General features: G+C 62.4%; 49 protein-coding genes, 1 tRNA gene and 1 pseudogene. 18 read left to right on the top strand and 33 right to left on the bottom strand.

Features of this window, described 5'->3' with window-relative positions; genetic code table 11:
* Positions 1–61: 61 nt before the first annotated feature.
* The 11 genes from mrcB to ilvB all read right to left on the bottom strand — a co-directional run bounded on the left by mrcB (position 62) and on the right by ilvB (position 10,941).
* Positions 62–2,482, bottom strand: a complete 2,421-nt coding sequence (mrcB, locus tag Q0562_RS05425) for a penicillin-binding protein 1B (RefSeq protein ID WP_298642122.1) — start codon at positions 2,480–2,482, stop codon at positions 62–64.
* Between the two features lie 18 nt (positions 2,483–2,500).
* Positions 2,501–3,277: a thymidylate synthase gene (locus Q0562_RS05420; RefSeq protein ID WP_298642119.1), complete on the bottom strand. Its 777-nt coding sequence runs from the start codon at positions 3,275–3,277 to the stop codon at positions 2,501–2,503.
* Positions 3,261–4,046, bottom strand: coding sequence for a prolipoprotein diacylglyceryl transferase (gene lgt, locus Q0562_RS05415; RefSeq protein ID WP_298642116.1), 786 nt, complete (start codon positions 4,044–4,046; stop codon positions 3,261–3,263). Before lgt ends, Q0562_RS05420 begins: the two co-directional genes overlap by 17 nt.
* 105 nt (positions 4,047–4,151) lie before the next feature.
* A complete protein-coding gene (locus Q0562_RS05410; RefSeq protein WP_298642113.1) occupies positions 4,152–5,057 on the bottom strand; it encodes a hypothetical protein in 906 nt (301 codons plus the stop codon).
* 31 nt (positions 5,058–5,088) lie between these two features.
* Positions 5,089–5,727, bottom strand: a complete 639-nt coding sequence (locus tag Q0562_RS05405; protein WP_298642111.1) for an endonuclease III domain-containing protein — start codon at positions 5,725–5,727, stop codon at positions 5,089–5,091.
* Positions 5,724–6,287 (bottom strand): rhomboid family intramembrane serine protease, encoded by a 564-nt coding sequence (locus Q0562_RS05400; protein WP_298642108.1) that lies wholly within the window; start codon positions 6,285–6,287, stop codon positions 5,724–5,726. The genes Q0562_RS05405 and Q0562_RS05400 overlap by 4 nt, the downstream gene beginning before the upstream one ends.
* A gap of 32 nt (positions 6,288–6,319) precedes the next feature.
* Complete coding sequence (locus tag Q0562_RS05395) at positions 6,320–6,997, bottom strand: hypothetical protein (protein ID WP_298642105.1); 678 nt, start codon at positions 6,995–6,997, stop codon at positions 6,320–6,322.
* Between the two features lie 157 nt (positions 6,998–7,154).
* Positions 7,155–8,168 (bottom strand): ketol-acid reductoisomerase, encoded by a 1,014-nt coding sequence (gene ilvC, locus Q0562_RS05390; protein ID WP_298642102.1) that lies wholly within the window; start codon positions 8,166–8,168, stop codon positions 7,155–7,157.
* 61 nt (positions 8,169–8,229) lie between these two features.
* Complete coding sequence (locus Q0562_RS05385; protein WP_298642099.1) at positions 8,230–8,649, bottom strand: hypothetical protein; 420 nt, start codon at positions 8,647–8,649, stop codon at positions 8,230–8,232.
* Between the two features lie 16 nt (positions 8,650–8,665).
* A complete protein-coding gene (ilvN, locus tag Q0562_RS05380) occupies positions 8,666–9,178 on the bottom strand; it encodes an acetolactate synthase small subunit (RefSeq protein WP_298642097.1) in 513 nt (170 codons plus the stop codon).
* A complete protein-coding gene (gene ilvB, locus Q0562_RS05375; protein WP_298642095.1) occupies positions 9,175–10,941 on the bottom strand; it encodes a biosynthetic-type acetolactate synthase large subunit in 1,767 nt (588 codons plus the stop codon). The genes ilvN and ilvB overlap by 4 nt, the downstream gene beginning before the upstream one ends.
* A 543-nt stretch (positions 10,942–11,484) precedes the next feature.
* On the opposite strand from ilvB, the gene Q0562_RS05370 reads away from it, so the two are divergent.
* Positions 11,485–11,560, top strand: a tRNA-Arg gene (locus Q0562_RS05370).
* 139 nt (positions 11,561–11,699) lie between these two features.
* Here Q0562_RS05370 and Q0562_RS05365 read toward each other — a convergent pair.
* The 3 genes from Q0562_RS05365 to Q0562_RS05355 all read right to left on the bottom strand — a co-directional run bounded on the left by Q0562_RS05365 (position 11,700) and on the right by Q0562_RS05355 (position 13,535).
* Positions 11,700–12,086 (bottom strand): maltose acetyltransferase domain-containing protein, encoded by a 387-nt coding sequence (locus Q0562_RS05365; RefSeq protein ID WP_366144713.1) that lies wholly within the window; start codon positions 12,084–12,086, stop codon positions 11,700–11,702.
* Positions 12,083–12,280: a DUF1737 domain-containing protein gene (locus tag Q0562_RS05360; RefSeq protein WP_298642089.1), complete on the bottom strand. Its 198-nt coding sequence runs from the start codon at positions 12,278–12,280 to the stop codon at positions 12,083–12,085. Before Q0562_RS05360 ends, Q0562_RS05365 begins: the two co-directional genes overlap by 4 nt.
* Positions 12,281–12,356: 76 nt before the next feature.
* Complete coding sequence (locus tag Q0562_RS05355; RefSeq protein ID WP_298642087.1) at positions 12,357–13,535, bottom strand: aminoacetone oxidase family FAD-binding enzyme; 1,179 nt, start codon at positions 13,533–13,535, stop codon at positions 12,357–12,359.
* Between the two features lie 566 nt (positions 13,536–14,101).
* On the opposite strand from Q0562_RS05355, the gene glpT reads away from it, so the two are divergent.
* Complete coding sequence (gene glpT, locus Q0562_RS05350) at positions 14,102–15,556, top strand: glycerol-3-phosphate transporter (protein ID WP_298642085.1); 1,455 nt, start codon at positions 14,102–14,104, stop codon at positions 15,554–15,556.
* A 191-nt stretch (positions 15,557–15,747) separates the two neighbouring features.
* Here the strand turns inward: glpT and Q0562_RS05345 are convergent, their stop codons facing one another.
* From Q0562_RS05345 to folB, 3 genes are all read right to left on the bottom strand, one after another.
* On the bottom strand, positions 15,748–17,166 hold the full coding sequence (locus Q0562_RS05345) for a hypothetical protein (RefSeq protein WP_298642083.1): 1,419 nt from the start codon (positions 17,164–17,166) through the stop codon (positions 15,748–15,750).
* Positions 17,167–17,234: 68 nt separating this feature from the next.
* Positions 17,235–19,028 (bottom strand): aspartate--tRNA ligase, encoded by a 1,794-nt coding sequence (aspS, locus tag Q0562_RS05340; RefSeq protein WP_298642081.1) that lies wholly within the window; start codon positions 19,026–19,028, stop codon positions 17,235–17,237.
* Between the two features lie 78 nt (positions 19,029–19,106).
* Positions 19,107–19,472: a dihydroneopterin aldolase gene (folB, locus tag Q0562_RS05335; protein WP_298642078.1), complete on the bottom strand. Its 366-nt coding sequence runs from the start codon at positions 19,470–19,472 to the stop codon at positions 19,107–19,109.
* A 46-nt stretch (positions 19,473–19,518) separates the two neighbouring features.
* Here folB and plsY point away from each other — a divergent pair, with 46 nt between their 5' ends.
* Positions 19,519–20,187 (top strand): glycerol-3-phosphate 1-O-acyltransferase PlsY, encoded by a 669-nt coding sequence (gene plsY, locus Q0562_RS05330; RefSeq protein ID WP_298642075.1) that lies wholly within the window; start codon positions 19,519–19,521, stop codon positions 20,185–20,187.
* A gap of 40 nt (positions 20,188–20,227) precedes the next feature.
* Here plsY and Q0562_RS05325 read toward each other — a convergent pair whose 3' ends face one another.
* Positions 20,228–20,413: a (2Fe-2S)-binding protein gene (locus tag Q0562_RS05325; RefSeq protein WP_298642072.1), complete on the bottom strand. Its 186-nt coding sequence runs from the start codon at positions 20,411–20,413 to the stop codon at positions 20,228–20,230.
* Between the two features lie 113 nt (positions 20,414–20,526).
* Between Q0562_RS05325 and Q0562_RS05320 the strand changes: the two genes are divergently transcribed.
* Entirely contained in the window at positions 20,527–21,123 is a 597-nt protein-coding gene (locus Q0562_RS05320) for an RNA pyrophosphohydrolase (RefSeq protein ID WP_366144710.1), read from the top strand.
* Between the two features lie 88 nt (positions 21,124–21,211).
* Here the strand turns inward: Q0562_RS05320 and Q0562_RS05315 are convergent, their stop codons facing one another.
* Entirely contained in the window at positions 21,212–23,314 is a 2,103-nt protein-coding gene (locus Q0562_RS05315) for a TonB-dependent siderophore receptor (RefSeq protein ID WP_298642069.1), read from the bottom strand.
* Between the two features lie 18 nt (positions 23,315–23,332).
* A complete protein-coding gene (locus Q0562_RS05310; RefSeq protein ID WP_298642067.1) occupies positions 23,333–24,250 on the bottom strand; it encodes a siderophore ABC transporter substrate-binding protein in 918 nt (305 codons plus the stop codon).
* 121 nt (positions 24,251–24,371) lie between these two features.
* Between Q0562_RS05310 and Q0562_RS05305 the strand changes: the two genes are divergently transcribed.
* The 5 genes from Q0562_RS05305 to Q0562_RS05285 all read left to right on the top strand — a co-directional run bounded on the left by Q0562_RS05305 (position 24,372) and on the right by Q0562_RS05285 (position 28,878).
* The gene (locus Q0562_RS05305) at positions 24,372–25,316 is read left to right on the top strand and encodes an AraC family transcriptional regulator (protein ID WP_298642065.1); all 945 of its coding nucleotides are present in this window, start codon (positions 24,372–24,374) and stop codon (positions 25,314–25,316) included.
* 206 nt (positions 25,317–25,522) lie between these two features.
* On the top strand, positions 25,523–26,401 hold the full coding sequence (locus Q0562_RS05300; protein WP_298642062.1) for a metal ABC transporter substrate-binding protein: 879 nt from the start codon (positions 25,523–25,525) through the stop codon (positions 26,399–26,401).
* Complete coding sequence (locus Q0562_RS05295; protein ID WP_298642060.1) at positions 26,385–27,218, top strand: ATP-binding cassette domain-containing protein; 834 nt, start codon at positions 26,385–26,387, stop codon at positions 27,216–27,218. Before Q0562_RS05300 ends, Q0562_RS05295 begins: the two co-directional genes overlap by 17 nt.
* Positions 27,215–28,054 (top strand): metal ABC transporter permease, encoded by an 840-nt coding sequence (locus Q0562_RS05290; protein WP_298642057.1) that lies wholly within the window; start codon positions 27,215–27,217, stop codon positions 28,052–28,054. The genes Q0562_RS05295 and Q0562_RS05290 overlap by 4 nt, the downstream gene beginning before the upstream one ends.
* Positions 28,051–28,878: a metal ABC transporter permease gene (locus Q0562_RS05285; RefSeq protein WP_298642054.1), complete on the top strand. Its 828-nt coding sequence runs from the start codon at positions 28,051–28,053 to the stop codon at positions 28,876–28,878. Before Q0562_RS05290 ends, Q0562_RS05285 begins: the two co-directional genes overlap by 4 nt.
* A gap of 145 nt (positions 28,879–29,023) precedes the next feature.
* Here Q0562_RS05285 and Q0562_RS05280 read toward each other — a convergent pair whose 3' ends face one another.
* The 5 genes and pseudogenes from Q0562_RS05280 to Q0562_RS05260 form a co-directional block, all read right to left on the bottom strand.
* Complete coding sequence (locus Q0562_RS05280) at positions 29,024–29,266, bottom strand: PTS glucose transporter subunit IIA (RefSeq protein ID WP_298642239.1); 243 nt, start codon at positions 29,264–29,266, stop codon at positions 29,024–29,026.
* Between the two features lie 206 nt (positions 29,267–29,472).
* Positions 29,473–30,810 (bottom strand): annotated as a pseudogene (locus Q0562_RS05275) (sucrose-specific PTS transporter subunit IIBC); the annotation flags it as partial.
* Positions 30,803–31,000 carry a hypothetical protein gene (locus Q0562_RS05270; protein ID WP_298642051.1) on the bottom strand — a complete coding sequence of 66 codons (198 nt, stop codon included), beginning with the start codon at positions 30,998–31,000 and terminating at the stop codon, positions 30,803–30,805. The gene Q0562_RS05270 and the pseudogene Q0562_RS05275, both read right to left, overlap by 8 nt.
* Before the next feature lie 61 nt (positions 31,001–31,061).
* Positions 31,062–31,541, bottom strand: coding sequence for a hypothetical protein (locus Q0562_RS05265; RefSeq protein ID WP_298642049.1), 480 nt, complete (start codon positions 31,539–31,541; stop codon positions 31,062–31,064).
* Positions 31,538–32,506, bottom strand: a complete 969-nt coding sequence (locus Q0562_RS05260; protein ID WP_298642046.1) for a carbohydrate kinase — start codon at positions 32,504–32,506, stop codon at positions 31,538–31,540. The genes Q0562_RS05265 and Q0562_RS05260 overlap by 4 nt, the downstream gene beginning before the upstream one ends.
* 226 nt (positions 32,507–32,732) lie before the next feature.
* On the opposite strand from Q0562_RS05260, the gene Q0562_RS05255 reads away from it, so the two are divergent.
* Positions 32,733–33,269, top strand: a complete 537-nt coding sequence (locus Q0562_RS05255) for a DUF4760 domain-containing protein (RefSeq protein ID WP_298642043.1) — start codon at positions 32,733–32,735, stop codon at positions 33,267–33,269.
* A gap of 34 nt (positions 33,270–33,303) precedes the next feature.
* On the opposite strand, the gene cls is transcribed toward Q0562_RS05255, so the two are convergent.
* A complete protein-coding gene (cls, locus tag Q0562_RS05250) occupies positions 33,304–34,767 on the bottom strand; it encodes a cardiolipin synthase (protein WP_298642041.1) in 1,464 nt (487 codons plus the stop codon).
* A 73-nt stretch (positions 34,768–34,840) separates the two neighbouring features.
* On the opposite strand from cls, the gene Q0562_RS05245 reads away from it, so the two are divergent.
* Positions 34,841–35,557 carry an endonuclease/exonuclease/phosphatase family protein gene (locus tag Q0562_RS05245; RefSeq protein ID WP_298642039.1) on the top strand — a complete coding sequence of 239 codons (717 nt, stop codon included), beginning with the start codon at positions 34,841–34,843 and terminating at the stop codon, positions 35,555–35,557.
* 10 nt (positions 35,558–35,567) lie between these two features.
* Here the strand turns inward: Q0562_RS05245 and Q0562_RS05240 are convergent, their stop codons facing one another.
* Together Q0562_RS05240 and Q0562_RS05235 are read right to left on the bottom strand one after the other, a co-directional pair.
* A complete protein-coding gene (locus Q0562_RS05240) occupies positions 35,568–36,023 on the bottom strand; it encodes a DNA polymerase III subunit chi (protein WP_298642036.1) in 456 nt (151 codons plus the stop codon).
* On the bottom strand, positions 36,020–37,321 hold the full coding sequence (locus Q0562_RS05235; protein WP_298642033.1) for a J domain-containing protein: 1,302 nt from the start codon (positions 37,319–37,321) through the stop codon (positions 36,020–36,022). The genes Q0562_RS05240 and Q0562_RS05235 overlap by 4 nt, the downstream gene beginning before the upstream one ends.
* 118 nt (positions 37,322–37,439) lie before the next feature.
* On the opposite strand from Q0562_RS05235, the gene upp reads away from it, so the two are divergent.
* The 5 genes from upp (at position 37,440) to guaA (ending at position 44,557) form a co-directional block, all read left to right on the top strand.
* Entirely contained in the window at positions 37,440–38,075 is a 636-nt protein-coding gene (gene upp, locus Q0562_RS05230) for a uracil phosphoribosyltransferase (protein WP_298642030.1), read from the top strand.
* Positions 38,076–38,160: 85 nt separating this feature from the next.
* Positions 38,161–41,649, top strand: a complete 3,489-nt coding sequence (locus Q0562_RS05225; protein WP_298642029.1) for an AAA family ATPase — start codon at positions 38,161–38,163, stop codon at positions 41,647–41,649.
* Between the two features lie 14 nt (positions 41,650–41,663).
* Positions 41,664–42,593, top strand: coding sequence for a hypothetical protein (locus Q0562_RS05220; protein WP_298642026.1), 930 nt, complete (start codon positions 41,664–41,666; stop codon positions 42,591–42,593).
* Positions 42,580–42,969, top strand: coding sequence for an MmcQ/YjbR family DNA-binding protein (locus Q0562_RS05215; RefSeq protein WP_298642023.1), 390 nt, complete (start codon positions 42,580–42,582; stop codon positions 42,967–42,969). The genes Q0562_RS05220 and Q0562_RS05215 overlap by 14 nt, the downstream gene beginning before the upstream one ends.
* 13 nt (positions 42,970–42,982) lie before the next feature.
* Positions 42,983–44,557, top strand: a complete 1,575-nt coding sequence (gene guaA, locus Q0562_RS05210) for a glutamine-hydrolyzing GMP synthase (protein ID WP_298642020.1) — start codon at positions 42,983–42,985, stop codon at positions 44,555–44,557.
* A gap of 66 nt (positions 44,558–44,623) precedes the next feature.
* Here the strand turns inward: guaA and hisIE are convergent, their stop codons facing one another.
* The 5 genes from hisIE to Q0562_RS05185 form a co-directional block, all read right to left on the bottom strand.
* Entirely contained in the window at positions 44,624–45,268 is a 645-nt protein-coding gene (hisIE, locus tag Q0562_RS05205; RefSeq protein ID WP_298642017.1) for a bifunctional phosphoribosyl-AMP cyclohydrolase/phosphoribosyl-ATP diphosphatase HisIE, read from the bottom strand.
* A gap of 16 nt (positions 45,269–45,284) precedes the next feature.
* Positions 45,285–47,864 carry a WG repeat-containing protein gene (locus tag Q0562_RS05200; protein ID WP_298642014.1) on the bottom strand — a complete coding sequence of 860 codons (2,580 nt, stop codon included), beginning with the start codon at positions 47,862–47,864 and terminating at the stop codon, positions 45,285–45,287.
* Between the two features lie 469 nt (positions 47,865–48,333).
* Positions 48,334–51,018, bottom strand: coding sequence for a ribonuclease R (gene rnr, locus Q0562_RS05195; RefSeq protein WP_298642012.1), 2,685 nt, complete (start codon positions 51,016–51,018; stop codon positions 48,334–48,336).
* 29 nt (positions 51,019–51,047) lie between these two features.
* Complete coding sequence (gene pyrC / locus Q0562_RS05190; RefSeq protein ID WP_298642009.1) at positions 51,048–52,085, bottom strand: dihydroorotase; 1,038 nt, start codon at positions 52,083–52,085, stop codon at positions 51,048–51,050.
* A gap of 129 nt (positions 52,086–52,214) precedes the next feature.
* Complete coding sequence (locus Q0562_RS05185; RefSeq protein WP_298642006.1) at positions 52,215–54,032, bottom strand: PDZ domain-containing protein; 1,818 nt, start codon at positions 54,030–54,032, stop codon at positions 52,215–52,217.
* Between the two features lie 111 nt (positions 54,033–54,143).
* Here Q0562_RS05185 and clpS point away from each other — a divergent pair, with 111 nt between their 5' ends.
* A complete protein-coding gene (gene clpS / locus Q0562_RS05180; protein ID WP_298642003.1) occupies positions 54,144–54,458 on the top strand; it encodes an ATP-dependent Clp protease adapter ClpS in 315 nt (104 codons plus the stop codon).
* A 15-nt stretch (positions 54,459–54,473) separates the two neighbouring features.
* Positions 54,474–56,756 (top strand): ATP-dependent Clp protease ATP-binding subunit ClpA, encoded by a 2,283-nt coding sequence (clpA, locus tag Q0562_RS05175; protein WP_298642000.1) that lies wholly within the window; start codon positions 54,474–54,476, stop codon positions 56,754–56,756.
* Positions 56,757–56,871: the final 115 nt, after the last annotated feature.

Genomic DNA, 56,871 nt, shown 5'->3' with positions numbered 1-56,871 from the left:
GGGCAACGTCTTTACAAGAACCGGTGTTTATGCCGCCTGGTGGCGGGTTTTGCCACCGGGCTCAGTTGCCCGGCCCCCAGCCTTCGACGGGCACGCCGGTGCTGCCGCCGCCACCGCCCCAGTTGCCGCCGCCTGCCGGTTGTTCCCATTGCAGGCCGCCGCTGTTGTTGTTGTCGAAGACGCCGGTGCCGTCTTCGTCGTCGCGCTGCACGGGGCGCGGGGCGGCGCAGGCCTGGTAGTGGGTCGGCTCGGAACCGGCGATGAAGGCGTATTCGGCCGCGCGGCCGCCGCAGCCCTGTCCGGCCAGTGCGCCGCTGTATTTGTCCACCATGCGGGTGACGATGCCTTCCGGTTTTTTCAGGTCGAGCGGTTCGTTCGGCAGGTTTTTCATGATGTCCATCCACACGCGCATCGCGCCTTTGCCGCCGGTCAGACGGGTGATTTTGTTTTCGTCGTTGCCGACCCAGACGACGGTGAGCAGGTTGCCGGAAAAACCCGCAAACCAGCTGTCGCGATAGCTGTCGGTGGTGCCGGTTTTGCCGGCGATGTTGAGCGCCGGGCTGACTTTTTCTTTGAGCGCGGTGGCGGTCCCCCGGCGCGGGATTTCCTGCATGGTGGAGGTGACGAGGTAGTGCGGGCCCGGCTCGATGGCTTTCACCGCCTTGAGATCGAAACGGCTGACGATGGCGCCTTCCTGGGTGGTGATTTCACGGATGGAGCGCAGCGGGATGAGGTAGCCGCCGCTGGCGAAGGTTTCGTAGATTTGCGCCACATCGATGGCGCTCATGCTGATGGCGCCGAGGGAAACGGAGGGGTTGTTGCGGATGGGGTTGTCCGGGCGCGGCTTGTAGCCGAGGCGTTGCAGGGTGTCGGTGACGTCCTTGATGCCGACGTCGAGCGCGATGCGCGCGGTCGGGATGTTGTAGGAGCGGATGAGGGATTCTTGCAGGGTGACTTTGCCGTGGTTGCGTTTGTCGTAGTTTTTCGGCGACCAGGTTTTGCCGCCGGTTTTGTAGTTGAGCGGGCTGTCATCGAGCGGGGTGGCGAGGGTGTAGAGCTGCGGGTATTCGAGCGCGGTCAGATACACCATCGGCTTGACGACGGAGCCGATGTTGCGCAGGGAGTAGAGGGCGCGGTTGTAGCCCTGTTCGTTCGGCACGCGCGAGCCGATGACGGCCAGCACTTCGGCGTTGCCGGTGTTGACGACGACGGCGGCGCTTTGCAGGAAGTTCTTTTTCAGGCCGTTGCGTTTTTCCAGGGTCGGCAGGGCACCGGTCAGGGCGTCCTGGGTTTTTTGCTGGATGAGCGGGTCGAGGGTGGTGAAGATGTTGAGGCCGTCTTTGGTGAGGTCTTCTTCTTTGTAGTGTTCGCCGAGCTGCTGGTACACGAGGTCAACAAAGGCGGGAAAGCGCACCCGCGCGCGCTGGGCATCGACCGGCACGACGTCAAGCGGCAGCGATTGCGCGAGTTTCATGTCGGCTTCGCTGATGAGGTTGTTCTGCTGCATGAGGCCGAGCATCATGTTGCGCCGTTGCAGGGCGTATTCGGGGTGGCGGCGCGGGTCGGCAAGGCCGGGTTCGCGCACGAGGCCGATAAGCATGGCGACTTCGTGCAGGCCGAGGTCTTTGAGTTCTTTGTCGAAGTAGTATTCGCTGGCCAGCCCGAAGCCGTGGATGGCGCGCTGGCCGTCCTGACCGAGGTAGATTTCGTTGAGATAACCTTCGAGGATGTCTTTTTTGCTGTTGTGGTATTCGAGGACGAGTGCCATCAGCACTTCTTTGAGTTTGCGCGACAGGGTTTGTTCGTTGGTGAGGTAGTGGTTTTTGATGAATTGCTGGGTGAGGGTACTCGCGCCCTGTTTGCCGGATTTCTGGATGTAGGTAATGTAGATGGAGCGGGCGAGGCCGCGCGGGTCAATACCGGGGTGGCGCCAGAAGTTTTTGTCTTCGACGGCAATCAGGCTGTCGATGAGCACCGGCGGCACGTCTTCGAGGTTGACCAGCACGCGGTCCTGCTTGCTCGCCGGGTAGATGCTGGCGATGTGCAGCGGTTCGAGGCGTTCGAGGACTTCTTCTTCAAGTGTGCCGAGGTTTTGCACACCGCTGACTTTGTTGTTGTCGAACTGCACCTGCATCCGCCGCGCCGGACGCTGGCCGTCCCAGAAGTTGAAGGGCTGGGCGTAGTATTCGACGGTGTTGCCGTCGCGGCGGTACTGCTTGATGTTGTTCGGGCTGGCGACTTCGCGGTAGTCGAGCAGTTTGAGTTCGGCGACAAGGTCGTCAGGGGTAAGCGTCGCGCCTTTGTAGAGTTCGAGCGGGCGGGCGTACACGCGCGCCGGCATGGACCACAGCGCGCCGCCCAGTTTGCGGTCGTCAAGGTGGTATTCTTTTTCGAGTTTCATCGCGTACATGAAGAGCAGCACGCAGCCGAAGATGCCGAGGATGACGAGGAAGTAGAAGGTGTTGCGGATGAGGCGTAACAAGGGTGTTCTCCGGTTGGGTTAGACGGCCACGGGTGCCTTGATGGGCGGATGGCTGTGGTAATGCTGTAACTGGATGTCGTCGTAGTGGTAGCTGTCGATGGTGGGCGCGTGGCGCAAGGCAAGGGTCGGCAGCGGGTAGGGCGCGCGGGCGAGTTGTTCGCGCGCCTGGTCGAGGTGGTTGTTGTAGAGGTGTACGTCGCCGCCCGTCCAGATGAAGTCGCCGGCCTGCAAATCCGCCTGCTGCGCCATCATGTGCGTCAGGAGAGCGTAGCTTGCGATGTTGAACGGCACACCGAGGAAAACGTCCGCCGAGCGCTGGTAGAGCTGGCAGGAGAGGCGGCCGCCCGCGACGTAAAACTGGAACAGGGTGTGGCAGGGCATCAGCGCCATCTCCGCCAGTTCGCCGACGTTCCAGGCCGAGACGAGCATGCGGCGCGAATCAGGGTCAGTTTTCAGGAGATGCAGGACGTGGGCAATCTGGTCGTGTCCTGCCCAGTCGCGCCACTGCTTGCCGTACACCGGGCCGAGGTCGCCGTTTTCGTCCGCCCATTCGTCCCAGATGGTCACGCCGTTATCGCGCAGGTAGCCGATGTTGGTCTCGCCGCGCAGGAACCACAGCAGTTCATGCACGATGGATTTGAAATGCACCCGCTTGGTGGTGAGCAGCGGGAAACCGTCCTGCAAGTTCAGGCGCATCTGGTAGCCGAACACCGAGCGGGTGCCGGTGCCGGTGCGGTCCGCTTTGGCGCTGCCGTGTTCGAGCACGTGGCGCAGGAGGTCAAGATACGCTTGCACGCGCCCCCCGCCGCAACATCAGCCACAGGCCGAGAATCAGCATCGGCAGGCTGAGCGCCTGCCCCATCGTCAGCTCGCCGATGAGGAAATTGACCTGCCCGTCCGGCTGGCGCACCAGTTCGACCAGCGAGCGGAACAGCGCGTAGAGGATGAGGAACAGCCCCGATACCTGCCCGCTGCGGCGCGGTTTGGCGGAATAGAGCCACACGGCGATGAAGAGGACGATGCCTTCCAGCCCCGCTTCATAGAGCTGCGAGGGGTGGCGCGGGATGCCGTCGCCGGTGCCGGGGAAGACCATGCCCCAGGGCAGGTCGGTCGGGCGGCCCCACAGTTCGCCGTTAATGAAATTGCCGATGCGGCCGAAGAACAGCCCCGGCGGAATCATCGGCGCGACATAATCCGTTACGTCCCAAAAACCCTTGCCCTTCTTGCGCGCGAACAGCCAGAGCAGGAACATCACCCCCAGCAGGCCGCCGTGGAAAGACATTCCGCCTTCCCAGATTTTCAGCGGATAGAGCCAGTCGCGCGCCCAGTACCCCATGCCGTAAAACAGCACATAGCCAATCCGCCCGCCCAGCACCACGCCGAGCATCAAATAGGTCATCAAATCGCTGACATCTTCCTTGTTCCAGGCGGGATTTGACTTGGTGCGGCGCACGCCGAGCAGATAAGCGCAGCCGAAGCCGATGACATACATCAGGCCGTACCAGGTCGGGTGAATCGGGCCGAGCTTGAAAATATAGGGGTTGAAATTGGGGAATTGCAGCATGAACCTAAAACCTTCTACTGAAAAAACAGCGCATTACAGTCGCATCAAGACATAAAAAACGCGCGCGATAATAGCATAAAGCCTGTGCACGGCGGGGCGCGGGCATTAGCGGATACGGATGCGGCGCGAGGCAAACAGCCCTTCGCACACCCGCTGCGCCCGCCGCCCTAACCATAAAAACAGCAGAATGCTGAGCGGCACGGCCACAAAACGACTCAACCACACCGTGCGCTGGAATTGCCGGTAGCGTGCGCGGAAATAATTGTCGCCATGCAATGACTGGCCATCAATCTCTATCGCATAGACCGCATCGACCCGCCAATTATTCCGGTAATACCACACCTTTATCGGCTTTCCGGCAAAGCGATAGACCTCATCGCAGGCATCTTGCTCAAAATGAAAATCGCAATTCAGATAGACACCATCAATCAGCAGATAAGACCTGATTGAATGTCTCGTTTCAATAACCCAGGGCGCCGCCGGCGTTTTGCCCTCCACGACCCGCATCTGCGCCAGCGGGATTTCCGGCGTCTTGTCCCGCAAAATATTGGAATTCTCGTTATAGCCTGCGGCAAAAACCACAAGCAGCAATATGATATTTATGGAAAACATGCCCGAATCCAGACCGGAACGCACATATCGCGTTTCCGTCTGACGCGGCAAAATGCGCAGATGATTTGCCCCATTATCTGCAACAGGCGCAATACGGTGACTGGGTACACCATCATCCGCAGAAAGATAAATGGTCTGAATATCGAGATGTGCATAATTCTGCCAGCCCCAACTCCATACCATCGGCAATGTATAAATGGCAGTAGCCAGCACCCAAGCCTGAAAATATCTCTCGCGCCACGGCAACAAATACAGCAGCACAAATACCGCCAGCGTCAGCCAGAACAGGTTCCTGGCCGGCGTGCGGTCAGGATAAATCAGCATGGACATGCCGATGGCATCATCATCCTGCCGCGCCAGCAGCAGTTCAGGGAAAGGGTCGTGATCGGGGGTGGTCATCGCGGTGGCTGTATGGTGAAGGGCAGGGCGCTCAGGCAGGACTGGCAGGCGGGCACAGCCAGCTTTCATCCAGCTGCGGGTTCTTGCGGAAGGCTTTGCCGTGTTCATCAATCACCGCATGCCATTCCTGCGCGGTGTGCAGGCTGATGTCTGCCGGCAGCGGCATGCACTCGGCGCGCAGGGCGGTGTAATCGCGGGCTTCACTCAGCCCGAGGCGCTGAAAGAAGCGCAGGGCGTAGCGGTCGGCAATGAAGACTTTGCGTCCGAAAATGTAAAGCAGCATGGCGTCCGCTGTTTCCTGCCCCACGCCTTTCAGGGTCAGCAATTCCGTGCGCAGCGCGGCGGTCGGCACGTCGGCAAAGGCGGCGAGATCCCCGCCCTTTTCGATAAACCATTGCACCAGTTCCTTGATATACACGCTTTTCTGTTTGTAGAACCCGGCGGGGCGGATGCGCGCCTGCAAGGCCTCCAAAGGTAACGCTGCTAGGGCAGCGGGAGTCAGCATGTCTGCCAGTCCCGCCAGCGCTTTTTCCGCATTCTGCTGGGTCGTCTGCTGGATCAGGATCATCGATACCCAGTCGGCAAGGCGGTTTTCCTGACACCACCAGCGCTGGTCGCCGTAATGTTCGCGTAGGCGTTCCAGGGTGGCGAAGATGCGGGCGCGCTTCATGCGCTCAGCCACCGTGCCGCCGCGATACCGGCGGCGAAGCCCCAGATATGCGCCGCCCAGGAAATCTCCGGCCGGTATTTGAACAGCGACAGCAGCAGGCCGCCATAGAGGAGGAAGGCGGCGGCGGCGTAATAGAGGGCGTGTTTGTCGCGGCTGAACCAGGCGTAGGCGAGGAGGAAGCCGAACAGGGCGAAGACCAGTCCCGAAGCGCCGAGCATCACCGCCCGCCGCCCGAACAGCCACACGCCCAGCCCGCTGCCGCCGGTGGCGATGAAGAGCAGCAGCAGGAACTGGTGCAGCGGCAGCAAATCGCCACTGAGAAAACCGAGAATGGCGAGCGGGATGGAATTGGAGAGCAGATGGGTGAGATCGACGTGCAAAAGCGGCGCAGTAAAGATGGCGGGCAGGCTGAGGAAGCGGCGCGGATGAATGCCGAAAACGGGGCGCAGCATCTTGCAGGTCAGCAGGTCAAGGATAAAGCCCGCCCACATCAGGGCGAGCAGGGCCAGCAGCGGATTGCGGGCGGCGTAATGCCAGAGGGTGGCGGGGTCAGGGAGCATCTTCCGTGGCGGGTGGCGGTTTCGGCGGCATTCTACTGCGCGGTATGGCCGCTTTCGAGGGCTGCGCCGGCTGTATCGTCAAGCACTTTGCTCATCGGCACGGCACATTCCATGACGATCAGCGCCGCCTGCGTCGGCGGCAGGGCGTCCTGCGCCAGCATTTTCTGCACGGCAAGGCCGTAAGCGAGGTGCCATTCCGGCGGCGGGACGCGCAGGCGGTCGAGGATGCCCGCTTGCAGCGGCTGCCAGAGTTGCAGGCTTTCCAGCGGCGTCATGCGGATTTCCCGGCCGCGCGGCAGGCGGGGAATGCCGAATTGCGGGGCGCCGACGGTTTGCGTTACATGATGGCGGATGGCCTCGATGTCCGGCAGTGCGGCATCGCGGTATTTCTGCATGGCGGTGCCGAGCAGCGACCAGACGGAGAGGCGGTCTGACAGCAGCAGGCGGTCGATTGCCTCGCCATAGTAATAGTGATGTCCGGCAACATCGCTGACCGTGATGAGGGTATCGTTTCCGAGCAATGCGGCGCGCAGGCAGGCCTGTCCGGCGAGACTGCCGAGGGTGGCGAAGGCGCTCTCGGCATGCGTGCGCCTGTCTTCATGCAGGATGGCCGTGATGTTTTCATAGATTTCGACGGCGGCGATCTTGGCGGCGATGTACGGCGTGGTTTTACCGGGCGGCGGTGTGGCGGGGTCGGTTGCGGGGTTCATCGGTGATTCTTGACGGATAAGGCGTCGGATTGACAAAAATTATATGCAAGAACCGTACCGTTCCGGCGGCAAGACGGCATTTTCCCCGCCGCTGCACGGCAGGGGCGGTTTTCCGCAAGAAAAAGCCCCTTTGGCGAAGGGGCTTTTGCGGTGTCGCTCAGTTCTTTTCCTGATCCACCAGGCGGTTCGCTTTTATCCACGGCATCATGTCGCGCAGTTTGGCGCCGACGATTTCGATGGGGTGTTCGGCGTTCTGGCGACGGCGGGCGGTCATGGACGGCGCCCCCACTTTGTATTCGGTGATGAAGCGCTTGGCGTATTCGCCGTTCTGGATGTTGGCGAGACATTCTTGCATCGCGTAACGGCTTTCCTCGTTGATAACCGCCGGGCCGGTGACATATTCACCAAATTCGGCGTTATTCGAGATGGAGTAGTTCATGTTGGCAATGCCGCCTTCGTAGATGAGGTCCACGATGAGCTTCATTTCGTGCAGGCATTCGAAGTAGGCCATTTCCGGCGCATAGCCCGCATTAACGAGCGTCTCGAAGCCCGCTTTGATGAGTTCGACCACGCCGCCGCAGAGTACGGCCTGTTCGCCGAAAAGGTCGGTTTCGGTTTCTTCTTTGAAGCTGGTTTCGATGATGCCCGCTTTGCCGCCGCCGTTCGCCACGGCGTAAGCGAGGGCGAGGTCGCGCGCTTTGCCGCTTTTGTCCTGCTCAACCGCGATGAGGTGCGGTACGCCGCCGCCCTGCTGGTAGGTGCTGCGCACGGTGTGACCAGGCGCTTTCGGCGCAATCATGATGACGTCCAGATCGGCTCTGGGGCTGACTTGTCCATAGTGGATATTGAAGCCGTGGGCAAAGGCGAGCGCCGCGCCGTTTTTGATGTCGGCTTCGACGTTGCGATAGACCTCGGCGATGTTTTCATCCGGCAGCAGGATCATGACGATGTCCGCACCTTTAACGGCGTCTTTGACGGGTTTGACGGTGAGGCCTGCGTTCACGGCTTTTTTCCAGCTTGCGCCGCCTTCGCGCAGGCCGACGACGACGTTCACGCCGCTTTCTTTGAGGTTGTTGGCATGGGCGTGACCCTGTGAGCCGTAGCCGAGGATGGCGACGGTTTTGCCTTGCAGGACGCTCATGTCCGCATCTTTGTCGTAATAGACTTTCATGGGTTCTCCGGTTGTGGGTTTGTTGAAATGATTAAATGGCGGATCGAAGCCCGCAACGGTGTCATTGCGCCTGTTCGCCCGTCAGGCCGCATCCTTGCGCGACAGCGTCGTTGGCCACCGTCAGTGCGTCGAGTTCGGCGCTGGTGTCCTGCTCGGTGAGGTTGTGCAGCGCCCAGAAACGGAAGAGGCGCGGGTAGTCGGATTTTTCCGCAGCGCAGCTGCACGCCCCGGCTTTTTCCACGCCCCGCTCGGCGATGCAGGCTTCTATGGAGGCTTCTTTGTATTCTTCTTTCCGGGTTTCGAGGTAGGCGGTGAAGGCTGCTATTTTTGCCGCTTCGTCCGGCGCTTTTTTTGCCGCCTGTTTGGCGTTTTCGATGATTTCAAGGGTCAGTTTGTTGAGTTTGCGCCCGGGGTAGTCGAACTGCGCGAGGGCATGGCCTGCCAGCAGGACGCCGAGGATGAGGAGGGCGGTTTTTTTCATGGCGGTTCTCCGTGGGTCAGTCGTTCATAATCAGGCACTTGCCCGTGCCGGTGGCGGCGAGGCCGGTAACGCCGGTGCGCGCCATTTCGGCGATGATTTCCGGTTCCAGCACGCCGATGAAGGCGTCGAGTTTGCGCTGTGAGCCGGTGACTTCAAAGATGACGGTGCTTGGCGTGATGGCGATGATGCGCGCGCGGAAGGCTTCCGCCAGTTGCAGATATTGGCCCCGGTTTTTCGCGTCCACGTTGATTTTGATTAAGAGCATTTCGCGGTCGACGAATTCGGTGTCGGAGAGGTTCACCAGCTTGATGACCTCGATGAGTTTGTTGAGCTGTTTGTTGATTTGTTCGATGAGTTTTTCGTCGCAGTAGGTGACCAGCGTCAGGCGCGAGATGGTTTCGTCCTGCGTCGGCGCGACGTTCAGGTTTTCGATGTTGAAGCCGCGCGCCGAGAAGAGGCCGACGACGCGCGAGAGCGCGCCTGCGCGGTTTTCCATGAGAAGGGAGATAACGTGTCGTTTTGTGCTCATATCAGTACCATTTCCTGGCTGTCGCTGTCTTGGTCGTTGTCTTTGTTGCGGCGGCAGCTTTTGCCGAGCAGCATTTCCGCCTGACCGCCGCCCGCCGGTATCATCGGATAGACGTTTTCGCTAGGGTCGATGACGATGTCGGCGAAAACGGTTTTATCTTTCTGGGCGATGATGTCGCGCAGGGCCGGTTCGAGTTCGTCCGGGCGGCTGATGCGCACGCCGCTGTGCCCGTAGGCTTCGGCAAGTTTGATGAAATCGGGTTGCACATCCATGGTGCTCATCGAGTAGCGGCGGTCGTAGAAGAATTCCTGCCACTGCCGCACCATGCCGAGGTAGCCGTTGTTCAGGCAGAGGATTTTCACCGGTACTTGATATTGCAGGGCGGTGGTCATTTCCTGAATCATCATCTGGATGGAGCCGTCGCCGGTGATGCAGTACACGTCTTCGTCGGGGCGGGCGATTTTCGCGCCAATCGCCGCCGGATAGCCAAAACCCATCGTGCCGAGGCCGCCGGAATTGATCCAGCGGCGCGGTTCGTGGAAGGGGAAGTATTGCGCTGCCCACATTTGGTGCTGGCCGACATCAGACGCGATGATGGCTCGCCCGCCGGTGAGTTTGTAGAGGGTTTCGATGACTTGCTGCGGCTTGATGCGCTCGCCGTCGGTTTCGTATTTGAGCGAGTCAACCGCGCGCCATTTGGCAATTTGCGCCCACCAGTCGGCGGTATGCGCGGGATCAGCTGTCTCTTCGCCTATCTGGTGCAGCATCTCGCCGAGCACAGCGCGCACCGAGCCGACGATGGGGATGTGCACGGTGACGTTTTTCGAGATGGAAGAGGGGTCGATATCGACGTGGATGATTTCCGCATGCGGGCAGAATTTGTTCACATCGCCGGTGACTCGGTCATCGAAGCGGGCGCCGACGGCAAAGAGCACATCGGCATGGTGCATCGCCATGTTCGCTTCATAAGTGCCGTGCATCCCCAACATCCCCAGGAATTGCGGGTCGTTGCCGGGATAACCGCCAAGCCCCATCAGCGTCCCCGTCACGGGCAGGTGCAGGCGGCGCGCCACATCAATCAGTTCCGCGTGGGCATTATCAAGAATGACGCCGCCGCCGAAGTACAGCACCGGTCGCTTTGCTTTTTTCAGCGATTTCAGCGCGCGCTTGATTTGCCCGACGTGGCCTTCCACCGTCGGCTGATAAGAGCGCAGCGAGACTTCGTCGGGGTAGTTGAAATCGGTGAAAGCACCGGTCACGTCTTTGGCGACATCAATCAGCACCGGACCCGGTCTGCCGCTGCGCGCGATATGGAAAGCCTTTTTTATGGTCAGCGCCAGTTCTTCCACATTCTTCACCAAAAAGCTGTGCTTGACGCAGGGACGGGTGATGCCGACCGCATCTACTTCCTGGAAGGCGTCGTTACCAATCAGCGCCGACGGCACTTGGCCGGAAATGACCACCAGCGGGATGGAATCGGCATGGGCGGTGGCAATCCCGGTCACGGCATTGGTCAGCCCCGGCCCGGAGGTAACCACCGCCACGCCGACCTTGCCGGAGGCGCGCGCGTAACCGTCCGCCTCGTGTACCGCGCCCTGCTCGTGGCGGGCGAGAATGTGGGTGATGTCCTTCTGCTTGTAAATCGCGTCATAAATATGCAGTACCGCACCGCCCGGATAACCGAAAACGTGCGTTACCTGCTCCTCGCGCAGTGCCTCGATGATGATGTCTGCACCGCTGATGTGATGTTTTTTTTTCGCCATAGCTGCTTCTTCTCATTACGGGCGGGTAACAGTACGCATCGCATCAAGAGGCGTCAAGCGGCATTTCTCCGTGCTGCCCGGGTGGCAAACGGCAGGATGGCGGTGGGCAGGGGAGATAATGATAAAAATCACCCGGCAAGGCGGGTGATCGCCGCCCGGCAAGCGGTAACTAAGGGTGAGATTCCCTAATAACGGCGGCAAACGGCAGATGCGTTAAAAAAAACGCGGCGGCGCGGGATTTTTACGTTTTCGCGGCAATTTTGAGCGAATTTTGCCGATGAAAAAGAGAAAACCGGTTAACAGGGCATGGCGCGTGGTGAATTGCCGAAACCCGCCGATGCCGACGGCACAGGGCAAACAGCGGGATTGAACGCAACCGGTGCGGCTCCGGCGGATATAGTCGTTTCAAATAGGGCTGGGACAAGGCGGCGAGTCGAAGACAGTACAACCGGTACGGCGGGGCGGGCCAACGCCGTATTAGTTCTGGTTGGAACGACGATAAATTGCCGAAACACGGGGCATCCGCTACAATGCGCGCCCTTCCCGCCCGTAGCTTAGTGGATAGAGCGTTGCCCTCCGGAGGCAAAGGTCAGGGGTTCGAATCCCTTCGGGCGGGCCATCTCTTTCATTGTTTTTTCCTCTTTCGCGCCAACTTTGTTGGCGCTTTTTTTACGCCACTTTCAACTTCACGGCAAAGCGCCCGGCATTGCGGCGGCAGCAAAAAAGCGGGCTGAAGCCCGCTTTTTTCAGTATGACCCTCAACCGGCGCGGATGCCCCGGGCGGCGTACTGTTCGCGGTCGGCGTCGCTGATGGCACGCAGGACGCGGCAGGGGTTGCCGACGGCAATCACCCCGGCGGGGATGTCCTTGCTGACGACGCTGCCCGCGCCGATGGTGTAGAAGCGTTTGCCGGCGTGGATGTGCCGCCCGTAGTCGCAGTAGAACGGCGCGCTGATGTGGATGCCTTCCGGCAGTGCGCCGAGCAGTTCGGTAAGCAGCGCCGCCCGCGCCGCGTCGTCGTGCGGCGGGATTTGCGTGTTGTAGCGCCAGAGGAGGCTGCGGCAGCGGTGACGCGTGGCGACAAGCACCGCGTCATAGGGCTGGTGCGGCGCGCCCGCAAGCATTTTTTCGTATTCGGTCATCAGTATTCACCCAGCGGTTTCTGCGGGTCGTATTCGCCTGCGACTTCTTTGACGACGGCCTGCCCGCAGAAGCGGCCGTTGGCGTCGCCGGTCAGTTGCGGGTTGCCGTAGAGTTCCCAGCCGTTTTGCAGGGCTTCGGTAACGCGACGGCAGAAGGCGGCGTCATCGGCGCCGGTGAGGAAGCGGTAGATTTTCATGGTGTCTCCTTGTCAAGGGGGGAAGCGGGATGATGCCGCGTTCATGGCGGCGGCGCAACGGGGCAGGGCAGGGCGGTCATGCCCCGTCGCCGAGATGCTGCGCGCAGCACCATCCGGACGACCACGCCCATTGCAGGTTGTAGCCGCCGAGCCAACCCGTTACATCCAGCGCTTCACCGATGATGAAGAGGCCGGGCTGTTTCTTTACAGCGAAGGTTTTCGGGTCGATTTCGCGCGTGTCCACGCCGCCGCTGCTCACTTCCGCCTTGCCCATCCCTTCGCTGCCGCTGATGGCGACGGCCTGATGTTGCAGGCCGTGCATGATGTCGCGCAGGGCGGCGTCGCTGTATGCGTGCAGGTCGCGGTTGCCGTGTGCGGCGGCAAAGTGGTCGGCGACAGCTTTCGGCAGGTGCGGGCGCAGGGCGTGCGCGAGGCTGTGCTGCGGGTGGGCGCGTTTTTCCGCCATCAGGTAATCGGCGGGCAGATCGGGCAGGTGGTTGATGACGATGGGCGCGTCTTTTTGCCGGTAGCCGGAGATTTGCAGCACGGCGGGGCCGCTGATGCCGCGATGGGTGTAGAGCAGGTCATCACGGAAGCTGGGCGCGCCGGCGGTTGTGATGCTGACTTCGTGGCTGATGCCGACGAGGCCGACGGGCGGAGTCGCGAGCGTGAGCGGCACCAGGGCGGGACGGAAAGGGTAGTTGCGAATGCCGTACTGTTTGGTGACGCGCAGGGCGTAGTCGCTGGCGCCCAGTTTGGGATAGCTTGGCCCGCCGCAAGCGATGACGAGTTGCGGTGCGCGGAAATCGCCGTGGCTGGTTTCGACGCGGTAGCAGTCGCCGTCGTAGTGCTGGCTGTGGATGGCGATGTGGTGGTGTAAGTGAACGCCGCTGGCGGTGAGGCTGTCATGCAGGGCAGTGAGGATGCCGCGCGCGCGTTCGGCGGCGAATATTTGCCCCTGGTGCTTTTCTGCGGCGGTGATGCCGCGTGCGGCGAACCAGTCCAGCACCTGCCACTGGTCGTGGCGGGCAAGCGCGGAGCGGACAAAGGCGGGGTTGTGGCCGTGGTAGGCCTCGGCGCTGAGGTGCAGGTTGGTGTAGTTGCATCGGCCACCGCCGGAGACGCGGATTTTCGCGCCGATGTCGCGGTTGTGTTCGAGGAGGCAGACGCGCAGGCCGCGTGCGGCGGCGTGAATGGCGCAGTAACTGCCGGAGGCACCGCCGCCGATGATGAGGACGTCGTAGCTGTGGGTCATGGGTTATCCGTGCGGATGGCGGGAGGGACGGCAATGATAGCGGAAGGCATGCGGGACATCCGAACACAGTGTATGTCCGGTGCAGGCAGTTCCAGCCTCACGGGCACAGGTATCCGCCCTTCCCAACAGTTGCAAAACAGCTGAAGAAACAAAGGGAAGCCCCTGGCCTGCGGGCAGGATGGGAACCGCTTACGCGGTGAGAAGGGGCAGGGGCGAGGGCGGTCGTCCGCAGGGCGAATCTCGCCCGGCGGGACAGACGGGCATTTTTTGCCCCCTTTCCGCCCCCGGCCACTTTTCCCCGCAAGCTGGGAAGGGATTATTCACTGTTTTTAGAACGGCCATACAAAGACGGCCATTCATAAAATCCGGCACCGCATTTTCTTGGAGAAAACACGATGAATTATCGGCCGTTGACGAGTTTTTCCCGGTTCACGCATTTTCGCGAGAAAGAAGAAAAGCGGCAGAAAGATTGCAAGTTGGCACTTCACCGGCAAGTCGCTACAATCCGCGCCCGGAATGCGGCATGACCTGCCGCTTCAATCTTGTTAACCTCTTTGGAGCCCTTAATGATTGGCATATTCAAACCGTCGCCGGATGCACCCCGCCTGCCCGCCGACAAAATTGATCCCACCTACCGCCGCCTGCGCTGGCAAGTGTTCTGCGGCATTTTCTTTGGTTACGCCGCCTACTATTTCGTGCGCGGCAACTTCAACCTTGCGCAAAAGGGGCTGATTGACGCCGGCCTGTACAACAAAGAACAGCTCGGCCAAATCGGCACCGCCGTAGGTCTCGCTTATGGCCTGTCGAAATTCCTGATGGCATCCATTTCCGACCGCGCCAACCCCAAAGCCTTCCTGCCTTGCGGCCTGCTGCTTTCCGGCTTGTGCATGACCCTGATGGGGACCGTACCCTTCTTCACCACCAGCGGTGTTGTCATCGCCTTCATCATGATCTTCCTCAACGGCTGGTTCCAGGGCATGGGCTGGCCACCCTGCGGCAAGACCATGGTGCACTGGTGGTCGAAAAAAGAACGTGGCTCCATCGTCTCCATCTGGAACTGCGCGCACAACGTCGGCGGCATGATGCCGGGACTGATGGTGCTGCTCGCCGGCTGGGTCTTCTACCAGCAACATGGCGTCAAGGCGACAGAAGCCGACATCTGGCGGCAAGCCCTCTACTATCCGGGCATCATCGCCATGGTGCTTGCCGTGCCGGTGTACTTCGTCATGAAAGACACCCCGCAATCCTGCGGCCTGCCGCCAATTGAGCAGTGGAAAAACGACTATCCGGAAAACTACGACGAAAAAACGGCGGAAAGAAACCTCACCACCAAAGAAATCTTCCTGACCTACGTCCTGAAAAACCGCCTGCTGTGGTACATCGCCCTCGCCAACGTCTTCGTCTATCTCATCCGCTACGGTGTGCTCAACTGGTCGCCGGTGTATCTCAGCGAAGTCAAACACTTCGACTTCAAAGGTACCGCCTGGGCCTACACCATCTACGAACTCGCCGCCATCCCCGGCACCCTGCTCTGCGGCTGGGTCTCGGACAAAGTTTTCAAAGGCCGTCGCGGCCTGACCGGTGTCGTCTTCATGACCCTGACCACCCTGGCTGTCGTTGCCCTGTGGATGCATCCGGCGACGCCTGCCGACAAGCTGGCCCAATATGCCAACGTGGAATGGTTCCGCAACCCCTATCAGCTCACCGACTTCATCCTGCTGACCACCGTGGGCTTCCTCATCTACGGCCCGGTCATGCTCATCGGCCTGCACGCCCTGGAACTCGCACCGAAAAAAGCCGCCGGCACCGCCGCAGGCTTCACCGGCCTCTTCGGCTACCTCGGCGGCACCGTGGCCGCAGCCTATGTCATTGGCCGCACTGCCGAACGCTACGGCTGGGACAAAGGTTTTGAAGTCATCGTAGGCGGCGGCATCATCGCCATCATTCTGCTGGCCATTACCACTATTGAAGAAGGCAGACACAAAGCCAAAATCCCCGAATCCAAGCGTCTGCAAAAATAAACCCGCCTGACGGCAAAAAAGAGGGGAACCCGACGGTTCCCCTCTTTTTTATATAGTCGTTTCAAGCAAATAGAAATAATATGGTGTTGGCGCGTCTGACCGGACATCCATAAAACGTTCCTTCCCGTATCCGCTTGCCTCGCGCCCGGTGTTCGTGCCGCCTGGCGGCTTTGTGCCGTGCTCCGGGGGCATCAGTCGTTAAAGGAAATCTGGGAAGAGTCGCTGATGGTCATTTGTGGGTTTTTCCTGTTTTCCTCGATCTTGCCGGAGACGCAAACATCGGCATGCGCCAGTTGGGAGGCTTGGCGGGCAAGCGCCTTGCTGGTTTTCCCAACTACGGCGGTAAAAGACTGCTTGGGGGGCGCTGCCTCGAAATAAAGCGAGATGCTCTTTTTGGTCTCTTTCAAGGCGGCAACCCTGCCGCAGACGCGGCGGGTTTCACCGATATGCTGCCCCGCTTCGCGCGCGGCGATGCTGCCGTCGTCACCATGTGTTTCCTGTTTTGCCTGTTGGGGAGGCGGATGATTTGTTTCGACCGGCGCAGGCGGCGGTGAGACAGCGGCAATGCTGCCGGTGGATACGGCAGGCAGCGCCGCTGTCCCGGTATCGCGCCCGGAGGCAGCAGGCGACGCCGCTCTTCCGTCCGTGCTGCCGGGCGGCTCGATTACCGGCAGTTCGGTGAGTACCGCCGATGGATCCACCGCTTGGGCGGTGGCGTTTTTTTTCGCCATTTTGCCGGCGTAGTAATAGCCGCCTGCCGCAATCGCAGCGAGGGCAAGGATGGCGGCGACAGCCGGCAGCAGGGATACCGCCGTTTTTTTCGCCTGCCCGCCGGTGTGGAAATCGTCACCGGCCGCCCCATGGTGGATATCGCTCATGATGTCTTTGAGAGTTTGGATATCGGCGATAAGGGCCTTGATGTCGATTTCGTTGGCGATGACGGCGGCAAGCGATGCCCGCTGGTATTGGCGGATTTTCTCTTCGTAGGTGCGGATGTGCGCGTCAAGTGTCCGGATCTGCATGTGCAACTGGGCGTCGTTTCTGCCCTTGCCCGCCGCCTGCGCAACCAGGCGGTCGGCATTTTCTTTCAGGCTGCGGGCTTCCGCCGCCCATAGCTTTTTCAGCGCCAGGATGTCGTCTTGGTAGGCTTCGATGATGGCGGCGTTGTCTTCTTTCTTGTTCTTGGGAGTGTAGTCCCCTTGCGCCTGCGCGCGCAGGATGTCGCCGATTTCGTTCATGATGACATCGGGCGCATGCTGCATCTTGGCGGCACCGTAGCGCAGGATGGCGGGGAAGGCGGCATTCAGCGCGTTTTGCTGTTCGAGGTATTCGTTGAAGCGGCGGTAGTCAATGTCGCCGTCGGCAGACTTGTAGGGGGCGAGACCGTCCAGTTCGATGGCCAGACGCTGGTGTTTGTCCGGATTGCTGACAAGGATGTCAATGCTGCGCTCAACGCCTTTGCTGTCGGTAAAGCGGTGTGTCGCGCTGAGGTCTTCCGGACTGATGTCGTCGATTTTGCTCAATATCTGCCTGACAAATTGCTCTTTAAGATTCGCCGGATGTTTGAAGTGCTGTTTGTTGCGCTGTATCCACAGTTCCCAGTTTTTCATGTGTCGTGATATTCCATTCTTGTCGCGGTTCGTGAAAAACGCCCCCTTGCGGAGGCGTTGCTATCAGGTCAGCCCGCCGGTTTTTCCCGCTTGCGGATGTGCAGTTCTTTGAGTTGTTCTTCGCTCGCTTCCGAGGGGGCGTCGGTGAGCGGGTCGTAGGCGGTCTGGGTTTTCGGGAAGGCCATGACGTCGCGGATGGATTTGGCGCCCGCCATCAGCATGATGAGGCGGTCGAGGCCGAAGGCGATGCCGCCGTGCGGCGGGCAGCCGTATTTGAGGGCATTCAGCAGGAAGCCGAATTTTTGTTGGGCTTCTTCTTCGCCGATGCCGAGGCTTTGGAAGACACGTTGTTGCATGTCGTCGCGGTGAATACGGATGGAGCCGCCGCCAACTTCGATGCCGTTCAGCACCATGTCGTAGGCGCGCGAGAGGACTTCGCCGGGCTTGGTATCGAGTTCGTCGAGGTTCGCGGTTTTCGGCTGGGTGAAGGGATGGTGCATGGAGTACCAGCGTTTGTCTTTTTCGTCGTATTCGAACATCGGGAATTCGATGACCCACAGCGGTGCCCAGGCGCAGGTGAGCATATTGAGATCGTGCCCGATTTTGATGCGCAGCGCGCCGATGGCGTCGTTGACGATGTTCGCTTTGTCGGCACCGAAGAAGATGAGGTCGCCGTTTTCCGCGCCGACGCGTTGTACGATGTCAAGCGCGATAGCACCTTCTGCACCGCCTTCTTTGGTGAGGAATTTCACGATAGGCGATTGCAGGCCTTCGGCGCTGGTTTTGTCGTTGACTTTGATGTAAGCGAGGCCTTTGGCGCCGTAGCGGGCGACGTAGGCGGTGTAGTCGTCAATTTCTTTGCGGGTGAGTTTGTTGCCGTCGGGGATTTTCAGGGCAACGACACGGCCGTTTTCTTGCGCGGCGACACCGGCGAAAACTTTGAAATTGCTGTCTTTGACGAGGTCGGCGATGTCCACGAGTTCGAGCGGGATGCGCAGGTCGGGTTTGTCCGAGGCGTAGCGGCGCATGGCTTCGCGGTAGGTCATGCGCGGGAAGGGGTCGGGCAGGTCAACGTTCAGGTGTTCTTTGAAGATGCCGCGAATCATGGTTTCCATGAGCTGCATAATGTCTTCTTCTTCAAGGAAGGAGGTTTCGATATCAAGCTGGGTGAATTCGGGCTGGCGGTCGGCGCGCAGGTCTTCGTCGCGGAAGCAGCGCACGATTTGGTAGTAGCGGTCGAAACCGCTCATCATCAGCATCTGTTTGAAGAGTTGCGGCGATTGCGGCAGGGCGAAGAATTTGCCGGGGTGGGTACGCGAGGGAACAAGGTAATCGCGCGCGCCTTCGGGGGTAGCTTTGGTCAGCATCGGGGTTTCGATGTCAAGGAAACCGTGACCATCCAGGTAGCGGCGCAGGGAGGAGGCGACTTTGCTGCGCAGGATGAGGTTTTTCTGCATGACGTCGCGGCGCAGGTCGATGGTGCGGTTTTTCAGGCGCACTTCTTCGGAGACGTTGTCTTCGTCGAGCTGGAAGGGCAGTGCTTCGGATTTGGAGAGGACGGTGAGCGTTTTGCCGAGGATTTCGATTTTGCCGCTGAGCATGTCGGGGTTTTCAGTACCGGCTGGGCGCAGGCGGACTCGGCCTTCGATGGCGAGGCAGTATTCGCTGCGCACTTGTTCGGCGAGGGCGAAGGCTTCGGCGGTGTCGGGGTCGATGACGATTTGCACGAGGCCGCTGCGGTCACGCAGGTCGATGAAGATGACGCCGCCGTGGTCGCGCCGGCGGTGTACCCAGCCGGCGACTTTGACGGTTTCGCCGTCGAGTTTTTCGGTCACGTCTGCCGCATAGTGTTGTCTGTACATGTGTTTTCCTTTATTGGCTAATGTCGGTATTGGGTCAGCCGGATGCCGCCGGGCTGCAAGCGGCCGCATTATAGTGGCTCAGTTTCGCTCCCGATAGATTCGCAGGCCGACTTCGCGCGTGGCTTCGAGCGCGCCGGGTTTTTGGATGTCGAGGCGGACGTTTGCGGCGAGCGGGTAGGCGGCGAGCAGGTGCGCGGCAAGGTGTTCGGCAAAGGCTTCGATGAGGCCGTACCTGCTGTTTGCAGCGTAAGCGGTGATGTCGGCGCAGATGGCGGCGTAATCCAGCGCCTGTTGGATGTCGTCAGATGCCCCGGCGGCGCGGGTGTCGGTGCCCAGTTCGCAGTTGATGATGAGGGTTTGCTTCGCCGCGCGTTCATGGGGCAAAATGCCGATGACGGTTCGTACCCGCAGTGCATGGATGTAGATGATGTCTTGCATAGTCATAGGGTTATGGATTGTTTTTTCTGAATTATCGCACTCAGGGGGTGTTATGCAACATTTTCTTTTCTGCTTTTTCGGCGCGATTGCCGGCTATGTCTGCGGTTCGCTGTCATCGGCGGTCATCGTCTGCCGTTCCATGGGTTTCGGCGATCCGCGTACGCTCGGTTCGGGCAATCCGGGGGCGACCAATGTGTTGCGTATCGCCGGGGAAAAGGCCGCCGCCATCACGCTGGCGGGCGACGCGCTGAAAGGCTTTATCCCGGTCATGGTTTTCATCATCCTGCGCCGCTTCTTCCCGGCCGGGGTTAGCGATTTGGTGATTGTGCTGGTCGGGCTGGGCGCGTTTTTCGGCCATCTCTATCCGGTGTTCTTTGATTTCGAGGGCGGTAAAGGTGTCGCGACTGCGTTTGGCGTCCTGCTTGCCTGGAATCCGATTGTCGCCCTGCTTGCCGCCGCCATCTGGGGGGCGGTCTTTTACAACACGCGGATTTCCTCGCTGTCCGCCCTGTCCGCCGCTGCTTTCGTCGCCGTGGCCTCGATTTTCTATACGCCGGGAAAATCTGGAACGTGGATGCTGCCCGCCGTCTTCATCATCGTCGGCATGCTGTTCTACCGCCACCGCAGCAATATTGAACGCCTCATCAAGGGTGAAGAGGCACCGTTCGGCGGCGGCAAAATGAAAGATCCGTTCGCCGATGAAGACGATGACGACGAGTGAGCAGGCAGGAAGAAGCCCCGGGAAACCGGGGCTTTTTTGATCAGGCGGCGTGATAAACGGTCGGCTTGGCGTGAGACTCAACCAGGGTTTCCACCGTTTCGCAGCATCTGCCGCAGCAGCTGCCCGCGCCCAGCGTGGCGGCAATGGCGGCGGCGCTGTCGTGGCCCTGTTCAATGGCGTTGATGATTTGGCGATCGGTAATGCCTTGGCAAATACAAACGTACATGTGGATAGGAAGAAATGTTATTTGAATTTAATGTAGCGGCAAAGCGCCGTTGAGTCAAACCTTTTCACCGGCGGCGCGTTGTGCGGCGGCGGCGCATATGAAAGAATAGCCGCATGGATAATGATCAACCTGATAACAATATATTTGATGCCCAGGGCTACCGCTTCAATGTCGGCATCATCCTCTTGAACACGGGCAACCAGGTTTTCTGGGGGCGGCGCAGCGGGCAGGATTCCTGGCAGTTCCCGCAGGGCGGGATTAACGCGGGGGAATCGAGCGAACAGGCGATGTGGCGCGAGCTGTTCGAAGAAACCGGCCTTTTGCCGGCAGATGTCACCCTGCTTGGCGAAACGCACGACTGGCTCTACTACCGCCTGCCGGTGCGCTTCCGCCGTCGTCGCCGGCCCGGCATGGTGCAGTGCATCGGGCAGAAGCAGAAATGGTTCCTGCTGCGCCTGGAAAGCGGCGATCCGGCGGTGAACCTGCATGCCTCCGGCCAGCCGCCGGAGTTTGACGAATGGTGCTGGATTGATTACTACACCCCGCCGTCGCAGGTGGTGCATTTCAAGCGCAAGGTGTACCGCCAGGCGCTGGAAGAACTGGCGCAACTGCTGCCGGATGCGGTGCGTCAGCCACCGCCGCCGCGTGTCGCGATGCAGCAAACGGCCGACAAGCAGAAAGCGCCCTCTTTCGCCCGTCAGCACAAATAAAGGAACCCCGCAGCAGCGGGGTTTTTCGTATCCGCAACCGGCAGGCGGGAAACGGCACGGTCTGTGCCGCGCGGACGGCTGCCCGTTTTCAATCAAAGGTATAGCGGAAACCGAGGCCGATACTGCGTAATTGCCCGTAGCTGTGGCGGTCGGGGTGGGTGCGGTATTTCCGGTTGAAGAGGTTGTCCACGTGCAGGCTGATGTCCGCTTGGGGGTTCAGGCGGTAGCGGGCCATCACGTCCACCACGGTATAGGCGTGCTGGCGGCTGTTGGCTTCGGCTCCCGCTTTGGCGGCCGGGTCGTTCAGGCGGATGGTGACTGGGTCAATGTGGGTTTCACTCTGCCAGCGCAGGCCGCCGCCCAGTTCCCAGCCGCGCGCGGCGCCGGGGGTGAAGTCGTAGTGACTGTAAAGTTTGAGGCTGTGCACGGGTACGCTGTCCGGATTGAGGCGATTGCCGCTGCGGTCGCGGCTGCGGGTGTAGGCATAGCCGCCGTTGATTTGCCAGTGCTCGTTCAGCGCCCCGCCGATGTCCGCTTCCCAGCCGCTGTTGGTGGCGCGGTCGGCGGCGCGGTAGTAGGTGTCGCCGGCGTCGTCGCGCCCGGCGGCGGTGGCCAGGTTGTTTTTCCGGGCACGATAGACGGCGGCGGAAGTGTTCAGGCGGCCGTCCAGCCATTGGCCTTTGATGCCCGCTTCGAGGTTGTTGCCCTGCATCGGCGGCAGGTAGTTGTCGTTCCGGTCTTTCTGGTTCTGCGGGTTGTAGAGGCTGCTGTAGCTGGCATAGGTGCTCAGCCCCGCGCCCCAGTCATAGCTGAGGCCGGCATAGGGGGTGAAGCGGCTGTAGCTGTTGTGGTTGCGGCGCACGTTATGGCTGTCGCCGCTGCCGCCGATGCGATGGTGGTTGTAGCGGCCGCCGAGGATGAGGCTCAGGTCATCGCCGATGTGCAGGCGGGTGGTCAGGTAACCGCCGATTTGCCGCTTGTCGCCGTTCTGGGGAATGGAAGCCTGATAGCCGGTGGGTTTGGGATAGTCGCCTGTGCGCGAGAATTCGTAGATGTTGACGGCATTCGGGATGAGGCTGCGTTCGCCGGTTTTGTGGTCTTTGCTCCGGTAGCCGTTGAGACCGGCGGTAAGCTCGTGTTCGCGGCCGAAGAGGGTGTATTTGCCATCGAGGGAGATACTCAGGCTGTGGCGGCGCGGGGTGGCGTGCCAGTAGCCGGGGATGAGGTCCGCCCGGCCGCTGTCGTGGTCCACGCCGAGGATGCCGGCGGTGCCGTAGTCCTGGTGGAAGCGGCCGCGCCAGTGGTTGTATTCGATTTTGCCGCGCCAGTCCGGGCTGAATGGGTGTTCGGCGCCGAGGAAGAGGTTGAGATTGCGGTGGTCGCTGTAAGACCAGTTGGTGGCCGGATTGTCGCGCGGGCCGAGCGGGGTGTAGTCGCCCCGGTTGTCGTAGGTGATGATGCTGTGCGGCGCGTCGGCTTTTTCTTTGGCGGCCTGGTAGTCGAGGCCGCCGTAGAGGCGGCTGTCGTTTTGCCGGTATTCGAGGATGCCGTAGAGTTCGCCGGCGCGTTCTTTTTCGCGTTGCCGCCAGCTGTCGCCGCGCTCACCGCTGATAATGGCACGACCGCGCAGGCTGCCGTCGCTGTTGAGGCTGCCGCTCAGATCGGCTTCGAGATTCAGGTTGTTGCGGCTGGCGACGCCGAGGCCGGTTTCCAGCCGCCGCTCGGCGTCGGGGCGTTTGCGCCGGATGTTGATGCTGGCGCCGGGTTCGCCGCTGCCGTCGATGAGGCCGTTGACGCCGCGCAGCACTTCGATTTGTTCGATGGCGGCGGTGCCGACGTTGCCGCTGTCGCTGAGGCCGTCGGCGGCGGGCACGCCGTCCAGCTGGTAGTTGCTGATGCGGTTGCCGCGTGCGTAGAGGTAGTTGTAGCCGGCGCGGTTGGAACCGTAGATTTGCTGGCTGATGCCGGTGCTCTGGCGCAGGGCTTTATCCAGGCTGCGGCTCTGCTGGTCGCGGAGCTGGTCGGCGGTGATGATGCTGATGCTGTGCGGGGTGTCGCGCAGGTTCAGCGGCAGGCCGAGGCTGCTGCTGTCGCGGGCGGTGTAGCTGTTGCGCTCGGCGTGGACGGTGATAGGGGGCCAGTTGGGTGGTGTCGCTGTTCCCGGCGGCGGCAGCGGCGCTGAGGATGGCAAGGGCGAGCAGTTGCGGTTTCATGGTTGTTCCTGATGGGCGGGATGGGCGTTGAAGGCGTCGCGCAGTTGGGCGGCAGCCTGTTGCAGCTGTTGGGCACCGCCGGCGACGATGTAGTTGGCGGTGGGCATGAGGACGATTTGCCCTTTCTGCCAGGCGGTGGTCTGGTGTACCAGCGGGTTGTCCAGCACGGTCAGCGCCGCCGGGCCCGGCTCGCCGAGGGCGGCGGTGCGGTCAATGACGAAAATCCAGTCGGGATTTTTCTCTTTTATATATTCCATCGCGACGGGCTGGCCGTGGCCGGCGTTTTCCAGCCCCTTATCCACCGGTTCCAGTCTCAAATCGGTGTGAATCCAGCTCCCCAGCCGCGATTGGGGGCCGAAGGCGGAGATTTTGCGACCGGTGATGGAGATGACCAGGCCGCGCCCCTGATTTTTCGCGGCGACGCGGGCTTCGGCGAAGGTTTTTTCGATGGACGCCACCAGTGTTTCCGCCTCCTGTTCCCGGTTGAAAATGCGCCCCAGGGTGCGGATTTGCGCTTCCCCGCTGGTGCGGATGTTGGCGTTATCTACGGTTAAATCGATGGTCGGCGCGACGCGGGCGAGGCCGTCATAGGCCGCCGCCCCCGGCCCGCCGGTGATGACCAGCTGCGGGTTATAGGCATGCAGCGCTTCCAGATCGGGTTCAAAGAGGGTGCCGACGGTTTTTGCTTTGGCGAAGAGCGGCTTGAGATAGTCCACCTGCACCGGCGCGGTGGTGGCGGGGGTGGCAACGCCCAGTTGATTGAGACTGTCCAGCGCTGCCCAGTCGTAAACGGCGAAGCGCTCCGGGTTTTTTACAACGGAGGCTGCGCCGCGCGCGGTGGGCACGGTCAGGTTTTCGGCGCCGGCGAAGGGCAGGGCAGCCAGCAGGGCGGCTGCGAGCAGGGTACGGAACATGGCTTTTTCCTGAAAAAACGGGCCATCTATTTCAGAACAAAGGCGGCGGTGCGGGAAGCGCTGCCCCGCGCTAATTCCCGCCCGGGTGAGAAATATTCCCGTTTGGGTACAATGCCGTCCCATGAGCGCCTATCAGCATTACTACGACTACCTGCAAACGCCCGCCTCCGGCTGGCAGTTGCACCATGCCGCCGCCGGCCAGCTGCACGCCGCCGCCCGCGTGCCCCGCTGGCAGCTGGACATCAGCGTGCACTGCTTCGGCAGCGGCCTGACCCTGTCCCGCCTGACCGGCCGGGGGGCGGGTAGCTTCCCCACCACCCTGCGCCGCATGCAGCACCACTGCGCCTTCTTCCTGCTGCTGGCCGGCGGCAACCGGCTGCGGCTGGACAATGGCCGCGCATATTGCCCGACGGCGGGGGAACTGTGGCTGGTGCGCGGCGCGCTGACCGATGTGCGGGAAAACCTGCGGGCGGACGGCGACGGCCTCGCCGCCCTCCATCTCGATTTCAGCCCGGAACAGCTGCGCCGCTGGCAGGAAGAGGGGCTGCTGGAACGGCGTTTCTCCGCTTCCGGTTTCGTCCACGAACGGTTGAGTACGCGGGTGGCCGGACTGGTCGCCCTCGCCCGGCCGCTGCTGCAACGGCCGCCGCTACCGGACAGCCTCGGGCGTTTAACCCTGGAAGCGGCGGCGCTGGAACTGACCGCGCGGCTGCTGCGTTTTAACCTTGGCTGCCGGAACCCCCGCAGCCACCGCGCCCGCATTGACGAGGCCGCCGACATCATCCGCGCCGAATACCGGCAACCGCTGACCATTGCGGCTCTCGCCCGTCGCGTCGGCCTGAACGAATGCTATTTGAAGCGCTACTACAAGGCGCAGACGGGGGAAACCATCGCCGCCAGCCTGCGCCGCCACCGCCTGCACGCGGCGCTGCGGCTGCTGAACGACGGTGCCACGGTACAACAGGCTATGGCCGCCGCCGGCTACCGCTCGCCCGGCCATTTCGGCGCGGCCTTCAAGAAACAGTTTGGTTGCCTGCCGGGGGAAGTAGTACAGGGCAACCCGTAAAGTGGTGCAGGGCAACCCTGTGCTTCTCTGCGACATTCCGGCGACATTCTTGAACCCGCTGCGGCCTTTGCGGATAATCTGGCGGCGTCGGTATGATGACAAACATTACAAATGCGAGAGTTTCCTATTTACAAGCTATAAGCGACGGCGTATCGTAACGCGCGGGTAAATACCCATATTTCCACACAATCTTTATGAGGCTTATCATGAAAAAACTGTTTTTCCTGTTGTTTTGCGCCTTCTGCGCACCACTTTTTGCTGCCGACAAGCCGTTCACCGTGGTCACCACCTTCACCGTTATCGCCGATATGGCGCAAGAAGTCGCGGGCAATGATGCGCAGGTGCTGTCCATCACCAAGCCGGGCGCGGAAATTCACGATTATGAACCGACGCCGCAGGATTTGGTCAAGGCGCAGCAGGCGGACTTGATTCTCTGGAACGGGCTCAATCTGGAACGCTGGTTTGAGCGCTTCTTTGCCAACGTCAAAGGTGTGCCGTCCGTAGTGGTAACCGAAGGCATCGAGCCGATGTCCATTCACGGTGGCGATTATGACGGCAAGCCAAACCCGCACGCCTGGATGTCGGTCGCCAACGCCAAAATCTATGTGCAAAACATCGAAAAGGCGCTCGCCAAGCACGATCCCGCTCATGCTGACAACTACCACAAAAACGCCGCTGCCTATCTTGCGAAACTGGATGCAATGGATGCCAAACTGAAAGCGGAAGTCGAAAAAATCCCGGCGGAACAACGCTGGCTGGTGTCGAGCGAAGGCGCGTTCAGCTACCTCGCCAGAGACCTCGGCTTCAAGGAAGCCTACCTGTGGCCGATTAACGCCGAACAGCAGGGCACACCGCAACAGGTCAGCGCCCTGATTGAAACCGTCCGCGCTAACAAAATTCCGGTGGTCTTCAGCGAAAGCACCATTTCCGACAAACCCGCGAAACAGGTCGCGAAAGAAAGCGGGGCGAAATACGGCGGCGTGCTTTATGTGGATTCCCTCTCCACCGCCGACGGCCCGGTGCCGACCTACCTCGACCTGCTCAAAGTCACCACGGATACCGTCATCCATGGCTTCCAACCCTGACGCGACCTCGCTGGCAGTAGAAAACGTCAGCGTTACCTATCCGAACGGCCACCGCGCCATCGAAAACGTCAGCTTCACCCTCGCGGGCAGCACGGTGTGCGCCCTGGTCGGGGTGAACGGTTCCGGCAAATCGACGCTGTTCAACACCATCATGGGCATCGTCCGCCCGCAAAGCGGCACGGTGCGGGTCAACGGCCTGCCCGTCGCTCGGGCGATGCGGCAAAACGGCATCGCCTACGTGCCGCAAAGCGAAAACATCGACTGGCACTTTCCCATACTCGTCAAAGACGTGGTGATGCTGGGGCGCTACGGCCACATGGGCTTCCTGCGCCGTGCCCGGCCGCAGGATCATGCCGCCGTCGCCGCCGCACTCGACCGCCTCGGCATCGCCGATCTGGCCGGGCGGCAAATCGGCGCGCTCTCCGGCGGGCAGAAAAAGCGTGTCTTCCTCGCCCGCGCGCTCGCCCAGGAAAGCCGCATCATCCTCCTGGACGAACCCTTTACCGGCGTGGACGCCAACACCGAATTCGCGGTGATGGAACTCCTGAAAACCCTGCGCGGCGAGGGCTACCTGATGCTCGTCTCCACCCACAACCTTGGTGCCGTGCCGCAATACTGCAACGAAGTCGTCCTCCTCAACCGCAGCATCATCGCCCACGGCGGCATCGACGAAATTTACACCGTTGACAACCTCGAACGCGCCTTCGGCAGCGTCCTGAAAAACATCGGCCTCGGCGACGTCGCCCCGCAAGTGCGCATCGTCAGCGACGACGAGCACCCCGCCGTCTTTGTGGATGACCGGAGCAGCCGCCCATGAACGCCCTGCTCGAACCGCTCGCCTACGATTTCATGCTCAAAGCGCTGCTCAGCAGCGCGGCGGTTGGCGGCGTCTGCGCCCTGCTCTCCGTCTATCTCATGCTCAAAGGCTGGTCGCTCATCGGCGACGCCCTCTCCCATGCCGTCGTCCCCGGCGTCGCGCTCGCCTACCTGTGGCGGCTGCCCTACGCCCTCGGTGCCTTCACCACCGGCATCCTCGCCGCCGCCGCCATGCTCCTGCTGAAACGCCTGCCCATGCTGCGCCAGGACGCCATCATCGGCTTCGTTTTCACCCTCTTCTTCGCCGCCGGGCTCTTCATCATCTCGCTCTACCCGACGGCGGTGAACCTGCAAGCCGTCATCTACGGCAACATCCTCGGCATCGACGACCACGACCTGTGGCAAATGCTCGCCATCTGTGCCGTCTCGCTCATCATCCTTGCCTGCAAATGGCGCGACCTCATGCTGCTCTTCTTCGACGACATCCAGGCCGTGACGGCGGGTCTTGCCGTCAACCGCCTGCGCTGGCTCTTCTTCCTCCTCGTCAGCGCCGCCGTCGTCGCCGCCCTGCAAACCGTCGGCGCCATCCTCGTCATCGCCCTGCTCATCGCCCCCGGAGCCACCGCCTACCTGCTCTGCCACAGCTTCGGCCGCGTCCTCGTTACCGCCTTCATCATCGGCACCACGACCGCCGTCCTCGGCACCTACCTCAGCTACTTCATGAACGGCAACACCGGTGCCGTCGTCGTCGTCCTGCAAGGCGGCCTCTTCCTCGCCGTCTTCACCTTCCGCCGCCTGCAACACCTCGCCGCCCTGCACCACAGCCACCGCCCATGAACATCCTCACCGACGCCCTGCAATATCCCTTCATGCAACAGGCGCTCGCCATCGCCCTGCTGCTCGGCATTACCTGCGCGCTGCTCTCCTGCTACATCGTCCTCAAAGGCTGGGCGCTGATGGGGGATGCCATCTCGCACGCCATCCTGCCCGGCATCGTCATCGCCGCCGTCCTCGGCCTGCCGCTCATCCTCGGTGCCTTCGCCGCCGGACTTGCCTGCACCCTCGCCACCGGCTGGCTTGAACGGCGCAGCACCCTGCAAAGCGACACCCTGCTCGGCATCGTCTTTTCGACCCTCTTCGCCGCCGGCATCCTCCTCTTCCAGCGCAGCGACAGCGACCAGCACCTCACCCACATCCTCTTCGGCAACCTGCTCGGCATGGAAGCGGGGCAACGCTGGCAGGTCATCATCATCAGCGCCCTGGTGCTTGCCATCCTTGCCGTCAAATGGCGCGACTACATGCTGTTCGTCTTTGATGAAGCGCAAGCGCGCCTCGCCGGCCTTTCCGTGCCGCTCCTGCACACCAGCCTGCTCATCATGCTGACCCTGACCGCCATCGGCGCGATGCAGGCGGTCGGCGTTGTCCTCGTCGTCGCCATGCTGATTGCCCCCGGCGTCAGCGCGCAACTCGTTACCGCACGCTTCCACCACACCCTCGCCGTCGCGGTGCTGCTGTCCGTCGCCGCCAACATCGCGGGCGTCCTCATCAGCTTCCACTGGGACGCCTCAACCGGCGCCAGTATCGTCCTCTGCCAGGCGGCGGGTTTCTTCCTCATGCTGGGGCTGCGCGCCCTGCGGCAGGCGGGGAAACGGGCGGGGTAGTCCGCAACCGTCACCCCATGCAATGACCATAAAAAACGCCCCTTGCGGGGCGTTTTGCGTGGGCGCGTGTCATACCAATTCCGGAAATCAAGCCGGCAAGGCGGGAGGCTCGCCAACACAGCCAGATGATTTTTGGGGATGGGTATCAGGCTTTCGTGATATGCGGCCTGCCGTCTGCGATGGTGACGGTTTCGCCGTCGTCGTAAGCGGTGAAGATGATGGGGGTGATGAGGCTCGGCACTTTGTCGCGGATGGCGTCCAGATCCACTTGCAGGATGGGTTGGCCGGCGCTGACACGTTCGCCTTCTTTCCCAGTGCGCCGGCGGCAAAGGCCGGGTCGGGGATGTCGCTGGCGGCGAGGATGTCGCCCGTCAGTGGCATGACCCATTCGGCGGGGATGGGGTCGGTTTGGGTTTGTTTGCCCTCACCCCCTACCCCCTCTCCCGCAAGCGGGCGAGGGGGTTCTTGGGTTTCAGGCGCGTTTGTAGCGGCTGCCGGGGCGGTTTGCCGTTCCGGGTTGTAGCAGCTGCGTGAGAAGGCAAGTGTGAGGCTGAAGGTGATGGCGAAGGCAATCGCCATGCCGATGATGTACGGCGTGAGGTATTGCGCACCGATGGAGATGATGCCGGGGATGCCCGCTGCGCCGAGGGCGACGGCTTTGGTGTGGTAGAGGGTGATGTACGCGGCGGCGCAGGCGGTGCCGATAAGGGCGGCGTAGAAGGGGTAACGCAGGCGCAGGTTGACGCCGAACATGGCCGGTTCGGTGATGCCGAGCACGGCAGAGATGCCTGATGCCGAGGCGACGCCTTTGAGTTTGGCGTCTTTGGTGGAGAAGAGGGCGCCGAAGGCGGCTGCGCCTTGTGAGATGTTGTTCATCGCTGCGATGGGGAAGATGAAGGTGCCGCCGGTTTTGGCGATGTCGGCGATGAGCTGGGTTTCGACCGGGATAAAGCTGTTGTGCATGCCGGTGATGACCACGGGCGCGTAGAGGGCACCGAGGACGGCCCCGCCGATGACACCGGCGGTGTTGTACAGCCATTGCACGGCGTCGGTGAAGGCAACACCGGCGTCGCGGGTGAACGGGCCAACGACGGTGAAGGTGAGCAGTGCGGTGATGAAGATGGCGAGCAGCGGAGTGAGCAGCAGGTCAACGCTGGCGGGGATGATGCGGCGCAGGCTGGTTTCGAGTTTGGCGAGTATCCAGCTTGAGACGAGGATGGGCAGCACGGTGCCCTGGTAGCCGACGCGGGCGATGTCGTAGCCGAGGATGTTCCAGTGTTGCAGGGTGCCTTCTTCGATGGCTTTGGCCAGTGCGTAGTTGTTGGTGAGGTCGGGGTGCACCATGATCATGCCGAGGACGGCGCCAAGGAAGGGGTTGCCGCCGAAGATGCGTGTTGCCGAGAAGGCGATGAGGATGGGCAGGAAGACGAAGGGGGCGTTGGCGAAGGTGTTGATCATTTCCGCCAGCCCTGCCCATTGCGGGTAGGCCTCAATCAGGGTTTTGCCTTTGATGATGAGGTCGTGTGCGGTCAATACGTTGTTAAGGCCCATTAGCAAACCGCCGGCGACGATGGCGGGGATGATGGGGACGAAGATGTCCGACAGGGTTTTGACGAAGCGTTGCAGCAGGTTGCCTTTGGCAGCGCCGAGGTCTTTGGCTTCCTGGGTGCTGACTTGTTTGACGCCGGTGATGTCAAGCAGTTCGGCGGTGACTTTGTTCACAGTGCCGGTGCCGAGGATGATTTGGAATTGTCCGGCGGTGAGGAAGTTGCCTTTGGCAAGCGGGATAGCGTTAATGGCGGCCTTGTCGATTTTGCTTTCGTCTTTGAGCACCATGCGCAGGCGGGTGGCGCAGTGGGTGGCGGCGGCGATATTGGCTTTGCCGCCGACGGCGGCGATGATGGCCTCGGCGGTCGCACGGTATTCATTCATGGGAAGGTTCTCCTGATGGTGGGTGGTGGGGGCGGAAGACGGCGGTGGCGCCGCGTTTTTGCAAAGCAGCCAGTAGCGGGGCGGCAAATTTGCGGGCGATGTTGTCGTCGCAGGTGATTTCTGCTTCGCGGCTGAGGGCAAGCGCTGCCGCCGAGCTGAGGTTCAGGTAGTGCGCCAGCCATTGCCGCACGGCGGTGGGGTTGGAACCGATGGTGGTGATGACGAGGCTGCCGCGTTCCCAGTCGTAGGGGTCACAGGGCGGCTCGTCTTCTTTTTCTGTGGCGGTTTCTGCGGCTTCGCGCAGTTCGGTGCAGACTTCCTGCCAGTATGGGTTGTCCGCTGCGCAGTGCTGTTCGATATAGGCAGCGGCTTGTGCCAGGTCGTCCCTGCAAGCGGCGAGGTGGCGCAGGGTGTCGGTAAAGGCGGCGAGGCCGGCGGCGACGGAAGGGTTGCCAGCTGCCCTGGCCGTGGTAGGCGAAGGCGACGGGGTAGCCCGCCGCCGCTTCGTCGAGGTCGATGATGAACAGGTCGGCGAAGTCGTTGGTGCAGATGACGTATTGGCTGGTTTTCAGGTAGCCCGCCGTGCCGTCGCGTTCGTCGTCCTTGTAGCCGTCCTGGAAAGCGTCAAGCGCGTCAGCATCGGCGTAGTCCAGCGGCAGGCTGCCGCAGAGATTGTCATCCGGCGCAATTTTGGCATTGAGGAAGTCGCGCAGGGCGGCGGGCAGGTTCACGCGTGCTTCTCCGCGCGGAAGGCATGCAGGCGTTCGAGGTCGGGCATGCTGTCGATGGCGCCGCGCCCGAGGGTGGTGATGGCGCCGACTTTGGCGGCATGGTCGAGCAGCGCCTGAATCCGTTCTGCGGCGAGATCACCGCGTGCGACAAGGCCGAAGAAATCGCTTGCCACCAGCAGGCCGCCGATGAAGGCGTCGCCCGCGCCGGTGGCGTCCACGGCGTTGACGCGGTAGGCCTCCGTCCGCCCGCGTTCGCCGTTTTTGTCGTAGATGGCCGCGCCGTTTGCGCCGCAGGTATAGGCGACGAATTTGACGTGCCCCCGGAAGAGTTGCGGGATGCCGCGTGCGGGGTCGCTCTCGCCGGTGACGAAGGCGAGTTCGTCGTCGGAGATTTTGATGATGTCGGCCAGCGGCAGGAATTCGTGCACGGCGGCGTAGAGGTCGGCGGGGTTTTTCCACAGCGGCAGGCGCAGGTTGATGTCGAAGGAGATGGCGGCCCCGGCGGCGCGGAATTTGGCGATGGCGGCGCGGTGTGCCTCGCGCATCGGACAGGGAACGAGCGAGACCGAGCAGTAGTGCAGGATGTCGCCCGCCTGCGGGGTAATGTCGGCGAGGTTCTCCGGCGCGTAGAGCATGTCCGCCGAGGGGTCGCGGTAGAAGGCAAACTCGCGCTCGCCGCTGTCGTAGAGGGTGACGAAGGCCAGCGCGGTTTTCGCCGCGCGGCTGTGTTTGAGGTAGCGGGTATCGACCCCGGCGGCTTCCGCCGTGGCGGCGATTTGCGCACCGAAAGCGTCATCGCCGACCTGGCTCAGGATGTAGCTTTTGCCGCCGAGCTTGGCGTAGGCGGCGGCGACATTGAGCGGCGCACCGCCGACGGCGGGGGTGTAGTGCATATCGGCAGCGGGTTTGCCGCTGCGGCTGGGAACGAAATCGATGAGGGCTTCACCGATGGCATAGAGCGCCATGTTTCCTCCTGTGGCTGGTTGTGGTTCGCCGTTATGGTAGCGATTGGGCCGGGGATTGACAATTGGCAAGGAATGGCGGTTTTGCGGGCGTTTTTAGGGGGTTAGGTGTTGTTTTTGCGTTCTGTTACAATACAGTCCGCTTGGTGATGATTGTTGTCACCGGCAATTTGAAATTAAAGAGGTGTTTTATGCAAGATGGTTTTGATTTTATTTGATTGGGCAGTATATGCTTTCATATATTAAAGATTATCAGGTTATTATTTCTGCGTCCTCAGCTTTTCTGGGGACGCTTTATATTATTAAAACAAACAAGCTCAATACGCGGCGGAAGAATGCCGCCGATATTGTTTGTGCTATAAATGACGACCGCTTTATGAACGAAGGATTGCAAGAAATTCGCAGCATCATGAATGGTGAAAATGCCAGCGGGCGTTTTAGCGAATTGGGTAATCTCAAGGTTAGAGAAGAACAGCGTATCCAGCAAAGCCGTATTGCTTATGTTCTGAATCGTTATGAATATTTGGCGGTGGGTATTTTTTGCGGCACTTATGACGAAGAGATTATCAAACGTTCCAGTTATAACAAACTGATCCGGATTTTCGACCAGTGTTACCCCATGATTGAAACGGTAAGGCGGGTGACAGGCAAGGAAACCATCTGGCTGGAAACCCAGGAATTGGTGGCACGCTGGAAGCGCTATCCGTTGCAGGCGGATAGTAAAAAGCGCCATCCACGTTGGTGGCGCATGATTTTGCCGTGGTAATGAATAAGCGTGGGATGTCCCACGCTTTTTTGTTTTACAACAACGGGCTCACCAATCTTGCGCAGCGTTCGATGAAGCGTTGCAGGCGGCGGCGCTGTTCCCATTTTTTCAGCTCGACCGCTTCGCTTTGTTGCAAGTAGCCGTCGAGCAGGGCGCGGATGGCGGCAACGGTGTCCGGGGTGTACAGCGCGAGGCTGACTTCGAGGTTGAGGTAGAAGCTGCGCATGTCCATGTTGACCGTGCCGAAGAGGGCGAAGCGGTCGTCAATCACCACGGCTTTGGTGTGCAAAAGGCCCGCATCGAAGGTTTTCAGGCAGACGCCTGCGTCCAGGAGCGGGCGGTAGTAGGCGCGGCTGGCGTAGCGCACCAGGCGCGAATCGACGCGGCGCGGCACGATCAGCGTCACAGCCACGCCCCGGCGGGCGGCGATGATGATGGTGTTCAAGAGCGCTTCGTCCGGCACGAAATACGGCGTGCTGATGATGATGCTTTCCTGCGCGACGTTGAGCGCGTTGACCAGCACATCGTACACCAGCGCGGTGTCGCTGCCCGGATGCGAGGGGATGACTTGCAGCAGCGCGCCGCCGCTCGCGGCAGGCCGGGCGCGGTCGGGCATTTCATTGGCGTAGCGGTTCAGGCGGTCGAGGGTGGCGCTCAGGTTGTGGTCGTTCTCAACCGCCCAATCGCCGTAGAACACGGCTGCCAGTTCCTGCGCCACCGCGCCTTCGCAGCGCATGACGGCATCGACCCATTCGCCCACGCCCGCGTTTTGCTTGAAAAGGCGCGGATCGACGAGGTTGTAGCTGCCGGTGTAGGCGATGCGGTAGTCCACGACGAGGATTTTGCGGTGGTTGCGCAAGTCGCCGCGCACCCACGGCGCATGCCACAGGCTGAAGGGCAGGGCTTCGGTCAGTTCGACTCCCGCCGCGCGCAGTCTGCCCGGCCAGGATGAACGCCAGAAGTTCTGGCTGCCGAGCGCGTCAGCAAGCAGCTGGCAGCGCACGCCGCGCGCTGCCGCCCGCATCAGCGCCTGCAACACGCCTGCGATGCGCCCGCTGCCTTCGACGATATAGAATTCGAGCAGGCAGCAGTGCTGCGCGGCGTCGATGTCGGCGATGAAGGATTGCAGGATGGCGTCGGTGTCGGCGAGGAGGCGGCTGCTGTTGCCGCCGGTCGCGCCATAACCCGCGTCCACCTCGACCAGGCGGGCAATCTGGCGGAAACGCGTTTCGCACAGCGGCACACTCTGCGGCGGCAGGAAGCGGTCGGCAAAGGCTTCGTGGAAGGCGTGCAGTTCCGCCTGCCGCTTGGCGCGCGCCCGCCCCAGCTTCGGTTCGCCAATCAGCAGGTAGAGCAGCACGCCGAAATACGGGAAGGCGAACAGCACCGCCAGCCAGGCCAGCGCCGCGCTGCTGGAACGGCGCGCGTAAATCACGCGCAGGGCGATGATGACCGTCAGGATGAAGTGGCAGAGGAAAAACAGTTCGAGCCAGTGCATAAGCGCCTCGCGGTGAAAAAGAAGCGGCAAGTATAGCCGCTATAATGGCCGCATCCCCCCAGTCTTATTGGTCATGCGCATCCTCAGCTACAACATCCAGGCCGCCATCAACGCCCGCAGCTACCTCAGCTACACCTACCAATGGCACCGCCAATTCCTGCCCGGCCCGGCCAAGCGCAAGACGCTGGCGCGCATCGCCGCCTACATCCGCGATTTCGACCTCGTCTGCCTGCAAGAAATCGACCTCGGCGGGCTGCGCAACGGCTTCAAGAACCACGTCGAACAACTGCGCGGGCTGACCGGCCTCGCCTACCACGCCGAACAGGTGAACCGCCGCCTCGGCAAACTCTCGCTGCACGGCAACCTCATCCTCAGCAAGCGCCCGCTGCGCGAAGTGCTGAACGCGCCGCTGCCCTCGCGCATCCCCGGGCGCGGCGTGCTGGCGGTGGCGGTGGCTTGCGATGACGGCGAACTGGTCGTCGCCAATGTCCACCTCAGCCTCGGTGTGCTCGATCAGCACAAACAACTGCGCTTCATCCGAAACCGCCTCGCCGCCTACCCGGACGTACTGATTGCCGGCGACTTCAACTGCACCCCGGACGCGCCGCAACTGCAAATCCTCACCCGCCACGGCTACCGCCGCCTCGGCGACGACACGCCGACCTTCCCGAGCTGGAACCCGCACAAAACCCTCGACCACGCCCTGCTCAAAGGCGCATTCACCGGCGACTGCCGCGTCAGCAGCCACGCCGACAGCGACCATCTGCCGCTCTTGGTGGAGGTGAAATAAAAAATCCCGCCTATGCGCCGGCAGGCGGCTTTTGCAAATGGTGCGTCTGCGGTTCAAGGCCGCGTTCGCGGTAGGCGGCGTAGCGGCGGCGGGTGCTCGCCAGCACGTCGGCCTGCGGGCTGACGATTTCAAAGACGCGGTTGCAGCCGCGCGGCAGGTCGGGGGTGGTTTCGTTGCTGAGGTTGATGAGCACGTCGCAGGCGGCGGCGCGTTCCGGCGGCACGGTGAGCACGGCGGCGGCTTCACTTGCCAGCGGGTCGCCGCTGCGGCAGTGCGGCAGGAAGCTGTCGGCGCGGTAGTGCCACAGGGCGTGGTCGAGTTGCGCCGCCATGTTGTCATCCGCGCAGAGGATAAGGGTTTTTTGGCCTTCCTGCTGCGCTTTTTCCGCGAGTTTGCAGACGAGGTCGAGGCGGTGTTCGAGGCCGCTGCCGTCGGGCAGGATGTAGAAGCGGATGGTGGGGGTCATGCGTCGTTCTCTTGCGGCGGTTGCAGGTCGATGGCACGCAGGCTGCGCCAGACGGCGGCGAGGATGCAGAGGGCGGCGATGGCGGCAGGGGCGGGATGGCTGTCGCGCAGCAGCCACAGTTGCCGGGTGGTCTGGATGAGGGCGGCGGCGTAGGCGATGTTGGCAAGGAAGCGGAGGAAGGTGAGGTCGTAGTCGCGGTAGCGGCGCGCGCCGTCGGCAAGGCAGGGGATGAGCCAGTAGAGGGCAAGCAGGGGGTCGCCGGCGGTGAGGTTGAGCGGGATGCCGAGGGTGATGCTGCTGTACAGGTAATGGCAGCGGGGGATGTCGTCGGCGGGGAGGCGGCTGTATGCGAGGACGGCGGTGAGGATGCCGCAGGCGGCAACGGGCAGGTGCCAGGCGGCGGGGGCGTAGGTGCCGAGCACGGTGTAGCAGGCGAGCGCGCCCGCATAGATCGGCGCCGGGGCGGCAAACGGCAGCACCGCGCCGCCGCGCGTGATACGCAGGTGGATACTGCGCCACAGGCCGTAGGCGCAGAGGATGGCGAGGGCGAGCGCGGTTTGTTGCCATTCCGGCCACCGGGCGGGGACGGCAGCGGCGGCAAGCCCCAATGACGGCAGGACGAAACGCGGCAGCAGGATGACGGCATCAGGGAAGGCGGCGCGGATGGCGTCGTCGTCGAGGTCAAGCTCGTTTTGCAGCTTGGCGAGGTCGTCGTCCACCAGGATGATGAGGAAGAGCTGCATCGGGAAGGGCTGCCGCAGCCAGTGAGCGAGAGGCGGGTAGCGCGTGGCGATGATGGCGAGGGCCTTGTCGCGTTCGCCGCAAACGATGAGGGCACGCAGGTAGTCGTCGCGCAAGGGGTCGTCGGGGTCAAGTCCGCGCAGCAGGCGGTACTTTTCCACGGCCCAGATGAGGCTTTGCGGGTAGCGGCGCGGGCGGTCGCGCGCCTCAATCCAGCTCGACAGGATGTCGCGGTAGTCAAGCTGTTCGTCAATGGTCGGCAGTTTGCCGCTTTGTTCCTTGAAGAGGGCGAGCAGGGCATCGTCGCTTTTCGCCTTGCGCCAACTGCGGCTGAGTTGACGCGGGTCGAGTTGCGGCGCGTCGTCCGTGCTTGGGGCGCGGGACATCTCTGCCGCGCCCGTGCTGTATGCCAGCGCGGCTTCATAGGCGGCGCGCAGGGCGATGAAGCCTTGCGGGTCGCGGTCGGGGCGATGCTGTTTGAGCTGTTGCGCATAGGCGCGCTTGATGGCGGCTTCGTCGCGGGTGGGGGGAATGCCGAGGGTGTGCCAGTGGTTCATGGTCGGGGCGGATGGGAAAAACGGCATGATAGTGCGCCCCCGGCAGGCGGGCAAGGCGCTGCGGGGGCCGGGGCGGCGGCTTATAATGCCGCCGTTTTTCCCATGACCGAGGTGTTTTATGAATCTGACGGTGATCGATCATCCGCTGGTGGCGCACAAATTGTCGCTGATGCGCGAGGTGGATTGCAGCACGTACCGCTTCCGCACGCTGACGCGCGAACTGGCACGGCTGATGGCCTATGAAGCCAGCCGCGAGCTGCCGAGCGAGGAATACGTGTTGCAGGGCTGGTGCGGCGAGGTGACGGGGCGGCGCATCGCGGGCAAGACGCTGACGGTGGTGCCGATTCTGCGTGCGGGACTGGGCATGCTTGACGGCGTGCTCGATTTGATTCCGACGGCGAAAATCAGCGTGGTCGGCCTGCAACGCGACGAGGAAACGCTGCAACCGGTGCCGTACTTCGAGAAATTCACCAGCCGCATGAACGAGCGCCCCGCCTGGATCATCGACCCGATGCTGGCCACCGGCGGCTCGCTGGCGGCGACGATCGACCTGCTGAAAAGCAAGGGCTGCAAGGACATCCAGGCGCTGGTGCTGGTCGCCGCGCCGGAAGGGGTGCGGCTGGTGAACGCGCGCCATCCCGACGTGCAGATTTTCGCCGCCGCGCTGGATGATCACCTGAACGAACACGGCTACATCATCCCCGGCCTCGGCGACGCGGGCGACAAGATTTTCGGCACCGTCATCAGCAGTTGAAGCATCTGGCAGAGAACCCCGCCGCGAGCGGGGTTTTTGCGGCACACCCGCCAGACGACAACACCGGACAAAAACAAAACCAGCCATGCGCATCGAACACATCCGCCTGCACAACCTCAACTCCCTCGTCGGCACCTGGGAAATCGACCTCACCGCCCCCGCCTACCGCGCCGACAACCTCTACGCCATCACCGGCCCGACCGGTGCGGGCAAAACCACCCTCCTTGATGCCATCTGCCTCGCCCTCTACGGCCGCACCCCGCGCCTTCCCCGCATCAACAAAAGCACGAACGACATCATGAGCCGCTACACCGGCACCTGCTTTGCCGAAGTTACCATCGCCGTGCGCGGCAAACGCTACCGCTGCCATTGGAGCCAGCGCCGCGCCCGCCGCCGCGCCGACGGCGAACTGCAAAACCCCAAACACGAAATCGCCGACGCCGCAAGCGGCCAACTCCTCGCCGCCAGCCTCAAAACCACCGCCGCCGCCATCGAAGCACTCACCGGCATGGACTACGCCCGCTTCACCCGCGCCATGCTCCTCGCCCAGGGCGAATTTGCCGCCTACCTGCAAGCCACGCCGGACGAACGCGCGCCGCTGCTCGAACAAATCACCGGCACCGCCATTTACAGCCAACTCTCCATCCGCGCCCACGAGCGCTACAAAGCCGCGCGCGACACCCTGAGCGCCCTGCACGCCGAAACCGCCGGCATCACCCTTCTGACGGCAGAAGAAACCGCCGGACTCGAAGCCGAAAAAAACACCGCCGAACAAGAAACCGCCGCCCTCGCCGCCGCCCAACAACAAACCGCCGCCGCCCTCACCCGGCTGGCCGACATCGCCCGCCTGCGCGCCGAACACGGCACCCTGCGCGCAGCAGCCGCCCAGCTCGAACAAGAAGCCGCCGCCTTCGCCCCCGCACGCGCCCGCCTCACCCGCGCCAACCGCGCCGCTATGCTGGACGCCGCCTACACCCGCCTCACCACCCTGCGCCAGCAACAAAACGACGACGAACGCGCCCGCGCCGCCCTCGAAACCGACCTGCCCGGACAACAAAACGCGCTGGCCGCCGCCGAAGCCGCGCTTGCCGACGCCCGCGCCGCCCTCGCCGCCGCGAGACAACAACACGACGCCAACCAGCCACACTGGCAGAACATGCGCGCCTACGACCAGCGCCTCGCCGACCAGCAACACACCCTGCGCGAACACGCACAGCACCTCGCCGCCGCCGACAACGCCCTCGCCGCCGCCACCGCCCGCCACCGCGCCCTGCAACAACAGCACGACGACGAAACCCGGCAGCTCACCGCCAGCGCCGCCTGGCTTGACATTCACGCAGCCGACGCCGCCCTCGCTCGCGACCTCGACACCATCACCCTGCGCGTTGAGGACCTCGCCGCCCAACAAAAACAAAACGACGAAACCGTTGCCCATACCCGCGCCACCCTCGCCCGACACCAAGAAAACGAACGCGCCCTCGCCGCCGCCGAAGCCGCCTGCCAAAAAACCGCCGCCCACGCCGCCAGCCTCGCCGCTGCCCACGACCGCGCCAAACAACGCCTCGCGCAACACCTCGCCGGACGCAGCCTGCGCGACTACCGCGCCGACAAAGACCGGCTCGCCGCCCAACTCGCCGCCGCGCAAACCAGCGCCGACCTCGCCACCCGACGCGCCCAACTGCACGACGGCGAACCCTGCCCGCTGTGCGGCGCGACCGAACACCCCTACACCCACGGCCATACCCCGCAACCGGACAGCCTCCGCGCCCAATACGACGCGCTCAACCGCTACATCACCGAGGCAGAAACCTGCGAAAACGAAGAACACAACGCCGCCAGCGCTGCCCGGGCCGCCGCGCAAAACGCCACTGCTGCCGCGCACAACCGCGACCTCGCCGCGCAAAACCACGCCAACAGCCGCGCCAACCTCGCCGCCGCCCGCCGGCAAAACGAACAACACGGCGCCGCCCTCGCTGTCGCCCGCGCTGCCCTCGCCCGCCAACTCGCGCCCTATTACCCCGCCGCCAGCGGCGAAAACACAGGACGGGCTGCAGCCCACCAAACCAACCCCGCCGACACCGCCCCAAACCCCGCCAACACACACATCCCCGACAACCCCGCCGCCATCCTCGCCGCCCTGCGCCAGCGCCTGCATGACCGGCAAACCCGCGAACAACACCAGCAAACCATCCAGCAACAACACAACAATACCGCCGCCGCCCTCGCCGCCGCCCAAGCCACCCTCACCGCCTGCGAAAACACCCACGAGCAGGCGGCTACCGCTTACAACGCAGCCCTCACCGCTTGCCAAACCACCCAAAACGAACGCCGTGCCCGCTACGGCGAACGCGACCCCGACGCCGAAGACCGCGCCGCGCAACAGACCATCAGCCGCAGCGAGCGCGACCACGAACGCGCCGAAAACGACCGCCGGCAGGCACACGACACCCTGCGCGACAGCGAAACCCGCCTCCACACCCTGCGCGAACGCCTCGCCGCAAACAGCGCCGCCATCACCGCTGCCGCCGCCCAATTCCAAAAAGACGGCGAAGCGGCGGGAATCACCGAAGCAACCGCCCAAAGCGCAGAGTGGACTTCAACCCACCCAACAGAAGTCGCCGACGCCACAGCAAGCGAAACCCGCACAGAAAAATCCCCTCTCCCGCTTGCGGGAGAGGGTTGGGGTGAGGGTATCTCGCGCAGCGAGACCCATATCACCGACCTTAGCCCCGCCGAAACCGCCTACCTCGCCGCCCGCCTACCCGCCGCCGAGCGCGAACGCCTCGCCGCGCAAGCCGCCGGTCTCGACCGCCGCCAACAGGACAACCACACCCGCCTGCACGACTGCGCCGCCCGCCTCGACACCGCCCTCGCCCGGACACCACCCGGCGAAGACGAAACCGCCCTACGCGACAAACAGGCCGCCCTCGCCGCCGCCTGGCAAACCTGCAACCAGACCATCGCCGCAGCCGCCTACCGCCTCGCCGAGAACGAAAAAGCCCGCGCCGCCCTGCGCGACAAACAGGCCGCCATCGCCACCCAGCAAACTGAAACCCGCCGCTGGCAGGCACTGCACGACCTCATCGGCTCATCCGACGGCAAGAAATACCGCAACTTCGCGCAAGGCCTCACCTTCGCCGCCGTCATCGCCCACGCCAACCGCCAACTGGCACGCATGAACGATCGCTACCTGCTCACCCACGACCCCGCGCGCCCGCTCGAACTCGATATCATCGACAACTACCAGGGCGGCGCAACCCGCACCACCAAAAACCTCTCCGGCGGCGAAACCTTCCTGGTCAGCCTTGCCCTCGCCCTCGGCCTCGCGCAAATGGCGGGCGAAAACATCCGCATCGACACCCTCTTCCTCGACGAAGGCTTCGGCACCCTCGACGAAGAAACCCTGGACAGCGCGCTCGACACCCTGGGCGCCCTGCGCGCCGACGGCAAACACATCGGCGTCATCTCGCACATCGCCGCGCTGACCGAACGCATCCCGACACAAATCCGCATTACCCCCGAACAGGGCGGCCGCAGCCGCATCGACGGCCCCGGCTGCCGCCGCTGCGACTGAATATAGGCACCTCCATGCACCACCGCTACCCCATCATCATTCCCCGCCGCTTGATTGATAAGACGGTCGGCATGGCCGTCTTTGACGGCAAGCAATTCACCCTGGATAGCGGCAAAAGTTATCCCACCGAGGCATTGGTCGATATGCGTTTTGGCGCTATCGGTCATCCAGCGCGAGATTTGTGGTCATTTTTATTATTTCTGGCTGTGTCGCTCAGTTGCCTGTTGTTGTCCGCCCTGTTTTTTTATGTCGCCTCCGGAACCAATTTGCTGGAAATTGCTTTCTCTTTTGTCGGTCTTATCTGTATTGTCATTGGAATATGGGCAGCCGGATATTTCCAGCCGCGAGAGTATTTGCAACTGGTCTTTACCGATGGCAATGCCATTATTCTGCGCGCGCCCCGTTCTTTTCTACCGTTATTAAGGCAATTAAAGCCACAATGGGCATGGCAGGACAGACTGGAGAATCCCTGTCCGCGCTGGGCGCGGGTGCCGCTGGGGCTGTGCTGCTGGGCGTTATGCGGGGTTGTGATGTATTACGCCGCCGTGCCGGCCTGGCGCGCGCCGGATGCTTTTTTCAACGTCTGCGTCTTGCAAGAAGACTATCCGTTTTTTATCCGCTTCGCCGACAAGGAACAATGGCAGGGGAAACCCCTCTGCCCGGCGCCCTACGATTTCCAGCATGAAGAAGGTTTTTATCGCGTGATTATTCAGCGTGAAGGCGATGTTTTTTATGCGGCGCTTTGGAATGACGGCCCCGCTGATCCGTTTGAATATGTTTACCGCGTCAATGATGACAGGATTACCCCGCTTAAACAGCGCACCGGCCTGTTGATGGCGCGCGCCATGACGATTTTCTTTGCCATCCTGCCTGCCGCCATTTTGTATCGGCTGATTAAGGTACTGTGGCGTTTTTATTTACGGAGGCGGTATGCGGCAAGATGAATTGTTGCAGGAAATCATGAACCGCTACGGCGTGGCGGCGGAATACCCGTGGCGGCGCTATCCGCAATATGCGGTGTTCCGTCATGCGGACAACCGCAAGTGGTTTGCCGTGCTGATGAACCCGCCGGGGCGCAAATTGGGGCTCGCGACGGCAGGGGAAGTCGCCATCCTCAATGTCAAAATCCGCGCCGAGGAGAACAGCCTGCTGCGCGGCATGGACGGCGTCCTGCCCGCCTACCACATGAACAAGGAACACTGGGTCAGCCTGCGTCTTGACATGCTGCCTGATGCCACGCTGCTGGATTTGCTGGCAGACAGTTATGGCCTGACCCGCGCTAAAATCCGCCACAAATTGCCATCGTCAGACCTTTTATGATTTAGGAACTTTTATGACTACTCCCAATAACGACAAAATCCTTATCCTCGATTTCGGCTCGCAAGTCACGCAGCTCATCGCCCGCCGCGTGCGCGAGGCGCATGTCTATTGCGAATTGCACCCTTACGATATGCCGCTGGCCGACATCAAAGCTTTCAATCCGAAAGGCATCATCCTCTCCGGCGGCCCCAATTCCGTTTATGACTCCGACTATCAGGCCGATACCGGCATTTTTGCCCTGGGCGTGCCCGTGCTCGGCATCTGCTACGGCATGCAGTTCATGGCGCATCATTTGGGCGGCGCGGTGCAACCCGGCAACCAGCGCGAGTTCGGCTATGCGCAGGTAAAAACGGTGGACAGCGAGCTGACCGGCGGCATTTTTGACGGCGCGCCGCACACGCTGGACGTATGGATGAGCCACGGCGACAAAGTGAGCAAGCTGCCCGACGGCTTCGTCGTCATCGGCGACACGCCATCCTGCCCGATTGCGATGATGGAACACGCCGCCAAGCGCTTCTACGGCATCCAGTTCCACCCCGAAGTGACCCACACCAAACAGGGGCGGGCGCTGCTGGACCGCTTCGTCCTCGACATCTGCGGCGCGCGCCCCAGCTGGACGATGCCGAACTACATCGACGAAGCTGTTGCCAATATCCGCGCCCAGGTCGGCAGCGACGAAGTCATCCTCGGCCTGTCCGGCGGCGTGGATTCCTCGGTTGCCGCCGCGCTGATCCACCGCGCCATCGGCGACCAGCTCACCTGCGTTTTTGTTGACCACGGCCTACTGCGTCTCGGCGAAGCGGAAGCGGTGATGGACATGTTCGCGCGCAACCTCGGCGTGAACGTCATCCACGTTGATGCCTCGGCGGATTTCATGGCGAAACTGGCGGGCGTGACCGATCCGGAACAGAAGCGGAAAATCATCGGCGCGGCATTTGTCGAAGTCTTCCAGCGCGAGGCGGGCAAGCGGCAGAACGCGCGCTGGCTGGCGCAAGGCACGATTTATCCGGATGTAATCGAAAGCGCGGGCGCGAAGACGAAAAAAGCCCACGCCATCAAGAGCCACCACAACGTCGGCGGCCTGCCGGAAACGCTGAACCTGCGCCTGCTCGAACCGCTGCGCGACCTCTTTAAGGACGAAGTGCGCGAGCTCGGTGTCGCCCTCGGCCTGCCGCGCGAAATGGTCTATCGCCACCCCTTCCCCGGCCCCGGCCTCGGTGTGCGCATCCTCGGCGAAGTGAAGCGGGAATACGCCGACCTGCTGCGCCGGGCGGATGCCATCTTCATCGAAGAACTGCGCGCGGCGACGGACGAGAACGGCACCTCGTGGTACGACCGCAGCAGCCAGGCCTTCGCCGTCTTCCTGCCGGTGAAATCGGTGGGGGTGATGGGTGATGGCCGCACCTATGATTACGTCGTGGCACTGCGCGCGGTCATCACCAGCGATTTCATGACCGCGCACTGGGCGGAGCTGCCCTATGCGCTGCTCGGCAAAGTATCGAATCGCATCATCAACGAAGTGCGCGGCATCAACCGCGTGGTCTATGACGTGAGCGGCAAACCGCCGGCGACGATCGAGTGGGAATAAGGCGGCAGGAATGCAGACGGGGCGGTTGATACCGCCCCGTTTTTTGCCTGCACCCGTGCGGCGGGTTCATGCCTTGTTGGCACCTTCGGGGTGCAGGCCGATGCCCTGGTGCCGTTCGTGCAGGCGGGCGAGGACGTCCGCCCAGTCGAGGTTGCGCGCGTGCAGCAGCACGGTGAGGTGGTAGAGCAGGTCGGCGATTTCGCCGCTGAGTTCGTCATCGTCGCCGGCAACCGCCGCCAGTGCGGTTTCCACGCCTTCTTCGCCGACTTTTTGCGCGATTTTTGTAAGGCCGCGTGCGTGCAGGCGGGCGGTGTAGGAGGTGGCCGGGTCGGCGTTTTGGCGGGCGGCGAGTTCGTCTGCCAGTTGCGCGAACCACGGCCAGCCCGGCGGCGGTTCGCGGTCGTAGGCGTGAAAGCAGCTCGTCGCGCCGGTGTGGCAGGTCGGGCCCTGCGGTTCGGCGAGGATGAGCAGGGTGTCGTTGTCGCAGTCGAGGCTCATCGCGCAGACGCCGAGGTAGTGGCCTGAGGTTTCGCCTTTGGTCCACAGGCGCTGTTTGCTGCGCGAGTAGAAGGTGACGCGCCCTTCGTTTTGCGTTTTGACCAGCGCCTCGGCGTTCATGTAGCCGAGCATGAGCACGGTGCCGCGCACGGCGTCCTGCACGATGACGGGCAGCAGGCCGTTGACTTTGTCCCAGTCGATAGTGTTTTGCATGGCAGGCTCCGGACGGTTATGGGGTGACGGCATGGCCGTCGAGGTCGAGGAGGCGGCGTTCGCCGTCTTTCTGCACGGTGGCGCGCCCGTCTTTGTACGGCCAGACGGTGTCGTACTGCGGTTTGACGGTTTCTTTGCCTTTGGTGTCGATGAAACCCCAGCGGCCGTCTTTTTTCACCGCCGCGCGGGCTTCGCCGTAGGCGAGGACGTCCTGGTACTGCGGCCTGACGGTCTCGCGCCCTTTTTGGTCGATGAAGCCCCAGCGACCGTTTTTTTCGACGGCGGCGAAGCCTTCGCTGTACGGGCGGATGCGGTCATAGCGCGGGAGTTCCTTGTCCGGCAGGCGTTGCATGTGGCGGGTATCGGCGGCAACAGTGGCGGTCATGCCGTCGGTACCGCCGTTGCCGGCGAGCGCCTGTCCGCCCGCGCTGCCGCCGCCGGTGCCGCCGGCGGCACTGCCGCTCAGGCTGTATGGCAGCGCTGTGGCGTGGCCGGCGGCATGGTCGCCGTCTGTGCTCGTGACATTTTGCGCTGCCGTGCGGCGGGCGGCGGCCGGGGAGGCATCTTTGTGCGCCGTGGTTACGGCGGCGGCACGGGCAGGCGCGGCGGCACCGCCGCCTGCATCCATCAGGGCGTTCAGCAGCGCGCCGCGATCTACCGCCACGCCGGATTTGACCTGGTTGCCGCTTGGGTCGATGGCGCGGGCGATGTCGAGCGGCAGGGCCTTGCCGCTGCCTTTGGCGGGGCTGTCGGCGCGCAGGCGGTAGTTGCTTTGCCGGCTGCCCGCCGCTTCACGGGTGAAGTAGGGGTTGTCCGCCGGGCTGCCGAAGAGGTCAAGCGCGTGCCGTTCCAGGCCGTTGATTTTTTTGTTCACCTGCCGGGCGGCGGCGATGTCGCTCGTGCGCATGAAGCGGAGGTTGTTCGCGCCCGCCACATCCGCCAGATCCCAGTTCATCAGGTAGGGTTCGCGGGCGAGACCTCTGCGGTAGTAGGCGTTGTAATCCAGGCCGCCGAACATGTCGTTGCTGTATATGCGGCCGCCGTCGGGGTCGTCGTAGCCTTCGGTGCGCACCAGAATGGCGCGGTAGGTTTCGCTGCCTTCCGTTTTGCGCGAGGAGAGGATGTTGTTATAGACCTGCAAGCCGGTGGTGTCCCAGCTCAGGCCCTGTTCTTTCGACCAGGGTTCTTCGCTCAGGCAGCGGCCGTTTTTGTAGTAGTTGCAGCCGCCGGTACGCGGTTCTTCTTTGAGGTTGAGCGGGTTGAAGACGTGCGAGAAGGTGTTGTTGTAGATGCGGCTGTTGCTGGAACCGGCGAGGTAGATGCCGCTGTCGCTGTTTTCGACGATGTTGGAGGCGAGGATGCCGCTGTCGCAGACTTCGTACATCATCGCGGTGGAGACGCCGGTGAAGAAGTTGTTGGTGATTTTGGTGTTGATGCAGCCTTCGTCGCACCAGTAGCCGGGCGGGCGGTAGGCAATGTCGCCGCTGTCGTCCACAATGTTGCCCCGGAAGACGGTGTCGCGGGCGTGGGTGATTTTGGCGTGGCCGATGGTGCAGTAGGCGCCGCAGTCGGCCATGAGGTTGCCGGCGGTGTTGTTGTTGCGGAAGTAGCTGTTTTCGATGCTGCTGCCGTGGGCGCGGTTCATGCCGATGGCGGTTGCGCCGTTGTCGATGGCGCGGATGTTGTTGAGGCGGACGCGGCGCGCCTTGTCCACGAAAAGGGCGGTGTTGCTGTTCTGCGCGACGATGCCGTCTTCCATGCGGCTGTCGTCGCCGTTGATACTGAGAGCGACGGGGCCGCTGAAATCGCCGAGGCGTGGGTCGCCTTTGAGCCCCCAGGACTGGTGCGGCGCGTAGTGGGCGATGTTGATGCCGCGCACGGTGAGGTGTTTGCCGGTAGCGGTGAAAGCGCGGGCGCGTTCGCTGATTTCCACGCTGTGCCCGTTCGGGTCGCTGCCGAGGTAGTAGGTGATGGCGTCCTGCGCGCCGAGGCGGTAGCCGCTCAGGTTGTTGTCGGGTTCGACGGTGGTGGTCGGGGTCTGGTCCTCGACATAGAAGGTGCCGGCCTTGACTTCGGCCTTGCTGCCGACCTGGGTCAGCGGGCGGTCATCGATGAAGACCTGTTCGGGATAGGCGGCAACGCCTTCTTTCGACGGGTTGGCGTTGACGGTGCAGACGTGGCAGAAGTTCTGGAAATCGCCGGTCACTTTCCACAGGCCGCCTTCTTTTTCGAAGCGTTCGGCAGGGACGACGTCGCTGCCTTTCAGCCAGACATCGCCGTGCGGCTCGGCTTGCAGGGTGATGCGGTTGCGGGTGATGAAGAAATGCGGCTCGCGGTAGATGCCGCTTTTCAGGATGAGGGTCGTGCCGTCGCGCGCCTTGTCGAGGGCGGCCTTGATGGTGCGGTACGGTTTGTCGCGGCTGCCGTCGCCGTCCGCTGCGGCATCCGCCGCGACCCAGAGGACGTTGGCGGCAGGCACGGGATAGTTGTGATCGGCGACGTCGTAAAGCCGGTGCTGGCGGGCGAGGGCGGCAAGCGGCAGGACGGCGATGAACAGGAGCGGCAGACGGATGCCGCGCAGGGTGTGGTGATGCATGGTGTTCTCCCGGATTACGGTTTGGCCATGCCCAGTGTATAGCGGGGCGTCGGTGAAATCCATGCAGGCGGGGTATTGCCGTTCGCTCCGCAGGCGGGGGCATAGGTATTTTGATATTTGGGTTAAGTAAGAAAATCTGGAATAGGCAAAGAGAAGCCACCCCTGCCGCTTGTGGGGGAGGGCAGGGCGGGGCATCCGCAGGACGAATGCGGGGGAGGGCAGGGCACAGAATGGGGGTGTTCATCCGCGGGACGAATCACGCCAAGCAAGGCAGGCAGGCGCGCCTTTTGCCCCTTTCGTCCTCCGGCGCACGCGGGGGAAGGGGATAACCAACTGTTTTCAGGAAGATTTTCCTCGCGGCGCGATGGGTAAATGCCGATGCCCCGCAAGCGGGGGAGGGGACAACCGCTCACAACGGCCACCTTGCAAACGCCGGGCTGTCGGCGCAGGTTGCCGCCTGTTTTTGCCGTCAGGCGGTTTTTTTCGTCCGCCCGGCTTTGGCGGGTTTTGCCGCTTTCGCCGCTGTTTTCGCAGGTTTCGCCGCTTTCGTGGGTTTTTCTGTTTTTGCCGCTGTCTTGGCGGTTTTTGCCGCTTTGGTGGTTTTTTCCGTTGTTACCGCTGTCTTCGCGGTTTTCGCCGCTTTCGTGGGCTTCTCTGTTGTTTTCGCGGGTTTTCCCGCTTTCGTGGGTTTTTCCGCTTTTGCCGCTGTCTTCGCGGGTTTCGCCGCTTGGGCGGGTTTTTCCGTTTTCGCCGCTGTCTTCGCGGTTTTCGCCGCTTTCGTGGGTTTTTCTGCTTTTGCCGCTGTCTTCGCGGGTTTTGCCGCTTTCGCTGCAGTTTTCGTGGTTTTCGCCGTCTTGGCGGGTTTTGCCGTTTTTGCCGCTTCTTCGCTTGTGGCGGTTTTGTCTGCCGGGGCGGGCGTCGGCGCGGCGGCGGTTTTGCCGCGTTTTTTGCCGCCGCCGAGGGTTTTGCCCCGGTGGGCGATGAGTTCAAAGTCGATTTTGCGGTCTTCGAGATCGACTTTGGCAACCTGGATTTCGACTTCGTCCATCAGCGTGAAGCGGTAGCCGCTGCGTTCGCCGGCGAGGGTGTAGGTGTCGCTGTGGTAGTGGTAGTAGTCGTTGGTCAGCGTCGAGATGTGGACGAGGCCGTCGATGCCGAGGTCGTCGAGCGTCACGAAGAAGCCGAAGTTGGTGATGGCGGCGATGCGGCCGTGGTAGTGCTCGCCGATGCGGTGGCTCATGAATTCGCATTTGAGGAAGTCCATGGCGTCGCGGGTGGCTTCGTCGGCACGGCGTTCGGTCATGGAGCAGTGTTTGCCTTTTTCCGCCATGCTTTCGGCGCTGTACGGGTAGTTGTCGCGTGTGCCGCCGTGCAGGTGGTGGCGGATGGCGCGGTGTACGAGCAGGTCAGGGTAGCGGCGGATGGGCGAGGTGAAGTGCGCGTAGTGTTCGAGCGCGAGGCCGAAGTGGCCACGGTTGTCCGGGACGTAGATGGCCTGGCTCATGCTGCGCAGTACCATGGTTTCGATTTGGGCGTAGTCGGGGCGTTCGGCGCAGCGGGTGAGCAGTTCGGAGAATTGTTGCGGGGTGGCGCTTTCTGCTCCGCCCTGCCAGCGGATGCCGCGTTTGCCGAGGAAGTCGATGAGGCGGGCGAGGCGTTCTTCGCTGGGGTCGTCGTGGACGCGGTAGAGGGCGGGGATTTTGTATTTGCCGATGGTTTTTGCCGCGCAGATGTTTGCCGCAATCATGCATTCTTCGATGAGGCGGTGCGATTCGAGGCGTTCGCGGGTTTTGATGGTTTCGATTTTGCCTTCGCTGTCGTAGATGAATTCGGGCTCGGCGGCGTGGAAGTCGATGACGCTGCGCGCTTCTCTGGCAGCGTGCAGGATCTGGTACACGCTTTTCAGGGTGTCGAGCGGACGGGCGAGTTTGGCGAAGCTGTCACGTAGCAGGGTGTTGTCGGCAAAGAGGATTTCTTCGACGGTTTCGTAGGTGAGGCGCGCATGCGAGTGGATGACGGCGTCGTGGAAGGCGCTGCGCTTGATGCTGCCGTCCGGCGCGAGAGTGATTTCGCAGACCATCGCCAGGCGGTCCACCTCGGGGTTGAGCGAGCAGAGGCCGTTGGAGAGTTTTTCCGGCAGCATCGGGATGACGCGGTCGGGAAAATACACGGAGGTGCCCCGGTTGTAGGCTTCTACGTCGAGCGGGCTGTCGGGGCGGACGTAGTGGGCGACGTCGGCAATGGCGACGTAGAGGCGGTAGTTGCTGCCGCGTTTTTCGGCATAGACGGCGTCGTCAAAGTCGCGCGCGGTGATGCCGTCGATAGTGACGAAGGGCAGGTGGCGCAGGTCGAGGCGGTTGTCATAGTCTTCCGCTTGCAGTTCGTCGGGCAGGCGTTCGCTTTCGGCGAGGACGTCGGCGGGGAATTCGGCGGGGATGTTGTGGTTTTCGATGGCGATGTCGGTTTCCATGCCGGCTGACATGGCTTCGCCGAGGACGGCGATGATTTTGCCGATGGGCTGCCGGTAGCGCGAGGGGTAGGCGGTGATTTCGCCGATGACGACTTGTCCGGCTTTGCCGCCGCCGAGTTCGCCCGCCGGTATGAGCATGTGCTGGGTCAGGCGGCGGTTTTCCGGGACGAGGGTCCAAACGCCATGTTGTACGGCGAGTTTGCCGACAATGCGTTTTTGTGCGCGTTCGAGGATTTCCACCGGCGCGTAGTCTTTGCGGCCACTGTCGTCTTCATGTTTGACGCGGGCAAGGATTTTGTCGCCGTGCATGAGTTCGGCCATGTATTTGGGCGGGATGAAGCCGTCCGGCTCGCCGCTTTCCGGGCTGAGGAAGCCGTAGCCTTCCTGGTGGGCGATGACGAATCCGGCGACAAGGTCCATTTTGCGGGTGACGCCGTAGCGCCCCTGCCGGTTGCACATGAGCTGCCCCGCCGCGAGCATGGCTTTCAGGCGGTATTGCAGGCGGTCGGCTTCGTCGTCGTCCATGGCGAAGGCGGCGGCGATTTGCGCGAAGGTGAGCGGTGTGCCCTGTGCTTCGAGCCAGGCGAGGAGGTATTCGCGGCTGGGCAGGGGGGTTGCGCCGTATTTTTGTTGTTCGCGGGCGTGGTAGGGGTCTTCCGTCCGCCAGTTTTTTGCGTTTTTCATGGTGTTTCGGTGAGTGTTAGCAATGGGTGTCAGGCAGTTTTGATGCGCCACGGCCATGTTTGTCCGGCCAGAAAGGGGACGACTTCGCCGTCGCCGTAGGGCAAGGTGTCCGGGAAGGTTTGCGGGCGGCGTTCGAGGATGATTTCGCCGCTGTTGTAGGGCAGGCCGTAGTAGTCGGCACCGTGTCTGGCGGCGAAGGCGGGCAGTTTGTCGAGCGCGCCCGCCTGCTCGAAGGCGGCGGCGTAGAGCGGCAAGGTGGCGTGGCCGGTGTAGCAGCCGGCGCAGCCGCAGGCGTTTTCTTTGGCGTGTTTTTCGTGCGGGGCGCTATCGGTGCCCATGAAGAAGCGCGGGTCGCCGCTTGCCACCGCATCCAGCAGGGCGCGGCGGTCGTTTTCGGTTTTGAGGATGGGCAGGCAGTAGTAGTGCGGCTTGATGCCGCCGACGAGCAGGGCGTTGCGGTTGAAAAGCAGGTGGTGCGCGGTGATGGTGGCGGCGAGGTTGTTTTTTTGCGCGCGGATGTAGGCGACGGCGTGCGCGGTGGTGATGTGTTCGAGGACGATGCGCAGCTGCGGGTGGCGCCCGCGCAGCTGGTCGAGCACGGTGTCGATGAAGGCGGCTTCGCGGTCGAAAATGTCAATGCCGTCGGTCGTTACTTCGCCGTGGATGAGCAGCAGCAGCCCCGCTTGCGCGATGGCATCAAGGATGGGGTCGAGCGCGGCGGCGTCCGCCACGCCCTGGGCGGAGTTGGTGGTCGCGCCCTTCGGATACCATTTGACGGCGACGACGCCGGCGGCTTTGGCGGCGCGGATGGTGTCCACAGTAAGGGCGTCGCTGAGGTAGAGGCTCATCAGCGGGGTGAAGTGCGCGCCTGCCGGGATGTGGGCGGTGATGCGCGCGCGGTAGGCGGCGACGGCCTCGATGCTGTCCACCGCCGGGGTGAGGTTGGGCATGATGAGGGCACGGGCGCATTGGTGCGCGGCGTCCGGCACGGTGCGGGCGAGGGCAGCACCGTCGCGCAGGTGGATGTGCAGGTCGTCCGGGGTGGGCAGGGTGAGGGTCTGGGTCATGATGGGCTCCGGTTTCGTCTGGATGGTTTGGGTGGCAGCTCCTCTTGCTGCTGCTGCCGCTTTTTTCGCTGGCGCTGCACAGTCCCGGCGGCTTCCCCACGGGGCAGGGTTCCTGCCCCGCCCGGCGGCTCAACTGTGTTCGTTGCGGTTGAACCAGTGGCGCTGGCGGATGCGGGTCGCTTCATCGGTTTCGCTGTTGCGCTGGATGAGGCAGGTGTCAAGCGAGGTAGGTTCGAGGGTGAAGGCGATGGCGTGCAGGACGTTGTCGCGGAAGATGTGCAGCACGGAGGCGTTGCCCGGTGCGGCGTAGCGCAGGTGGCGCGCCAGCTGGCTTTCGTCCGCACGGTAGCCGTTGACGGCGACGAGCTGGTCGTCCATGGCGATGCCCGCCAGCGCCGCCGGGCTGGTGTCGTCGATACGGGTCACGCGGCAGTATTCGCCGCGCTGTTGCCAGCGGATGCCGGGGTCGCTCTGGTAGCGCTGCGCGGTGGGCACGTCGCTGCCGAGGTCGCCGTTGCTAGCGGCAGGCAGCATGTGGATGGTGAGGCCGATGTATTCGGCGGCTTCGTCCAGAGGCAGCGGGTCGGTGCTGTGCATGAGGCGGCGGATGAAGCCGCGCAGCGGGGTTTCGAGGTCTTCCGGCAGGAGGTCGGCGGTGATGCGGATGAAGTGTTCTTCGTCGATGTCTGCGCCGCTGCGGTGGTAGTCGTGCCAGAGGCGGTGCATGACCATCGGCAGGCTGACGCCGTCTTCGCTGTGCGCGCGCAGGTAGATGTCGAGGCAGAAGGCGGCCAGCGCGCCGTGGACGTAGTAGGTGGTGCTGCTGTTCACGGTGTCTTCGCCGCCGTTGTAGAGTTTGGTCCAGGCTTCGTAGCTGGACTGGGCGAGCGTTTGCACGTGCCGCCCCGGCCGCTGGCGGTAGCGGGCGATGTCCTGGGCAAGCAGTTCGAGGTAGGCGTGGATGGTGATGACGCCGCTTCTGACCAGCAGCCAGTTGTCGAAGAAGGCGGTGAAGCCTTCAAAGAGCCAGAGCATTTCGGTGGGCTGTTCGTGTTGCAGGTCGTAACGGCGGTATTCGGGCGGCCGCATCGCCTTGATATTCCAGGTGTGGAAGTATTCGTGCGAGAAGAGGCCGAGGAGCTGGATGTAGCGGTTGCTGCCCCGGTTGTCCGGTTCGGGCAGACTGTCGCGCGAGCTCATGAGCAGGGTGGAACGGCTGTGTTCGAGGCCGCCGTAGATGTTGTCGCCGAGGTGGAGGAGGAAGGTGTAGCGCGCCATCGGCGGCAGGCCGCCGAAGAGCATGACGGCTTCGCGGCAGACGGTCTGCACGTCGCGACGCAGGCGTTCGTGGTCGTAATCCCAGCAGCGGCCGCTGATGACGATGTCGTGCGGCACGCCGCCGGCGGTAAAGGAGAGGATGGTGAGTTCGTGGGCGAACATGAGCGGGGTGTCAATCATCTGGTCGTAGTCGTCGAACCAGTAGGCACCGTCGCTGCTGGTTTGCGCGCCCGCAATCTGCCAGCCGGCACGGTGGCCTTCGAGGGTAAGGTTGAGCCGCTGCGGCAGGTGTTCCATGCCTTCGACGGCAAGGCAGGCGGCGCAGGGGTTGAGGAAGCCGCGTTCGTGGTCGAGATAGCAGCCGCGCACGCTGATGTCGCGCGCGTAGATGCTATAAGTGATGAGCAGTTCGTCGCAGCCTTCGGGCACGTGTACGCGCCAGCGCGAGGGGGTCTCGAAGGTATGCGGGATGAGGTTGCCGTCGCGGTTGCGCACGGCAAGGCGCGAAAGCAGGCGGGCAAAGTCGCGGCGCATGTAGCTGCCCGGTATCCATATCGGCAGGTAGAAAACGATTTCACGCGCAGATGCCACCGGTACGCGCTGCTGCACGGCGAAGCGGTGTCCGCCGGGCGCGGGGGTGATTTGGAAAGCAATAGCGGAAGCTGACATAATGGCCTCAGAAGCGAAGTTAAGCTGCGTTATCTTACCATTTGCCTCATCAGCGGCTTGAAAAAAGCCCCGCCGCCGCCATTTCCGCGCCAGTATTTCCGAAGCATTGTCATGAGCAACCCATACGATTTTGACACCGACAGCGACACCCTGACCGCCGACCCCGAGCTCGACGAACCCCGCCTGTTTGAAGTCGTCCTCCTGAACGACGACTACACCACGATGGAATTTGTCATTGACGTCCTGATGCGTTTCTTCCGCAAGGACTTTCCCGAAGCGGAACGCATCATGTATCAGGTACACGAAAAAGGCAGCGGCGTTTGCGGCATCTACCCGTATGAAATCGCCGAAAGCAAGGTCAACCAGGTCATCGAACACGCGCGCAGCCACGATTTCCCGCTGCTGTGCATCCTGCGACCACATTAAATAGAGGAGAAACCCATGCTATCCACCGCACTCGAAAAAGCCGTTGACCGCGCTTATCACAGCGCGCAAAGCGCCAACCACGAATTTCTCACCCTCGAACACCTGCTGCTCGCGCTTCTCGACGAACGCAGCGTGGTGGATGCCCTGCTCACTTTCGGTGCGGATCTCGCCAGACTGCGCGAACAGCTCAACAAATACCTCAGCGAGCACTGCCCGCAATTCCCGCAGGACAGCGGTGGTCGTGTCACCCAGCCGACCACCGCCTTCCAGCGCATGATTCAGCGCGCCGTGCTGCACGCGCGCAATGCCGGCAAGCAGGAAGTGAGCTGCCTGAACGCGCTGGTCGCCATCATCAGCGAACGCGACAGCTATGCCGCCTACTTCCTGCGCCAGCAGGAAGTCGAGCGCCTTGATCTCGTCAACTACATCACCAATGGCGGCGCCCAGCCCGTCAAAGAAGGCGAAGAAGGCGGCGACGACGAACGCGGCGACGCCCCGCGCCGCACCGCCCTCAGCGAATTCACCAACAACCTCAACCGGCGCGCCCGGGAAGGCCGCATTGACCCGCTCATCGGCCGCAGCCGCGAAATCGAGCGCACCATCCAGACCCTCTGCCGCCGCCGCAAAAACAACCCCATCCTTGTCGGCGAAGCGGGCGTGGGCAAAACCGCCATCGCCGAAGGGCTTGCCAAAGCCATCGTTGAAGGCGATGTGCCGCCCATCCTCAAAAACGCCACCATTTACAGCCTCGATATCGGCTCGCTGCTCGCCGGCACCAAATACCGGGGCGACTTCGAGAACCGCATCAAGGCGCTGCTGAAAGAACTGCGCGCCATCCCCGACGCCATCCTCTTCATCGATGAAATCCACACCATCATCGGCGCGGGCTCGGCGAGCAACAGCAGCATGGACGCCTCCAACCTCATCAAACCGGCGCTGGCCAACGGCGAACTGCGCTGCATCGGCGCCACCACCGACAAGGAATACCGGCAAATCTTCGAAAAAGACCACGCCCTCGCCCGCCGCTTCCAGAAAGTGGACATCGCCGAACCTGCCATTGACGACGCCATCGCCATCCTGCAAGGCCTCGTGCCGCGCTACGAAGACTTCCACCACATCCATTACAGCCTTGACGCGATAGAGGCCGCCGTGCGCCTCTCCGACCGCTACATCAACGACCGCCGCCTGCCCGACAAGGCCATCGACCTCATCGACGAGGCCGGTGCGCGCCAGCACCTCATCCCCGAAGACGAACGCGGCGACACCATCGACGCCCTCGTCATCGAAAAACTCATCGCCAGCGTCGCGCGCATCCCGGAAAAAAGCGTCAACAAAGACGACCGCAACCAGCTCAAAACCCTCGAACGCGACCTGAAAACCGTCGTCTTCGGCCAGGACGAAGCCATCGAACACCTCGCCGCCGCCATCAAACTGAGCCGCGCCGGCCTGCGCGACAACGAAAAACCCATCGGCAGCTTCCTCTTCACCGGCCCGACCGGTGTCGGCAAAACCGAAGTCTGCCGCCAGCTCGCGCACGTCCTCGGCATCAAGCTGCTGCGCTTCGACATGAGCGAATACATGGAAGCGCACACCGTCAGCCGCCTCATCGGCGCACCGCCCGGCTACGTCGGCCACGAACAGGCGGGGCTGCTCACCAACCAGATCCAGAAAAACCCGCATGCCGTGCTGCTTTTGGACGAAATCGAAAAAGCCCACCCCGACATCATGAACCTGCTCCTGCAAATCATGGATCACGGCATGGTGACCGATGCCACCGGGCGCGAAATCAACTGCCGCAACCTCATCATCATCCTCACCAGCAATGTCGGTGCCTTCGAAATGGAAAAAAACCGCATCGGCTTCGCCGCCGCGAACAACAAAGAAAGCAGCGACGCCCAGGCCGAAGCGGCGGTCAAACGCCACTTCACCCCCGAATTCAGGAACCGCCTGGACGCCATCATCCGCTTCGCCCCGCTTGGCGCTGACGCCATCCGCCACGTCATCGACAAATTCATCATCGAACTCGAACAACAGCTCGAAGACAAACACGTCAGCATCAGCCTTGAAGAAAGCGCCAAAGACTGGCTGGCCAAACACGGCTACGACCCGAAAATGGGCGCACGACCCATGGCGCGCCTCATCCAGAAACACATCAAACAGCCGCTGGCCGAACAACTGCTCTTCGGCGCGCTGGCCGAACGCGGCGGTCATGTGAACGTGACCATCCGCGACGACGCACCAGCGCTCGACATCACCGCCGAAACGCCCGCGCCCAAAGACGTCCTGCCGGAACTGTGAGCCTCCCCTGCCATTAAAAAAGCCCCTCCATCAGAGGGGCTTTTTTTAGTCGCCTCAAACAGAAATGATACGGTGTTGGCGAGCCTCGCCGTACTACCTGTACTGTCTTCGGCTC

It is taken from the genome of uncultured Cardiobacterium sp. (assembly GCF_938028825.1).
Classification (GTDB): domain Bacteria; phylum Pseudomonadota; class Gammaproteobacteria; order Cardiobacteriales; family Cardiobacteriaceae; genus Cardiobacterium.
Note: the sequence above shows the minus strand (reverse complement) of the source record. Positions and strands in the feature narration are given on the sequence as shown.

Coding starts and splice junctions, on each gene's coding strand:
- Q0562_RS05395 (WP_298642105.1), bottom strand. CDS start 6,997: ATGAACCCCGCAACCGACCCCGCCACACCGCCGCCCGGTAAAACCACG.
- glpT (WP_298642085.1), top strand. CDS start 14,102: ATGATTGGCATATTCAAACCGTCGCCGGATGCACCCCGCCTGCCCGCC.
- Q0562_RS05220 (WP_298642026.1), top strand. CDS start 41,664: ATGCACCACCGCTACCCCATCATCATTCCCCGCCGCTTGATTGATAAG.
- Q0562_RS05255 (WP_298642043.1), top strand. CDS start 32,733: ATGCTTTCATATATTAAAGATTATCAGGTTATTATTTCTGCGTCCTCA.
- ilvN (WP_298642097.1), bottom strand. CDS start 9,178: ATGAGCACAAAACGACACGTTATCTCCCTTCTCATGGAAAACCGCGCA.
- clpS (WP_298642003.1), top strand. CDS start 54,144: ATGAGCAACCCATACGATTTTGACACCGACAGCGACACCCTGACCGCC.
- Q0562_RS05360 (WP_298642089.1), bottom strand. CDS start 12,280: ATGAAAATCTACCGCTTCCTCACCGGCGCCGATGACGCCGCCTTCTGC.
- Q0562_RS05345 (WP_298642083.1), bottom strand. CDS start 17,166: ATGAAAAACTGGGAACTGTGGATACAGCGCAACAAACAGCACTTCAAA.
- Q0562_RS05185 (WP_298642006.1), bottom strand. CDS start 54,032: ATGTCAGCTTCCGCTATTGCTTTCCAAATCACCCCCGCGCCCGGCGGA.
- ilvC (WP_298642102.1), bottom strand. CDS start 8,168: ATGAAAGTCTATTACGACAAAGATGCGGACATGAGCGTCCTGCAAGGC.
- Q0562_RS05245 (WP_298642039.1), top strand. CDS start 34,841: ATGCGCATCCTCAGCTACAACATCCAGGCCGCCATCAACGCCCGCAGC.
- Q0562_RS05320 (WP_366144710.1), top strand. CDS start 20,527: ATGGATAATGATCAACCTGATAACAATATATTTGATGCCCAGGGCTAC.
- Q0562_RS05290 (WP_298642057.1), top strand. CDS start 27,215: ATGAACGCCCTGCTCGAACCGCTCGCCTACGATTTCATGCTCAAAGCG.
- Q0562_RS05240 (WP_298642036.1), bottom strand. CDS start 36,023: ATGACCCCCACCATCCGCTTCTACATCCTGCCCGACGGCAGCGGCCTC.
- Q0562_RS05410 (WP_298642113.1), bottom strand. CDS start 5,057: ATGACCACCCCCGATCACGACCCTTTCCCTGAACTGCTGCTGGCGCGG.
- lgt (WP_298642116.1), bottom strand. CDS start 4,046: ATGCTGCAATTCCCCAATTTCAACCCCTATATTTTCAAGCTCGGCCCG.
- Q0562_RS05260 (WP_298642046.1), bottom strand. CDS start 32,506: ATGGCGCTCTATGCCATCGGTGAAGCCCTCATCGATTTCGTTCCCAGC.
- hisIE (WP_298642017.1), bottom strand. CDS start 45,268: ATGCAAAACACTATCGACTGGGACAAAGTCAACGGCCTGCTGCCCGTC.
- ilvB (WP_298642095.1), bottom strand. CDS start 10,941: ATGGCGAAAAAAAAACATCACATCAGCGGTGCAGACATCATCATCGAG.
- upp (WP_298642030.1), top strand. CDS start 37,440: ATGAATCTGACGGTGATCGATCATCCGCTGGTGGCGCACAAATTGTCG.
- Q0562_RS05325 (WP_298642072.1), bottom strand. CDS start 20,413: ATGTACGTTTGTATTTGCCAAGGCATTACCGATCGCCAAATCATCAAC.
- Q0562_RS05405 (WP_298642111.1), bottom strand. CDS start 5,727: ATGAAGCGCGCCCGCATCTTCGCCACCCTGGAACGCCTACGCGAACAT.
- Q0562_RS05400 (WP_298642108.1), bottom strand. CDS start 6,287: ATGCTCCCTGACCCCGCCACCCTCTGGCATTACGCCGCCCGCAATCCG.
- plsY (WP_298642075.1), top strand. CDS start 19,519: ATGCAACATTTTCTTTTCTGCTTTTTCGGCGCGATTGCCGGCTATGTC.
- folB (WP_298642078.1), bottom strand. CDS start 19,472: ATGACTATGCAAGACATCATCTACATCCATGCACTGCGGGTACGAACC.
- Q0562_RS05280 (WP_298642239.1), bottom strand. CDS start 29,266: ATGGGTCATGCCACTGACGGGCGACATCCTCGCCGCCAGCGACATCCC.
- Q0562_RS05200 (WP_298642014.1), bottom strand. CDS start 47,864: ATGCATCACCACACCCTGCGCGGCATCCGTCTGCCGCTCCTGTTCATC.
- Q0562_RS05305 (WP_298642065.1), top strand. CDS start 24,372: ATGAGCGCCTATCAGCATTACTACGACTACCTGCAAACGCCCGCCTCC.
- Q0562_RS05235 (WP_298642033.1), bottom strand. CDS start 37,321: ATGAACCACTGGCACACCCTCGGCATTCCCCCCACCCGCGACGAAGCC.
- aspS (WP_298642081.1), bottom strand. CDS start 19,028: ATGTACAGACAACACTATGCGGCAGACGTGACCGAAAAACTCGACGGC.
- Q0562_RS05300 (WP_298642062.1), top strand. CDS start 25,523: ATGAAAAAACTGTTTTTCCTGTTGTTTTGCGCCTTCTGCGCACCACTT.
- Q0562_RS05285 (WP_298642054.1), top strand. CDS start 28,051: ATGAACATCCTCACCGACGCCCTGCAATATCCCTTCATGCAACAGGCG.
- guaA (WP_298642020.1), top strand. CDS start 42,983: ATGACTACTCCCAATAACGACAAAATCCTTATCCTCGATTTCGGCTCG.
- Q0562_RS05225 (WP_298642029.1), top strand. CDS start 38,161: ATGCGCATCGAACACATCCGCCTGCACAACCTCAACTCCCTCGTCGGC.
- Q0562_RS05385 (WP_298642099.1), bottom strand. CDS start 8,649: ATGAAAAAAACCGCCCTCCTCATCCTCGGCGTCCTGCTGGCAGGCCAT.
- Q0562_RS05310 (WP_298642067.1), bottom strand. CDS start 24,250: ATGTTCCGTACCCTGCTCGCAGCCGCCCTGCTGGCTGCCCTGCCCTTC.
- rnr (WP_298642012.1), bottom strand. CDS start 51,018: ATGAAAAACGCAAAAAACTGGCGGACGGAAGACCCCTACCACGCCCGC.
- Q0562_RS05355 (WP_298642087.1), bottom strand. CDS start 13,535: ATGACCCACAGCTACGACGTCCTCATCATCGGCGGCGGTGCCTCCGGC.
- clpA (WP_298642000.1), top strand. CDS start 54,474: ATGCTATCCACCGCACTCGAAAAAGCCGTTGACCGCGCTTATCACAGC.
- pyrC (WP_298642009.1), bottom strand. CDS start 52,085: ATGACCCAGACCCTCACCCTGCCCACCCCGGACGACCTGCACATCCAC.
- cls (WP_298642041.1), bottom strand. CDS start 34,767: ATGCACTGGCTCGAACTGTTTTTCCTCTGCCACTTCATCCTGACGGTC.
- Q0562_RS05295 (WP_298642060.1), top strand. CDS start 26,385: ATGGCTTCCAACCCTGACGCGACCTCGCTGGCAGTAGAAAACGTCAGC.
- Q0562_RS05215 (WP_298642023.1), top strand. CDS start 42,580: ATGCGGCAAGATGAATTGTTGCAGGAAATCATGAACCGCTACGGCGTG.